Source organism: Paenibacillus motobuensis, from assembly GCF_039521865.1.
GTDB classification, from domain to species: domain Bacteria; phylum Bacillota; class Bacilli; order Paenibacillales; family Paenibacillaceae; genus Fontibacillus; species Fontibacillus motobuensis.
Genome location: NZ_BAAACX010000026.1, coordinates 1 through 56650, shown reverse-complemented (window position 1 = coordinate 56650; position 56650 = coordinate 1). Strand labels below are relative to the sequence as shown.

Sequence of the window (56650 nt, the reverse complement as noted above, 5' to 3'; positions counted from 1 at the left end):
CCGTGTTACTGAAGGAAGTCGGGAAGTGACCTTCAAAGGGGCGCAAGTCTGATGGCTTCGTCTTTCCGGATTGCCATATTTGCTTCAGGTCAGGGCAGCAACTTCCAAACGATGGTAGAGGCGACACGGAGCGGAAAGCTTGATGCCGAGATCATGTTGTTGGTCAGTGATAAGGCGAACGCACCGGTTGTCGAACGAGCCCATAAGGCTGGCATTGACAGCTATGTGTTTGATCCGAAGGCTTATGCGAAGCGCGAAGATTATGAACTGGAAATTGCCGCTGAATTGGAGCGGAGGCAGGTCGATTTGGTGGTTCTTGCCGGTTATATGCGGCTACTGACGCCGGTACTGGTTGATCGGTATACAGGAAGAATGATCAATATTCATCCATCGCTGTTGCCCGCTTTTCCGGGCAAGGATGCTATTGGACAAGCCTGGGATTATGGTGTCAAAACGACCGGAATTACCGTCCATCTTGTAGATGGAGGCATGGATACCGGTGCTGTTATCGCCCAGAAAGCGGTTGAGATCGGGAACGAGGATAGTCTGGAATCCTTGGAAGAGAAGATTCACGCGGCTGAAAAGGAGCTGTACCCGGAGGTCGTCTCGTGGTTCGCAAAAGGACTGATTCATGTCGAAGGCCGTAAGGTTTCGATTTTACAAAAATAATTTGTTGTCATGCAGAGGTCACAGATCCATTAGAGCAACAAGACATCAATGCAATTTCGATATTTCCCGAGAAATATCGTGTCTATATTCGCCATTAAAGAGGAGGAAGCAATTCGTGGGTATCAAAAGAGCGTTGGTAAGTGTGTCGGATAAGACAGGCATCGTAGATTTTTGCCGGGAGCTGTCTCAGCTCGGCGTAGAGATTATTTCGACAGGAGGAACGAAAAGTCTGTTGTCGAAGGAAGGGGTTCCTGTTATAGGCATTTCCGATGTCACAGGCTTCCCGGAAATTCTGGACGGGCGCGTTAAGACGCTGCATCCGACCGTTCACAGCGGCTTGCTGGCGATTCGGGACAGTGCAGAGCATCAGGCGCAAATGAAGGAGTTGGGACTTGACTATATCGATCTGGTTGTTGTAAATCTGTATCCGTTCCAGGAGACGATTGCCAAGCCTGGTGTTGCATATGAGGAAGCGATCGAGAATATCGACATCGGCGGTCCAACCATGCTGCGTTCTGCGGCCAAGAACCATGCCTTCGTCAGCGTTGTTGTTGATGCGAACGATTATAGCCAAGTGTTGGATGAGATTCGTGATAGTGGAGACACAACGCTTGAAACCCGTAAACAGCTCGCGGCAAAAGTATTCCGTCATACAGCAGCCTATGATGCTCTTATTTCCGACTATTTGTCCAACAAGCTAGGTGAACCGCTTCCGGAACGTCTTACCGTTACCTATGAGAAGATTCAGGACCTTCGTTATGGCGAAAATCCACATCAAAAAGCCGCTTTCTACCGTAAGCCGCTGGCTGCTGTCGATTCATTGACGAATGCGGAGCAACTGCATGGCAAGGAATTGTCCTATAACAATATCAATGATGCCAATGCTGCGCTGCAGATCGTAAAAGAATTCACGGAACCGGCTGTCGTAGCGGTGAAGCATATGAATCCTTGCGGCGTAGGGATCGGAGAGAGTGTTTACGAAGCTTACCGTAAGGCTTATGATGCCGACCCGGTTTCCATCTTCGGCGGTATTGTGGCCGCAAATCGCATTATCGATGAAGATACGGCTAATTTGCTCAAGGATATTTTCCTGGAGATCGTTCTTGCACCAGGGTTCACAGATGAGGCGCTGACCTTGCTGACGCAGAAGAAGAATATTCGCCTTCTGAAGATCAGCGGTCTGGAACTGGCAGCGGATCGCAAGAGCCAGTACGTGGTTACTTCCATCGACGGCGGCATGATCGTACAAGAGAGTGATATTCACTCCTTGACGGAGGCTGACTTGCAGGTTGTAACGGATCGTAAGCCGACTGAAGAAGAGTTGAAGCAATTGCTGTTCGGCTGGAAGGTTGTTAAGCATGTTAAATCTAATGCGATTGTTCTAGCGAAGGATGACATGACAGTTGGCGTTGGTGCTGGACAAATGAATCGTGTAGGTTCAGCCAGAATTGCGATCGAGCAAGCAGGTGAGAAAGCGAAGGGCAGCGTGCTTGCTTCTGATGCATTCTTCCCAATGGGAGACACCCTGGAGGAAGCGGCCAAGGCTGGCATTACGGCGGTTATTCAGCCAGGCGGCTCGATCCGTGATGAAGAGTCGATTAAGGTAGCCAATGAGTATGGAATCGCTATGGTATTTACCGGGGTGAGACATTTTAAACACTAAGAGGCCTGAAGACGGCAGACCGCTGCGGCGGCCTGTCGTTTTTGATAGCTGTACTCGATTGTTCTTGCTTAGATACCGATAAGCGTCGTTGTTCGGCAGATAGACGCGCAAAAACCTGCATTTTTGCAGGAATTACGCATTAGTCAACAAAATAAGCAGTGGTAGAGGAGGAATTCGAATGGATATTCTAGTGATCGGCGGCGGTGGTCGTGAGCATGCGATTTGCTGGGCGCTGGCTAAGAGCCCGAAGGCAGACCGGATCTATTGCGCTCCGGGGAACGCCGGGATCGAACAAATTGCTGAGCTTGTGTCGATTCAGGTAGGAGAGTTTGAGCGGCTGGTTGCTTTTGCTGAAGAGAAGAAGGTTGGTCTCGTCGTGGTCGGGCCCGATGACCCGTTGGCGGACGGGATTGTGGATGCCTTCGAAGCGAAGCATATCCCGGTATTTGGACCGCGCAAGAATGCGGCACATATCGAAGGCAGCAAGACCTTCATGAAGGATTTGCTCCATAAATATAACATCCCCACTGCAGCCTATGAGAAATTCGACAACTATGAAGCGGCCTCGAATTATTTGCATAGTCAGCCTGTGCCGATCGTCATCAAGGCCGATGGCCTGGCGGCGGGCAAAGGAGTAACCGTAGCCTTTACTCGCGAGGAAGCAGAGGATGCGCTACGGAGCATTATGATCGACAAGGTGTTCGGCGAATCGGGCAGCCAGGTCGTGATTGAAGAGTTCCTGTCTGGTCAGGAAATGTCGATCCTCTCTTTTGTCGACGGTGAAGTCGTGCGTCCTATGGCGGCGGCCCAGGATCATAAGCAGGTCTATGACAATGACAAAGGCCCCAATACCGGTGGGATGGGTACATATTCGCCACTGCCGCATATTGCAGACAGCATCATTAAAGAAGCGGTTGAGACGATTATTAAGCCTACCGCTAAAGCGATGGTAGCGGAAGGACGCCCGTTCCGTGGCGTGTTGTTCGCGGGTCTCATGATCACGCCGGATGGCAAACCGAAGACGATTGAATTCAACGCGCGGTTCGGTGATCCCGAGACCCAGGTCGTTCTACCTCGCTTAAAGAGCGATTTGTTGGAAATTTTCCTTGCTGCGGTGAATGGTACGCTGGATCAAGTGGAGATTGAATGGAGCGATGAGGCCGCAGTTTGTGTCGTGCTGGCTTCCGGCGGCTATCCTGCTTCCTATCCGAAGGGCCTGCCAATCCACGGTTTGCAGGATGCTGGGCAGGAGCAGTCTCTAGTGTTCCATGCCGGAACAGCGAAAAATGCCGAAGGAGAATGGGTCACGAATGGCGGACGCGTACTTGGAGTCGTTGGGCTTGGGAAAGATATTGCCGAAGCTCGCGATAAGGCTTATGCCGCTGCCAATCAGATTGCATTTGAAGGTAAGCATAACCGTAGTGATATTGCTATGAAGGCATTGCGATAAGAGATCTTGAAATAGCTAGTTAGGATCGTTGAGCAGAAGCCCGAAAGTCGAACACTTAAAGAACAGTGTCCTCTTTCGGGTTTTTGTATTGAAATTTTTAGTATGTCTGTTGGTATGTCATTTCATAGTTAATATAGCGTTCAGTATGATTCCTATCATATTCCTCGCCATGGGGGCATAATTACCAATTTGATATATAATACAAGTATCTACCGCTGCCTATGTTCAAGCATCCAGGGTACATCGGTGGAACACTATTATAATTCAGAAGGAATCATAGAGTGATGGAAAATAATCTGCTAGACCCTATTTCTATATTGCTGGTGGACGATGAGCAGGGGCTGTGCGAAATGCTGACCGCTGTGTTAAAGAAGGAGGGCTTCCGCCTCATTCGGAGTGCGGGAACCGGGAGCGAAGCACTGCAAATATTAGCAGAGACAGTTATAGATGTGATCGTGCTTGATGTGATGCTTCCGGATGAAGATGGCTTCGAAATATGCCGAAAAATGCGGAAAATAACCGAATCGCCAATTCTATTTTTGACTGCAAGAGACACCGATTTGGACAAGCTGATGGGCTTTGGGATCGGTGGGGACGATTATATCACCAAGCCTTTTAACCCTTTGGAAGTGGTAGCCCGTATCAAAGCTCGTCTGAAATATCAGCTGCGGCAGCAAGACAAGACGGTTGCACCCCGGTCAGCCACGCTGGATTACAGCTATTTCCGGGTCGATCCTGAAGCGGGAGAACTGATCGTAGACGGTAAGCTGGTGGACTGTCCGGCACGCGAGTGGGAGCTGCTAATATTCCTATGCCGCCATCCGAACCGGATTTTTAGTACACGGCACTTATATGAAGCGGTCTGGAATGAGCCGTATCTTGGAGATGAGAAGACCGTCGTCATCCATATCTCCCGGTTGCGCAAGAAGATTGAACCCGATCCGGGTCACCCTCGATTTCTTGTGAACGTTAGGGGGCTTGGCTACAAACTGCTTCCCCCAAGGAAGGGACGGGAATGAACCGATGCTAAAAATGGCGACTCGCTTTATCCGGTTGGTTCTCGTGTTGGTGGCGACCTCCTTTTTTTCTTTTATTCTATTTACATATGTGCTTTTCTATCTTCGGGAAGCGATTGAACCGCTGCAGTTCATATCCACCAGAACCTTACTACTCACATTAGGACTCATTCAAATCCTCTTATTCATCATTGCTTGCGGCTGGTGCGTTGGCAAACCGCTGATCTATTTAATCCGCTGGATCAACCGGTTATCCCATGGGAATTATCTTCAGCCCGAACACCATTATCGCACAACATCCAAAGATCCTTTACATGAAAGAAACTATCGTTATCCTTATGCCTTATTCAAGGAATTGTTCGAGGAAATGAGCCAGTTTTCAGAGCAGCTGCATAACAGCGAGGTGGAGCGGCTGAATCTCGAGGCCAAGAAGCAGGAGTGGATCTCGTCCATCAGCCATGACCTCAAAACACCGTTGTCTTATGTTGAAGGTTATGCTCACCTGCTTACGGCGGGGGAATATGATTGGACCGATGAAGAGAAGCTGAGCTTCAGCAGGCAGATTAGCGATAAGACTGGTGAAATGAAACAGCTGATTCAGGATTTGAACTCTACCAGTCGCTGGTCGGTAGAGAGGTTCCCTATGAATCGACAAAGAGAGGATATCGTGAATTTCTTGCGCGATGTGGTCATTGATATGGCCAACCACCCTTTAGCTGAGCATAGTCAATTTACATTTACGACTTCAGAAGGAGTGTACATGATGGATTTCGACAGTAAGCTGTTGGGAAGAGCGATTCAAAATTTGCTGCTGAACGCCATGATCCATAATCCTTCTGGAACTGAGATTGCCTGCGATTTGGGGATACAAGAGGATCAATGTCTCATCGTAATTGAAGATAACGGGGCAGGGATCAATGAGTCCGTGCTGAGGCAGGACAGGTATCAGTCTGGTAAAGGAATCGCGATTGCCAGAGCGTTTATCGAAGCGCATTCCGGGCGTATGAACATCATGAGGGCTGATGGCGGGGGTACTAGAATTGAGATCGTGTTGACGAATTAGCTAGGCATAGAATTAGGCTGCTGTTAATGTCTCGTTTACCTGTTATTTACTCTGCGTTGCTACGCTTAAGACGGTAGTAATAATGCAGGGAGGAATAAGAGGATGACAGATTATGCAATAGACACTGATCAGTTATCACGCAGGTTTGGACAGCGGGAGACCGTGAAGCGGATCAATCTGAAGGTTCCGAGGCGGGAGATATATGGCTTCCTGGGGCCGAACGGGGCCGGGAAGACGACTACGATCCGAATGCTGCTGGGCCTGATTCGGTCTTCATCGGGAGAAATCCGTATTTTGGGTAAAGACCTGAACAAGAACCGAATGAATATATTACGAGATGTGGGCTCGCTCGTAGAATCCCCGTCCTACTATGCCCATCTTTCAGGCTATAAAAATCTACAAATCGTGACGCTGATGCACAGGGTCCCAGAGTCCAGAATCAAAGAGGTGCTGCATTGGGTTAGGCTGGAGCAGGCAGCCCATCGTCCGGTAAAGAGCTACTCGCTGGGGATGCGACAGCGGCTGGGCATTGCGATGGCGTTGATTACGGAACCGAAGCTGCTGATTCTGGACGAGCCGACAAACGGACTTGACCCATCCGGCATTCAGGAGATTCGCGAGTTGATCACCCGGTTGCCCCGGGATTTTGACATGACGGTTTTGCTTTCTAGCCATCTTTTGAGTGAAATTGAGCAGGTGGCAACCTATGTCGGGATTATTAATCAGGGGGAATTGATCTTTCAAGGGCCACTAGAGGAGCTGACGAAGCGGAGCAAGCCTCATGTATGGATCGAGGTGGATCGGCCGATAGAGGCGGCTGCTGCCTTACGCGATATCGGTTGGGATGCAGAGCCTTCAATAACGACAAACCAGCTTAGAACCTCTATAACTGAGCGGCGGCAGTCGGCTGAGATGATTCGCTATCTGGTTGGACAGCAATATGATCTCTACCGGGTAACGGAGAAGACCAAGACGCTTGAAGAGATCTTCCTTGAACTGACAGGTCAGGAGAACAGCTTATGAGACTAGAGCTTATGCGTGCAGAGGGGTTGAAGCTGAAGCGGTTATGTCGCTGGATTCCTTTCATACAGGGGAGCATTCTTATTAGCATGACGGCGCTGGAATGGTATTTATATTTTCGCCAAGGACCCGGAGGGGTCTATGCGGGGTTTGCGGTCATGTATATGTTCATATCATTTGTTTTCTTGTTGGGGATTACGCTTCTGGCTAGCATTATAGCAGGGACAGAGCATGAGACCAGGGCTTGGAAACAACTGCTTGCGATGCCGGTACCCAAGGGATCAATTTACCTGACAAAATTGGCCTGGATCTTCATTTTACAGCTATGTACTGTGGTTATTACGGTTGTTGGTATGTCTCTCATCTGGATATTGTATACGAATGAACCGCTGCCGTGGCGAATCATGCTCCTCCAGCCACTGTTTGTCTGCCTGTCATCCCTGCCGATGATGGCGATCCAGCTGTGGTTCTCAACTATATTCTCCAATCAGGCGCTGCCGCTCGCTCTAGGAATCTTTGGATCGATCTCTAGTCTGTTTCTGGCCCGAAGCAGCTCTTCTCTCATTCATTTTCTTCCTTGGTCGTATCCGGCTCTATCCAGTCCGCTCGTCCCTGGTCATGCCCAGTGGCTCGGTATATCGCTCGGTGTGGGAATATTATTATCCACCATGGGGGCTTGGATATTTGCCAGACGAGAGTTTGAATAGGGGGAACCGATGATATGAAAATGCTATTACATGCTGAGGCCATGAAAACTCAATGGATCATTGTTATTCTGCTAGTTTTGCTTGATACGCTTATCAATGGAGCTATGGGTGTGGAGCAGATGGGAAGTCTACAGGAATTTTTCACGCCAAGCTGGACCACTCTTTATATTCATAGTGTCAATCTTCATTCTATGTTTTTCTATCCTCTTTATTGTGGAATTCTTGCTTCATTACTTTGCATGTACGAGCACCGGGACGGAGGGTGGAAGGTCGTGTTGGGTTTTCCCGGACCACGCCGCAGAATATTTTATGCCAAATATCTGATGTTGATAGGCAATCTGGCGTTGGTACAGCTTGTATTCTTGCTGGGTTATTTTGTTGCGGGAATGCTGGTTGAGGCTCCAGGAGGTGTTCCTTGGGGGGCCTTGGTGTATACGGGGCTTGGGGGCTGGATCGGCATTCTTCCGCTTGCTGCTCTGCAGTTGATCGTCTCCATAAAAGTACGCAATTTTGGGGCTTCTCTCGCTTTGTCTATAGGTTGTGTCGTCCCAAATATCGTGCTGACTGGGTTTCATTCCTCGATTGGAGCCTGGTTTCCTTTCACCATCCCTTATTACGTGATGATGCCGCAGGCGGCTATTTATGCGCCAAGAATTGAGCCATACAGCTTATGGGTGATTGTGCTATTTACGGGAGCGGCGTACCTGCTGGTCGGGCAGCGCTTTTTTGAAAAAAGAGACTGGTTGTAGCATGATAGAAATAAGTAATTAGTACTTATGGGAAGAGGAGGAGCAGATATGAAGAGATGGAAAGTGGGCATTCTGCTGTTTGACGATGTGGAAGTCCTGGACTTTGCTGGACCGTTTGAGGTGTTTGCTGTGACAACAGCAAAGCAAGATGATGGGGAGCTATACAGTCCTTTTGAAGTAACGACTATTTCAGAGGATGGTGAGATGATTACGGCTCGGAACGGTTTGCAAGTACAGCCGGATTACAACTTCGGATCAGCACCTGCCTATGATTTGTTGGTCATTCCAGGCGGCATGGGCACAAGAGGGCTAGTGCACAATAAAGTGGTTGTAGCTTGGATCGCCGAGCGGTTTGCAGAAGTGCAGTGGATGACCTCGGTTTGCACCGGCGCCTTCTTACTGGCGGAAGCGGGCTTGCTTAAAGGCAAGCGTGCTACAACGCACTGGGCAAGCATTCAGAGAATGCGCGATACTTATCCTGCGGTCATAGTAGAGGAAGATGTCAAGTTCGTCGATGAAGACCGGATTGTAACCTCGGCTGGAATATCAGCCGGAATTAACATGGCATTTCATATGGTTAATCGTCTGCTTGGTAAAGAGGTAGCGAAGGAAACGGCGCGGAGGATGGAGTACGATATTGATCTGGATGAAGAGAAGTGACTCGCTCCTGACAGGGATAATTCTTAAGCCTTTGACAAATGTTAAAGCAGAAAGTTCTACATTATTCCAACATTGTCGGGAGGCGACCTAACGGATGAGTAAAGAGAGGAAGGACATGCTTCCGGTATCGCGCGAACAGGTGGAGGTTGAGGGTGTCTATACAGATGAACTTGGCCGCGAGGAGTATCTGCATAAGGGGGAGCAATTCCCTGCCGATCTGGTCCATGGGACGGTAGAATGGAAGCTGACTGAACTGGCCCAGATCAAGCATGCTGAAGGACGGACAGACCCCGAGTCGGATACAGAGGAAGATTAGTCCATAGGTTGGAATAAGTCGAACGTCCCCGAATTCATTTTTCGGAAGGGCGTTCGATTTGTTTTCACTACGGATGGATGAATTCATCGCGGATGTTCCGTATAATGGATAACTGAGGAGAGGTATTAATCGGGAGGACAAGCGATGAGCGTTACAACAGGGATTCATCATATTACAGCTATTGTGGGGGATGTTCAAGAGAGCGTTGATTTCTACGCCGGTGTTCTAGGTCTAAGGCTCGTGAAGAAAACGGTTAATTATGAGGCCCCGGATCTATATCATCTATATTTTGGAAATGAGAATGGAGACCCTGGAACGATTATGTCTTTCTATCCGCTGGAGAGTGACCATCAGGGTATTCTTGGCGGTGGTCAGGTTGGCGTCATCGTGCTTGCGGTTCCACCGGGAAGCATGTTCTATTGGCGTCAGCGGTTGAAGGACTTTGGGATTACATATATGGATCTGGTTCGTTTTGACGAGGAATACGTTCGGTTCGCCGATCCGTCCGGCCTACTGATCGATCTGGTTGAGTGCCAGGAAGGGCCGTTCAGTCTTTGGCAATTTGGTGGCATCCCGGAAGGCTATGCAATTAAGGGGTTGGCGGGTGCTTTATTGTTCAGCTGCAACAGTGCGAAGACGGCGGAGGTCCTTCAGGAGGTTCTGGGCCTTGATTACATCGGCGAGGAGGAAGGACTGCTGCGTTTCAAGGCAGCGGATAGCCTTGGCAATGTGATCGATTTAAATTCGGAAAACTTACCAAGAGGTTGTAGCGGTGCTGGGACCGTTCACCATATGGCCTGGCGGACGAAGGACAAAGAAGAGCAGATGAAATACCATGAGTTGCTTGAAGTAAGCGGCATGGAACCGACGCCGGTCATCGATCGCCAATATTATAAGTCCTTATTCTTCCGCGAGCCAGGGGGGATTCTGTTCCAGGTAGCTACGGATGGGCCAGGATTTGATAATGACGAGGCTCCGGAATCCCTGGGTAATGAGCTAATGCTGCCGGATGTGTATGAGGATCAGCGCGAGAGGATAGCGAAGCGCCTGAAGCCGTTCCAGGTCAGAGCGGTAAAGCCGGCGGAGAAATAGTGCTTGATCGATAAGCCGTTCGGGTGTAACTTTATAAAAACAATAAAATCGATCGAAGTAAAGTGAGGAGAAGAGGATGAACCAAACGGAACGGCAACCAGTTGGGATGGAGGATATCGTACGCGCTCATCATGTGTTGAAAGAGGTTGTAAAACGTACACCGTTGCAATTAGATGCGGCGCTGTCTGCCAAATATGAGTGCAATGTCTACTTAAAACGTGAGGATTTACAGGTTGTCCGCTCCTTTAAAATCCGCGGGGCTTACAATATGATCCGTAGTCTGAGCCAGGAGGAGTTGGCTAAAGGGATCGTATGTGCCAGTGCAGGCAATCATGCGCAGGGAGTCGCCTTCTCATGCAATGCGCTGGGAATCCAGGGTAAAATATATATGCCAAGCACGACGCCGAATCAAAAAGTGAAGCAAGTGAAGCGCTTTGGCGGTTCTGCGGTAGAAATCGTACTGACTGGCGACACTTATGATGATGCATATGAAGAAGCGATGAAAGCGTGCCGGGAAGGCGGGATGACGTTCATTCATCCTTTTGATGACCCGAAGATTGTAGCCGGCAACGGAACGATCGGAATGGAAATTATGGAGGGCCTTGACGCGCCGGCAGATTATATCTTCGTCACGATTGGCGGCGGAGGGCTGGTCTCCGGGGTGGGTACGTATATCAAGACCGTCAGTCCAGTGACAAAGGTAATCGGTGTAGAACCAGCCGGGGCTGCATCGATGTCAGAGGCGCTGAAGCAGCAGCAGGTCGTAACTCTGGAGGCGATTGATAAGTTCGTCGACGGGGCCGCGGTGAAGAGGGTCGGGGATTTGAACTACGCCATTTGCGCGGAGCTTCTGGATGAAATTGTTAAAGTCCCTGAAGGTAAGGCTTGTACGACCATTCTTGAGCTATACAATGACAGTGCGATTGTGGTAGAGCCGGCCGGAGCATTGCCTGTATCGGCACTTGATATGTACCGGGACCAAATCCGCGGCAAGACGGTAGTCTGCATCATTAGTGGCGGCAATAACGACATCGACCGGATGCAGGAGATGAAGGAGCGTTCGCTCATTTATGAAGGCTTGAAGCATTACTTCCTGATCAATTTCCCACAACGCGCCGGAGCACTTCGTGAGTTCCTGGAGGATGTGCTTGGACCGAATGACGATATCGCCCGGTTTGAATATACGAAGAAGCATAACAAGGAGAATGGCCCGGCCTTGGTTGGAATTGAGCTAAGCGACCAGGCGGACTATGGGGCGTTGATCGACCGGATGAAGTCGAAGAATATTGCCTATACCGAGCTGAATCGCGACTTGAATTTGTTTAACCTGCTGATTTGAGCAGGATATGAGGAATCCCTCTGCTGATAAGAGTGGACGAATATATAGTAATATTACAGAAAATTGAACAGCGATGTATACTTGAGCAGTCTGTGGCATTTCATGCCTGGGGCTGCTCTTTTTCTATGTCCATACGAGTCTTAAGGGTAAATGGGTGCGGGAATTGGGTAGGGCTATTTTGTATTGGTTTCATTCACCAAATAATTAGCGGCTACCTTGTTCAGAAAATAAGCGTAGCCCAATTGCCATTGCTCAAGCATATTTTTATGAATCGTCAACGATGAAAAACTCGGTTTGATTTAGAAAATCTTGCGATGTGGATGGATGCCCCATTTTTTCTAAAATGGATAAATGCGCTTTTACACGTTCGAAGACTTCCGGATCATTAGCGGGAAACCTTCCCGTAAGAACTGGATCATATCTTCGTTAAATGACTGTGCTTCCATATAATCTATCCTCTTGGAGGAGAGTCAATCCGTTATTTTCAGCTTATTTTGCAAATTTCAAGAATGGGCTTTACAATACCTCATTACTAGTGTACTATTCAACTATGACACTAATACAAATAAGGAGTGGCCGTAATGAATAAAGCGGTAAACCAGGTTGGAACAGGGTCTGTGAACGGAGCAGGTCATGTTGTCCTTCAAGTGAATGGAGTGACCAAGCAGATTGGACATAAGAAAATAGTCGATCGGCTGTCATTTGATATACATCAGGGTGAGATCGTTGGATTGCTTGGACCGAATGGAGCGGGTAAGACGACCACGATCCGTATGATTGTCGGATTAATCGGTATGAGCGAAGGTGACGTGCTGATTAAGGGGGAGAGCGTGAAGCGACATTTCGTGAAGGCGATTTCCCATGTCGGTGGTATTATTGAGAACCCGGAATTCTATCCCTATATGACAGGATACGATAATCTGAAGCAATATCAGCGTATGGCCAAGGGCATTACGGAAGAAAGAATCACCGAAGTTGTAAGACTGGTCGGGCTTCAGGATGCAATGAGGAAGAGAGTGAAGGCCTATTCGCTTGGAATGCGTCAGCGTCTCGGCATAGCTCAGGCTCTTCTGCATAATCCATCTATTCTGATTCTGGATGAGCCGACGAACGGACTGGACCCAGCGGGAATCAGGGAAATGCGCGACTACCTCAAAAGAATTGCCCGAGAGGAAGGCATCGCCATACTCGTCTCCAGTCATCTGTTATCGGAGATGGAATTGATGTGCAGCCGGGTTGTCGTCATTCAGGAAGGCAAGCTGGTTACTGTTAGAACGCTGGGCGATTCGTCCGCTGTAAAGGAAGAGGAACAAATTCAAGTCATGCTGCGTGTCAATGATGCAGAGCAGGCGAAGTTAAGACTCGTACGCATGGAGGAACTACGTGTGGTCGGGATCGATCCGGATCGGAATCAAGTTACGATTGCTGTACACGACAGAGATATCCCGAATGTGATCGATGTCTTGCGGAATGAAGGGGTCGCACTGTATCGGATTGAGGAAATGAAGGAATCGCTGGAAGACGAGTTCTTGAAATGGACGGGAGGAAGTCAAAGTGCATAAATTGGTCTTTAATGAATGGTTGAAATTGTTCAAGAAAAGAAGTTTTTTCATTGCGTATTTGGTTATTGCAGTTTTTGTCATCGGCGCTGCCTACTTTATAGCCAAATTGTCGGGAGACGAAGTGTTCAATGCACGGGATTTCGTCTTTATGGCTATGTCGCCTAGTGGATTTGGCACCCTGCTCCTCTTCCTGGTCGTTGTGGGAACGGCGGGGGTTGTCTCCAAAGAGTATGGTCAGGGAACAATTAAGTTGTTACTGATCCGTGCCCAGAGCCGAGGCAAGATTTTACTCTCCAAATATATTAGCATCGTCTTGTATATCTTGTCGTTGATGCTCACGATGTTCGTTATCTCCTTCATCACGGGTACGATTGCCTTCGGGGCGGGGGCTCCGAGCGTAAGCTGGAATGATATCGCTCAGACGGCGCTCTACACCTTGGTCTACACCGTAATTTATGCAACAATTACGTTTATGTTAGGTGTACTCACCCGTTCTACTGGAATAACGGTCGGGCTCACCATGTTCTTGATGATGCTAGAGGGTCTGATTGTCGGCATTCTTGCGAAATATTCCTTTACGAAGTATTTGATCTTTGCGAATACCGATTTGTCCAAATATGTGGACGGCGGTTCACCGCTGCCGGGGATGACGATGAGTTTCTCCGTAATCGTTATTGCGGTATATATGGCATTGTTTCTTATGGTAAGTTTTGTTACCTTTAAAAAACGGGATGTTGCATAGGTCAAAGTGGCCTAGGAACATGACGGATGAAAGGAGCCAACGGATCGTGAGCATAGAATTTGATAACAATCTACCGATCTATTTGCAGATCATGAATTTTATCAAGAAAGAGATTGTCACTGGAAAGTTGAAGGCCGGGGATAAGATCCCATCGGTTCGTGAGCTTGCGGCCGAGCTGCAAATCAATCCGAATACGGTACAACGAACATTTCAGGAACTGGAGCGTGAGGAAGTCGTGGAGACAAGACGCGGGCTAGGAAGATATGTGACGAGTGAGGAAGCGAAGATTATGACGATCAAGAAGGAAATGGCCGGGGACCTGCTGGATAATTTCATTAACGGAATGCAGGAATTGGGCTTCTCCAATAAGGATATTGCAAGTATCGTTGCGGAAGCCGTTGAAATAAAGAGTGAATAGAGAGAGGAGAGAGGATATGGATAATCTGCTACAATTCCAGAGCGTATCTAAATCCTACGGATCGAGAAAAGCTTTGAACGATGTATCCTTCAGTATCGGTCCCGGTAAAATTATCGGCCTGCTCGGTACGAACGGAAGCGGTAAAAGCACATTGATGAAGATAACCGCTGGACTACTGCCGGTATACTCCGGAAGCGTAACGGTAGCTGACCAGCCGCTTGATCTGAATACGAAATCGATCGTCTCGTTCATGCCGGACCGTCCTTTGACGGAATCCTGGATGAAGGTCAGGGATGCGATTACGTTCTACAGTGATTTCTATACAGATTTCGATATGGCAAAAGCACTGCAAATGCTTGATTTCATGAATTTAAATCCAAAGGACCGCATCAGTTCTTTATCCAAAGGGATGAATGAACGACTGCAATTAACATTGGCCCTGTCCAGAAATGCCAAGCTTTATTTGCTGGATGAACCGATTGGCGGAGTGGACCCGGTAGCCAGAACGAAGATTCTTGATGCCATTGTGGAGTTCTATAGCGAAGACAGCAGCTTGATCATATCGACGCATCTGGTGAAGGATATTGAACGGATCTTTGACGAGGTGATCTTCATCAAGAATGGAGAGCTTGTGCTTCATGAGGAAGTGGAGGAGCTGCGACTCAAGCATGGCAAGAGCGTGGACGATATGTTCAAGGAGGTGTTTGCCGAATGATGAGACTGCTCAAGTACGATTGGAAGAAGAATTCAACGATGCTGCTAAGTACAGCTGTTATTTTGATCCTTGCCGAAGCAGGATTAACAACGTTTAGTTATACCCGGGGATGGGAAGAGGGAATCACCATTGGACTTAGCATTATGCTGTATGTCTTCGTTTCTATGCTGGCAATCATCATGACTTATAGAACCTTCTTTAGCAATGCCAAGTCATATAGCCGCAGACTGCTTCCTGTCCGTACGATATGGAGTGTTCTTTCCCCAATGGTTCTGGGATTGTTGGTACTGATTGGGCTAGGGATTCTCATATGTATCCATATTGGAATCTTTAGTCTGATCTATGGGGTTCCTGATCTTAAGGGAATTTCTACGGAAGTAACCCCCGAACTCTTGAAGATAACAGCGATATTTATATTCCAGGTGTTCTGGGCCTATCTCTTCTCCTATATGGCTATAGCTCTATCCATAGCGATCGCATTAATGTTCCAACGAGGTAGAGTATGGATCGGAATTCTGAGCTTCATTGTTATACAGAATGTAATCAGCTGGATTATGTCCGTGCTGTTCCAAGTGAACTTCGGAGGTATTCCATTCCTCAACGTCAATGTTCAATCTAATCTGATGGTGGGCGGAGAGGTGGTCTTTCCAAATGACATCATGCTCATAAATTGGGGAGAAACCTTGCTAGAAGCAGTCTTCATCGTCCTGATGCTGTATGGAACCGTCCTGCTGCTGAACCGCAGAGTAGAAGCTTAATCGCAGCAAGATATTGATAGCCTAGCAATACAATGAAATAATCCCTTTCAAGAAGTCTCAACTGAACCTATTGGCTCGTATAGAGGCTCCGTGAGAGGGATTTTTATTTTTCCTGAGAGGCAGTATACGCTCTCGACAGGCAAGCCAGCGTTTGTCGCGAATCTGATGCAGTGGAGCCTCGCCCGGAAGGCGTTGCCGATCCGATAATGTCTGATAGATTTGCGGTTCATAGAACCGAAGAGAGATTTGCCAAGAGGAGCGAACTATGTCAGTATAGTACGATAGTTGTTTATAGAGGTTGAGTTTTTTTGCTGGAGTTACATGGACAACTGACAATTATGAATGGAGGACATGAAGCTATGCCTTTCCCAAATTGCCCGAAATGTAATTCTGAGTACACGTATGAGGATAGAGACATGCTTGTCTGCCCCGAATGTAGCCACGAGTGGTCTGCTGAATCATCCAGTGTTGGGAATGAAGATGCGAGAGTCGTGACGGATGCCCACGGCAATGTTCTAAGCGATGGCGATTCTATTACTGTAATCAAGGATTTGAAAGTAAAAGGAAGCTCATCGGTCATCAAAATCGGTACAAAGGTGAAAAATATCCGTCTGATCGAGGGCGATCATGATATTGACTGTAAAATTGACGGCTTCGGCGCGATGAAATTGAAGTCGGAATTTGTTAAAAAGATCTAGTAAGAGCACGAAAAAATACAGTCCGCGTCTCCTAGGAGATCGGGCTGTATTTTTGTTTAGTAACGGTATATACTCATCCGGTTGCCATCGGGATCGACACGAAAGTCAGTAACTTTATTTGCTGCGTCGTGCGAAGATGAAGATTTGACCAAGCAGACCGATGATAAAGATGATCAAGCTCTGCCAAGGGGTAACAACGAAGGATGGCATAATCTGGTTGAGCAGCAGGCCTACAGCAACGACGGCCAGGGCGATAATAATATAAATGCCGAAGGCTCTCATATCGAAAAATTTACGCGGCTGCATCGGGTCTGAAGATGGTGCGGCTTTCTTGGCGCCATCGTCCTCTTGCCCTGGCCCGAGAAACCGGGTAATCGATTCGATAAATACGATGGCCAGTCCGGCGATTAACACCAGGATTCCGCTGTTTATGGTTGTATTGGCTAGTTCACCTCCGAACCATTTGCCGAAGAAGCCGGTAATCATAAAGATGAAGAATACCCAGGTAATCGTAACCCATGGGATCATAATGTAGTATTTAATCTTCTCTCTTAAAGTCCGAGGCCTGCGCATTTTGACATCGTCGATAAGTTGTGTGCAGTAAGCTGCAGCACTTGCTCCAAATAATTGGTCGGCGTTAACACCCTTACGCTCGTGCTTGCAGATCTTCTGCACCAGGTAGAGCAGCAGCTCTTCCTTCTTGACATCGCTGATCTCTTCCTCTTTACGAATATACTTGCTCATTTCCTGAAAATAAGCTGCATTCTTTTGATTCATTTGCTGGCTGAGTTGTTCAACTCTAGCAGCTCTCTCTTGAGTGTTCAATTAAGACCCTCCAACTATGCTGATATTGTTCAATAGTATACGGTACTCCTGGATCGAATCGCAAGGAAAGCGATGTAAATGTACAGGAGAAGCCCGATAAATCAGGTGAAAATATAAATCGTACAGAAACGAATCGAAAAAAAATGTACTAATTACTAATTTAAAGTATAAATTTATATTGAATAAATTAATGAGTAATATATAATGTACTCATTATTAAATATAAGTACAGTTGGAGGTTGGAGGACATGGACGCGATCTCGGTATCTGGTCTATCGAAGTACTATGGCAAGAAGATCGGTGTAGAAAATGTCGGCTTTACCGTGTCTAAGGGGGAGAAATTCGGGTTTATTGGTCCAAATGGCGCTGGTAAGTCTACGACGATTCGTATGTTGATGCAGCTTCTGCATCCGTCCGGTGGAGAGATCTCTCTCTTCGGCAAGCCACTTGGCAAGGAGAACCCGGACATACGCAGCAGAATTGGTTACCTGCCCTCCGAGGTCCAGTATGACAGTGATATGAGTGGCCATCAGGTGCTAAAATTTGCTGCCCGGGCTTACGGCATGAATCTGCAGGATACAATGGCGCTGAAGATGGCGGAACGACTGCAGCTCGATCTGAGCCGCAAGGTTCGCGATTACTCTCTTGGGAACCGCAAGAAGCTGGGGATTGTGCAATGTCTTCAACATCGGCCGGAGCTGGCCGTACTCGATGAGCCGACATCGGGTCTGGATCCACTCATTCAACATGAATTCTTCAACCTCTTGAGCGAATTGAATAAAGAAGGAATGACCGTATTCTTCTCTACGCATGTTCTGTCTGAGGTAGAGAGGTTCTGTGATCGGGTAGCTTTTATTCGGGAAGGTAAGCTGCTCAGAGTATCCCGGGTGGATGAGATTGCGGAGCGACTGCTGCGCAAGTTTACAGTAATATTGCGGGATCAGGGGAACCTCATTGACAAGCTGGCATTGAATCAATTGGATCCGAATGTCGAGTATCAGCACGGTGAGCATACCTTCCAGGTATCAGGCCCAATCGAGCCTGTACTAAGGATGTTGGCCGATGCCGGAGTGAATGATCTGCGTGTAGAGCGGCCATCTCTGGAAGAGATATTTATGAAGGATTATTCGGAGCATACGGAGGGAGAGCAATGAGAGGCATGATTGGAAATTTGGTCAGGAATGAATGGTGGGTAAATCGTCGCAATTTCGTGATCGCTCTTTTCATCATCGTCGGCTTTCAGGTGCTATTCACCGGTGTGTCGGATATTTATCTGCAGAATGATGATATCGTCAAATTGATGGAGACCATTCCTTCTGCCATGCTGGAAGCCTTCGGTATGCATCCGGAGCAGATGACCAGCTTTGAGGGCTGGATGAGCAGCGAGCCGCTTCTGTTCTACCAGATGCTGTTCGGCGGATTTGCCGCTGTATGGGGGAGTCAGACGATCGCACGTGAGCGGGGAAATAAGACACAGGATTTCTTGTTCACGCTACCCTATACACGTACGCAAATTTTTCTGTCCCGGGTGCTGGCGCATTTGGTGCAGATGTTCGTCGTATTTCTCATTGTTATGGGCTCCGTCTATTTATTTGGCTCTATATTTAGCACAGTCGGTAATCCAGAAGCAGTTCTTGTCATGATGCTGTCCGGCTTGCTAGTGGCGATGGCCTTTGCTGGAATTGGATATCTGTTCACAACGCTGGTCCGCACAGAGCGGGCGGCCATGTCGATCAGCATCGGTATCGTTATTGTATCCTTCCTGCTGAAGATGCTCTCTGGGCTAAGTGAATCCATCTCCTGGCTATCGAAATGGAGTTTATTTAATATTTTTGATAGCCTCAGAATGGCAACCGAATCGCACCTTTCCTGGATAGGGGTAGTTATCTGCTTATTGGTTTATTTTCTTGGAATTGCGATTGCTGCATTTTTGCTTCGTCGGCAGGATATTTAGTTTATAATATATAGAATGTGAGAATGTGATATTGAACAAAGGAGGCGTACTGTCCGTGACTAACGGAAAAAAAGAGCAAATCATACGGACGGCGCGCAGGCTGTTTTATGAGCAGGGGATTGTAAGCACGAGTATGGATCAAATTGCCGAGGCTGTACCTGTTTCAAAAATGACCATTTACAAATATTTTGGCAGCAAGGATGGCTTGATCGAGCAGGTAGTTATGGCGATCAATGAGGAGACGCATGCGGATTTTGCGCAAATGATGGAGCAATCCAATGATGCGATTGAACTCATGCACTATCTGCTTCGTTATCAGAAAATGAATGACTATTCTGCCGAATTTATCAATGATCTGGTCAATGTATATCCGGAATATACACAGCAAATGATTGAATATAATGAGCAGAAGAACATGCCGCTATTCGAGGAGATGGTGTTCCGTGGCCAGCAGAACGGGCAAATTCGTAAGGATATCTCACCGCACTTGCTGGTGCTGTACCTGTCTTCCATGAAGGAATTCATGGCGAAGCCCGGTCGTCTGGAGCCATTTACGAATATGAACGTACTGGCAGATCAATTCATATCGCTGCTGATTCATGGCATTTCTAATACGCCGTTTACGACAGAACCTCCAAAAGAAATAGGATGAACTTTTTTAAAATTTGAGTTGAATTATGTTGTAGAGAGCACCGCTTTGAAGCGGTGCCTTTTTGTATTTTTCGTGAACATCGCATAAAAAAGCATACATCAAGACGAAACTACATCATCACGGAAATTTGTTAAACAGGAGGAAAGTATCCATGGAGAACGAAGCGGAATTAACACGCCGTTACTTGCTCAACAGTCATTCACGGGGCAGTCTGGAGGAAGTCGTAAGCGAGGATGAGCAATTGGAGCTGGCGGATGGCCGGGAACAGGCGATCCAGATCTCCGAGGATATCCCTCCAACACTGTTTGAAGAAGAACAATCAGGAAAAGAGAAGATCGCATATTATCTCAGACAATACTATAGCTGATAATTGACACCCTGTTATTCGCGATGATAATATAAAACCAATAATTCATATTAAAATTATCGGAATAATATTTATCGCAGTAACGGGGAGGAATAGAAATGGAACGGCAAATCATCATACAGCATGGAACTGAGGAAATTGCGGCGAGTGTTCACTACCCGGTCTTGGTTAAAGCAGAAGGGCGATGCAAGAACCGTATGCCTTTGGTTATTATTTGCCATGGCTTCGTAGGCAGCCGGATTGGCGTTGACCGTTTGTTCGTAAAGACGGCACGGGAGCTGGGGCAGGCAGGATCTATGGTCGTCCGCTTCGATTATATCGGCTGTGGGGAGAGCAGTGGGGATTATGGCCGCGAGAGTGTAGATTCCATGATCGCACAGACGAGAGACGTGCTTGATTATTCGCTGGGACTTGGCGACATTGATCCGGAACGGGTGACGTTGATTGGCCATAGTCTGGGCGGGATGATTGCTTTGCTGACAGCTGCCCGTGATCGGCGCGTCAAAAATCTGGTGATGTGGTCAGCCGTAGGCTATCCATTCAATGATATCGTCAAGATTACGAGCCGCAAGCTGTATGATGAAGCGATAACGAGAGGCAAGGTCGATTATTTGGGCTATGGTCTCACACCGCAGTTCTTTGAATCGCTCGCCGCCTATCAGCCGTTCCAAGAGGCGAAGAAATTCACTGGCGATGTACTCGTCATTCACGGTACCTCTGATGATGCGATTCCCGTCGATTATGCCTTTTTGTACCAAAAGGTGTTCTGGATGCGGTCTGAAGGGCGCTGCGATAAGGAGATTATTTTCCAGGCGGATCATACGTATTCGAGTGGTGGGCATCAGCAGCAGCTGATCCATAAGACAAGAGATTGGCTCGGCGGGCTTGAGAACGCTCATCGCGAGTGGCAAGACTGGATGATCTAATTTCCTGATTTACTTCGTGATCAAAGGTGTTAGTGGGAACTAGTAAATACCGACATATAGGGATACAATGAAGATGTAACCATTCTGGTGCCCTGGAGGTATGTATGATGACTCAGCCTGCAATGTTTCTCGCGCACGGGTCCCCTACACTCGCGATTGAAGACAACAACTATACCCGATTTCTGAAGCAATTGATACAGCAATTGCCGCGTAGACCCAGGGCTGTCGTTGTGTTCTCAGCCCATTACGATTCACCTGTTCAGGCTGTAAGCAATGATGATGTTCATGAGACGATGCATGATTTCTATGGATTCCCGGAGGAAATGTACGGCATACATTACCCAGCTCCCGGAGACAGGGAACTCAGTAAGCAGATCGGAGACCTGTTCGCCGACAATAATCTCCCGTATGAGATGTCCTCGGGAAGAGGGTTGGACCATGGAGTCTGGGTGCTCCTTCGTATGTTGTTCCCTAAGGCAGATGTGCCTGTAGTGGAGCTGTCGGTGGATTCCAGACGTTCTCCTGCAGAGCAATATGCAATTGGCAAAATGTTGACCCGACTACGTCAGGAGAATGTGCTTGTCATTGGCAGCGGCGGTCTAGTGCATAATTTACGGCTGCTGGAATCCGGAGCGTCCTCGCCCGCTGATTGGGCGGTAGAATTTGATAAATGGATTGGCGAGCAGCTGCAGGACTGGAATCTGCGGATGTTGTTTGATTATGAGCGGCGGGCTCCGCATGTGCGGAAGGCGGTTCCTGCCTACGCAAATGAGCATTTCGCCCCCTTGTTGTATGCGATGGGAGCTGCGGATGATGAGCGTAGAGCGGTGAAGCTGTTCCAGGATTACCAATATGGCAGTATAAGTCTGAACTGCTGGGTATTCGGTGGAATGGTATCGAAATGATCGGATGATACGCTATTGAGTTAATATTTAAAATATTTATGCGAGTAAAATCGCCACAAAGACTGTCGAATGATCCAAGGATCTATCCGACAGTCTTTTTTTGTCTTTTCTAGGCGAGTCGGTTCAACGTATAATAGAGGGAACTAGAGCTAATAGAAGAAAATAATGGAGGAATTATGAAATCTTATCTATCCAGAGTTAGTCTATCCCTGCTGTTAGCGGCATGCTTGCTGCTTGTTCCCGCATGTGGGAAGGGGAGCAACCATGCATTGCATGAAATGGATCAGCCAATTCCAAACGAAGATGTTCAGGAACCCCCGGTGGAGGAACTGGAACAACAAGCGCTATACAAGTCTCCCTTTACGGGAATGCCGCTTGATGAGCCAACTACGCAGAGACCGCTCGCTATCATGGTGAACAATGCTCCCCAAGCAAGACCTCAGTCCGGACTAGGAGGAGCGGATATCGTGTATGAGGTTCTAGCGGAGGGAGGAGTTACCCGGCTGGTCGCAATATATCAAAGCGGCGGTGATGTGGCTAAGATCGGCCCGATCCGCAGCATACGTCCTTATTTGATTGAGCTCGGCGAGAGCTATCATGGCATAACGGTTCATGCCGGTGCCAGTAATGATGCCTTTGCTATTTTGCAACGTCAGCATAAGGATGATTTGGACGAGATTACAAATGCCGGCCCTTATTTCTGGCGGGATAAGTCGCGGAAAGCACCACATAATTTATATTCCAATTTAGAGAAGCTACTCGAAGGCGCTGAGAAACGGAAATACTCGATCCAAGATAGTGAGATTCCAACCTACACTTTCCGCGATTCAAATGATCCGGGAGAAGGCGATCCAGCAACATCCGTAGAGATTAAGTTCCAGCTTGAAAAATATAGGGTATCTTACGTGTATGATGCGGAGAGCAAGTTGTACAAACGTTATATTAACGGTGAGCCGCATAAGGATCTGGAAACTGGGGAACAGCTGACCTGCTCGAATGTGGTCATTCTTGGTACAGACCATAAGGTACTTGATGATATCGGGCGTCTCAGCATTAATCTGGAGATGGGCGGGGAGGCGATCCTGCTTCAGAATGGCAAAGCCATTCGTGGCACCTGGATTCGTAAGGCGGATGACGTGATCCGGATCATTAAGGACAATGTCGAGGTTCCATTTTACCCAGGTAAAACATACTTCAATATCGTCCCTAATAAACCCGATTTTGAGAGCCATCTTAAGCTTGAATAGTTGCTGGTCATAACAGGGCTTTCTTGGATCAATATGGATGTTGCTTTGGATGAATATGGAGCTATAAGGATAGAGTTGGGAACACTGGGGCAAAAATAAGATATATAGATGAAATGTTTTCGACAAAATGATCTATACTATCCCAAGTTATGATAATATATTGTGGGTTAGTAATAGGAGTGTAAGGGCATAAACAAACGTAAAAGAGAAGAGAGGATTCCAAATGCGAGTTAAGAAGAAGGATATCTTTTTCCAGACCCTGGAGAACATGGCGGATACGATTGTACAATCGGCCGATTACTTCGCCCAGCAGGTTTCGGAATTTAAAGACGTAGACCAATTCGCGAAAAAAATGAAAGAGCTTGAATCGCAGTGTGACAACTACACACATACGATTATCGTTGAACTCAACAAGACGTTTATCACTCCGATCGAACGAGACGACATCATGGGTCTGACGACAACGCTGGATGATGTAATGGATGGACTGGAAGCAACAACGTCCCGTTTCTTTATGTATCATTTGCACGAGCCGGACGAGCATATCACGAAGTTTGCCGAGATTCTGCGAAATTCTGCCTATGAAATTCAGAAGGCGATTCACTTGCTGTCACAGAAGAAACTACTAGCGATCCGTGAATATACGATTCGTCTGAATGACTTGGAGAACCAGGGCGATGAGCTGCTCCGTATTTGCATTAATGAATTGTTTGCAAAGGTAACGGACCCGATCACTCTGATCAAGAAGAAGGAAATTTACGAGCGTCTCGAGACCACGACAGATGCGTGCGAGCATGTTGCTAATATGCTTGAATCCATAATTATGCGCAATTCATAAGATTAAGCTACTTATTTGAAATACGGGAGGTTGGAATTGCGCGGATCCTGTAAAGAAAAAATTCTATCTGTGCAATAATAAAAAACCATGGATACGAGTCTAATAATTATTTTCGTTGTTATCATACTGGCGTTAGGCTTCGATTTTATTAACGGCTTCCATGATACAGCCAATGCGATTGCAACTTCGGTCTCTACCCGGGCCTTGAAGCCGCGGACGGCGATTATGATGGCTGCCGGAATGAACTTCCTCGGAGCCTTGTTATTTACTGGCGTTGCGAAGACGATCGGGGGGAGTGTAGCGGACCCTTCCACACTAGATAATGGTCTGGAGGTATTAATTGCTACTCTACTTGCGGCTATTATCTGGAACCTACTTACATGGTGGTTCGGCATACCGTCTTCATCCTCGCATGCCCTTATCGGTGCATTGGCTGGTGCAGTATATGTCGGAGCAGGACCGGATAAGTTGAACTGGAGCGGTTTTATCAAAATCGTTGAGGCATTGATTATTTCTCCGCTACTTGCTTTCGGGATCGGCTTTATTGTGATGAAGATTCTGAAATGGATCTTTGCCAAACGAAGCCCGCATACGGTCAACAAAGGGTTCCGTTCCATGCAGGTGATCACAGCAGCGATTCAGAGCTTCTCTCACGGTACGAACGATGCCCAGAAAGCGATGGGAATCATTACTTTCGCGTTGGTGACGGCCAATTTCCAGGATCATATGGAAGTGCCGCTGTGGGTTAAGCTTGCTGCTGCAACGGCAATGGCTCTCGGTACATCTCTTGGGGGCTGGAAGATTATTAAGACGATGGGTACGAAAATATTCAAAATCGAGCCGATTAATGGTTTTGCAGCGGATATCTCGGCAGCTTCGGTTATTTTCGGGGCGACCCTGATTCATTTGCCAGTCAGTACTACGCATGCTATTACGTCATCCATTCTTGGCGTTGGCGCAGCGAAACGGTTCTCTGCGGTTAGCTGGGGGCTAGCCGGTAGGATTGTTATCGCTTGGGTGATTACGATTCCAATCGTAGCTGTACTTGCAGGTTTGATTTATGTTGTATTGTTCTAGAAGATAAAGCGAATAACAATGACGCCAATCTGCTGCAGGATTGGCTTTCTTTGTATTCTAGTGCATGGTGCGGGAGGTTATGGACTATGATCCGTGTGATGGGGATTACGCATGATCATCAGGTAAGAACGGATATTGCGTTGGAAGACATTCATAATAGACACCTTTTTTTGTGGAGCTGGGTTGATTTCAGCGAACCAACAGATGAGGAAGCAGAACTCCTGGGTTCCTTCTTCCAATTCCACCCACTAGCCATTGAGGATTGTATGCTACATGTCATGCAGCGTCCTAAAATTGACTTCTACGAGGATCATGATTTTCTTGTTCTGCATGCGTTGGATCCGGACACGCTGGAGCTGATTGAGGTGAATCTGTTCATTGGCGAGAACTATTTGGTATCCTTTCATTACCGAGAGCTTCAAGAGATTGATATGGCCTGGGAGAGCATTCAGAAGCGGGCACTGAACCGAAAAATGTGGGAGCGTGGCCCTTTTACCGCTGCTTATCTGGTCATTGACAATCTGGTTGATCAATATTTCCCCTGCGTCTATGCGGTGGAAGACGAACTGAACGAGCTTGAGAAGCTGGGCAGTCGAGAGTCGATCGAGCAACTGATGAATCAGGTATTCGATCTACGAAGCCGGCTACTCAAGCTGCGCCGGACGATCGTGCCGATGCGCGATCTAATGTATCATATCCTTAATTCGAAGCATATTCAGTCGCAGAAGGAGGCAGGAGCGTACTTCTCGGATATCTATGATCATCTGCTGAAGCTGTCAGAAATGGTCGAATCCAATCGTGAGATGACGGCGGATCTCCGCGACTCCTATCTCTCACTGAACTCTAACCGGATGAATGGCATTATGAAGACCCTGACCGTGATCACCAGTGTATTTATGCCGCTGACGCTGATCGCCGGCATTTATGGCATGAACTTCGCGAACATGCCTGAGCTGCACTGGCGTTATTGCTATTTTGGCGTACTCGGCCTGATGGGTGTGCTCAGCATTTGGATGATATTCAGCTTCATGCGGCGAGGCTGGTTCAAATGATAGAGGAAGTTTGAACATCATTTATAGCCTCAACTCAAAGGCGGTCATTTCCCAATTTCGACGGGAAGTGACCGTTTTTTTTGTTCCGCTGGACGGGCATTCGATTATTTTTCGCCGGATTAGATAGATGTCCACTATTCAAAAGCTCTTCTGGCATACGATGACATCATATACAACTGCATCATTAAGGAGGAGGACCACTTGAAGATTCGTAAGGCGATCATACCGGCAGCAGGTTACGGAACGCGGCTTCTTCCAGCAACCAAAGCAATGCCCAAGGAAATGCTTCCGATTATTGATAAACCAACGATTCAATTTATTATCGAGGAAGCGGCGGCGTCCGGAATCGAGGAGATTCTGGTTGTCACCGGCAAAGGAAAGAAGGTCATTGAGGACCATTTTGATTCTGCACATGAGCTCGAATACTTCCTGGAACAGAAGGGGAAGTTCGAAGAACTTCGCAAAGTGAGAGAGTTTACTGGTCTGGCAGACATTCATTATATCCGCCAATCCGAGCGTAAAGGGCTGGGCCACGCGATTCATGTGGGCAGAAAGTTTATTGGTGGAGAGCCTTTTGCTGTACTGCTTGGAGATACCTTCTTCGAATCAGAGCCTCCGGCACTGGGGCAGTTGATCGAAGGCTACGACAGGTTCCAGACTTCCATTCTAGGGGTTCAGACGGTACCCGAAGATAAAGTATCCAAATATGGAATTGTTGATGCCAAGCCATTGATTGATGCCTTCGCTTATGTCAATCAATTAGTCGAAAAGCCCCAGGTTGGTGCGGCTCCTTCGCGTCTGGCTATGGTAGGGCGTTATATTCTTACATCATCCATTTTTGACATTCTGGAGAATCAGCCACCTGGCGTAGGAGGTGAGATTCAGCTTACCGACGCGTTGAACAGGCTCCTGACCAGGGAGGCCGTCTATACTTGCGAAATCAACGGACGCTGGCATGATGTTGGAGACCCGCTTGGCTATCTTAAGGCCATCCTCGCTATTACAGGGCATCGTGGAAATCTGAAGAATGATCTGCAAGAAGAGGTAAACAGGCTGTTACAAGTTGATAAAGATATCCCTAGTTCCGAACAATAGCTATCTAGGCTTGATCAGTAGGAACGCAGGTTCCAAAAGGCCGTGAGAATAACATGTGCGGCAATCGTGAGCTGCGTTATTTTCTAAAAACAGGGAGAGGTGTTAATCGTAAATGGTTGAATTGGCTTTAGCATTTACAGATAAGGATGGAAGTTATGCTGAACATGCCGCTGTCGTTCTTACATCGGTCTTCCACAATACAGGTTCACATATTAACGTTCATATCCTTCATGACGAGTCGTTGGCCGAAGAGAACAGGCTAAGAATTAAACAACTGGTTACACATTATAATCATACTGTCAATTTCTACTCAGTAGTCTTGCCTAGTGACTTAGCCGAAGTTGTTGAGGGGACTCAATCGGTTAATACATGGACCCAGGGAAGCATGTACCGTCTGCTTCTGCCTTCTCTGCTTGATGTCAGCAAAGTTATTTATCTGGACTGCGATGTGCTAGTAAATCTGGATATTCAAGAATTGTGGAATATCCATTTGAATGGTTACTATCTGGCCGCGGCCCGAGATCTAGGCGCCGCAGCACTTACTGATATTTTCTTACCCTTAGGGTTAAATCCGGATACTTACTTTAATTCGGGTGTTATCATATTTGATCTGGACAATATTCGCCAAAACTCAGAGTGGTATGTGAAGATGCTGGATTTCCTCCGGCAATATCCCAGCACGACCCTACCGGATCAGGATGTCCTTAATCACATTTATGGTCACAACTATTTACAGCTTGGTGGGGAGTTTAACACCTTTAGTGTCACTAGTCCTGATCTAGACTTCCATCACAAAATTGTGCACTTTGCTGGCGAGACGAAGTGGTGGGATCCAGCGTCTCCAGGCTTCGCCCTGTATCAGGAGTATCTTAATCTGACACCGTGGAGATTGCCTGAGTCTCACTTTGCGGGGGCGCTTAATCCAATAGAGCCTGAGCATGGGACAGAGGTGGTCATGCCACACTTGGAACATGGAGAGTTGGCGAGCCCAGAGGAGTCTGTGCAACTGTCGCCCGTGGAACATGCTGGAAACCGGCATGGAGTGCCTCCTGCGCACAAGATGCATCCACCCCGGCATCGTCACTCTATGAAAAGGTTGCGAATGAATCGACTGAAGAGACAATGGGGATTGAAAAAGTTCGGGAGATTGACGAAACTGAAGTTATTGAAGAGATCTGTAAGACGGGCTGGACTCGCCCGGAAGCTCAAACCTTTACGATCAGATTCTTTACGTCGTATGCATCGGGCAACGTCGGTGCAGCGAAGATATCGATTGAAGCCTGAAAGAGAAGTATGGAGTTTCTCTCCTGCTAAAGCTGCGCTTCCGAGAAGGAGGCCTCGCGTCGTAGTACATCAGCGAAGAAGGGTTACCCGAACCACTTGGAGGACGGTACACTCCCGGACCAAGAACAGGTAGAAGACTGGAGCAAGGATCTCAGATTCCGTGAAGAATCGGACTGGGGTCCTTGTCATATATTACGAGTGGGAAAAGAAAAATAGCTGCCGAGACTTCTCGACAGCTCTGCAGCCATGAATTTAATGATGTGCGGGATATTGAACTTAACGGCGGCGTTTAGCTGGTGCTTTGCCGCTGCGTGTACGGGAGGAGGAGCGCTTACTGCCTTTCCTTCCGCCCTTCCTTCCGCTTCCTTTGCGGCGCGGTTTGTATTCGTCCAGATTGTCGTCGCTATTGCCGCCCTTAAGACCCTTGGCTCCTGGAAGCAGACTGGTGAACATCTTGGCCATCGGCGCGAACTGCTGAACAGTTTGCATAATTTTTTGTACCTTGCCCATTGTGGCGACGATTCCGTCGATTCCACCCATGCGGTCGATCATGCCTTTCAGATCGCCCAGATTCGGGATGGAGAATCCGCCTCCAGCCTTGGCTGCCGTATTTGTAGCAGCGGGTAGTGGATCGGCCGGCTGTGAATAAGGAACAAGCGCGGAAGCCTCGATGATCTCGGAAGGATCGGAATCGAACGGCTTAATCCCTGGATAATTGTGCGAGTAGGGATACGAAGGGGGCGTCGCACTTCGCCGTGGAGGAGTGTAATGCGGCATCATATCACTTTCCTTTACAAGTATTGTGTCAGGAGGTGGGTAGCGGGCACTTGCCGCTTCTCCCATTCCTGGTTATGCATATAAACCGTTAGTGTGACTAAGATAGTTCTTTAGTAAATAGGCGTTTGCAATAATACAATATATGTATCTACCCAGATTTTCGTCTGGACGAATGTCCCGGTTTTGTGGGCATTTGCGGAAAATGGGCGTTCTTTCTGTGATGCGTGAAATCGTTAATGCTTGAAAAAGATGACCTTACTCGGGTACAATGGTGGTGTGGTACAGTAACGGTAGGGGATGATGATTCAGTGCAACTTAAGAAGTTGAATGATAAGACAATCGATCAATTGTTTGAAGCGATACTTTCTTTGAAGAATGTTGAGGAATGCTACGTCTTCTTTGATGATCTTTGTACAGTTAACGAAATACAATCGCTCTCTCAGCGTCTGGAGGTAGCGAGAATGCTTGGCAAGGGTTCTACATATAATCAGATCGAAGCTGAGACTGGAGCTAGTACGGCAACGATTTCACGTGTTAAGCGCTGTCTTAATTATGGTAATGACGGGTATAAAATGGCGCTTGAACGCATCAGCCTGTAATTGTGAAGACAGGGCCAAGGGCATCACAGGATTGGAAAGTCGGTCAGGGGGCATGTGACATGAAGAGTTCTCCGGGGAAGCCTGGGATACTTGTTATTAGTCATGGGTCCCCTGATTCGGATTGGGTAGCCTTTGTCGACGAAGCGGTTGCAGGTGTAGCGGTTGAACTACAGGCAAGTATCCCAATCGTATCCTCCTTCCTGGAGATTGTGGAAGGACGGCTGATCCAAGACGGAATCGATCAGTTGGAAGCCTGGGGAGTGACAGATATTATCGTCATTCCGTTATTTGTCTCGTCGGGCAGTACTCATATCGATGAGATTTCATATGCACTTGGCATGAAGAGCACGCCGGAGAAGGAAACGGATCTAGAGCCATTTTCTTTGTCCGCTCGCGTGTTTTTTGGCGATCCAATCGACGACGATCCGATCGTGGCCGAGATCGTCTGGGATAAGGTGAAGGAGCTATCGACCAGGCCGGAGCGGGAGATGCTGCTTCTCGTTGGTCATGGCAGCCGGCATGAGGGCTTCCGGCAACGTTGGGAGCGGGGGATCGCAGGACTATCCGCACGTGTTGGTCGTCTCGGCGGCTTGGCTCATGCCGATTATGCGCTTCTAAGTCCGGATAGCTTGCGCAGTAAAGTAAGCTATTGGCAGGAGGAGCGGGGCTATGAGGTGATCGTTGCTCCGCTCTTTTTAAGTAAGGGCTACTTCACCAGTACAGTGATTCCATCTCGTCTAGAGGGACTATCTTATCGCTACCTAGGGGAGGCTTTATTGCCGAATTCCAGGTTGTCCCGCTGGATATATCTTCAGATATTGAATATAATGGGATCATTGAAATTATGATAAACAGGTGGCGTTCAAGTAATGAAAAAAGCTAGGCTTATCTATAATCCTACTTCCGGAAGGGAAGAAATGCGGAGATTGCTCCCGTCTATTCTGGATCGGTTGGACCAGGCCGGTATAGAGACGTCTTGTCATGCGACGACTGGAGATGGCGATGCTACGCGTGAGGCCGCTGAATCCGTGCAGCGTGGCTATGACATTCTAATTGCTGCTGGCGGCGATGGGACGCTGAACGAGGTCGTGAACGGGATGGCAGGGTATGATGATTTGCCGCCATTAGGTATTTTTCCGCTTGGAACGACCAATGACTTCGCGCGGGCCATGAAGATTCCGAAGCGCTGGGAAGATTTCTGTGATCTGGTCATTGAGAATAAGATGAGACCGATTGATATCGGCAAGGTGAACGGACGACATTTCATAAATATCGCAGGTGGCGGCTCGCTGACGGAATTAACCTATGAGGTTCCAAGCCGTCTGAAGACGATGATCGGTCAATTGGCTTATTACATGAAGGGGATCGAGAAGATGATCAACCTCTCGCCAACGGAGCTGGTCATCCGTGCCGAAGGAATTGGCGAGGTAGAGGGCGAGTTCATGATGTTCCTCATCGCGAACAGCAACTCGGTTGGAGGCTTCGAACGGCTGGCGCCGGACGCCAGAATCGATGACGGCTTGCTTGACGTCATTGCCGTGAAGAAATGTAATCTGGCGGAGTTCATCCGCTTGGTCACCATGGCACTGCGCGGCGATCATTTCAATGATCCGCGGATTATGTATTTCAAGACCGAACGGATGGAAGTCACCTCCCCAGGGCATGTCCTGCTCAACCTGGATGGTGAGCTCGGCGGCGAGCTCCCAGGCGTTTTCGAGATTTTACCGCGGCATTTGCATATTTTTGCGCATGAGTAGAAGGAGATTTAAGTGTGGTTGGTTCTCGGATCTGACCGTTAGCTATCCATTTGAATCTCTAACGAAACTATAGATCGTTATTTACGCAAAAACAGCGGCAAATTAAATCTAACGAAACTACAGATCGTTATTTGGTAAAAATACGGGCTTTAAGCACCTAATTTGCTTCAATAACGATATCCAGTTTCGTTAGAATTTGCGAAGGCCCCTCTTGGCCCAAATAGCGATACCTAGTTTCGTTAGAAACTGGAATCAGGTGTCCCCTGCCTTTTCGGCGGGGGTTTTGCGTGAAATAAGAAAATGTACGGTTGTACATGAAATAGACTTAAGTGGAAAGAAGTGAAGCGGTAGCCATGAGGAAACAGCGGGATCGGGCAAGAGGTATGAAGGCAGCAGATGCAGGTAATAAGGAAGCAATAGCCGGATTGCCAGTTGCCAAGAACGACGAGGTAATTATCGACATCATCGGGATGAACCATGACGGCGAAGGTGTAGGCCGTGCTGAAGGCTACACCTTGTTCGTTGCAGGGGCTCTTCCGGGTGAACAAGCGCGGGTCAAGGTACTGAAGACGAAGAAGCAGTACGGTTATGCCAAGCTGCTTGAGCTTCTTCAGACCAGTCCGCAACGTGTAGCAGCGCCTTGCCCGATCTATCATCAATGCGGCGGCTGCCAGCTTCAACATTTGAGCTATTCCGGCCAATTGGAGTGGAAACGCCAGCATGTTGTGGACGCGTTGGAGCGGATTGGGAAGATGACGGTGGCGAAGGACGATGACAGCTATGGAGAGTCGGATGAGAAGAAGGATAGCTGTAGCTCTAGACTGGCAGACCTGGCGGAGCAAATCGATTCCGCTCCTATTAGAGTACTGCCGACTCTTGGTATGTCCGAACCGTGGCGCTATCGCAACAAAGCTCAAGTACCTGTTGGGGTGACGGATGGGGCGTTGGTCGGAGGGTTCTACGCTCGTGGCAGTCACCGTATCATCGACATGGAGACCTGTCTCATTCAGCATGAGAACAATGACGATGTAGTCGCTAAGGTGAAGGAGATCGCCCGTCGTCTTGGCATCTCGGCTTACGATGAGGAATCCGGACAAGGTTTGCTTCGTCATGTCGTCGTGAAGGTGGGCTTCCGTACCGAGGAAATGATGCTAGTCCTCGTGACGAATGGAGACAAGATACCACATGTTAATGAGTGGATCGAAGCGATACGCAATGAAATTCCAGCGGTCGTAAGCATCTGCCAGAACGTGAATATGAGACAGACGAACGTCATTTTTGGTGATGTAACCCGCGTTCTGTGGGGCCGTGAGACAATCTATGATTACATTGGAGATGTGAAGTTTGCGATTTCGGCGCGTTCTTTTTATCAGGTGAATCCAGTGCAGACCGAGGTATTGTACGGGAAAACCGTGAAATACGCAGGGCTCACTGGTAAGGAGACGGTGATCGACGCATATTGCGGAATCGGTACCATTTCCTTGTTCCTGGCTCAGCATGCCGCTAAAGTGTATGGGGTCGAAATTGTACCAGAAGCGATTGAGGATGCTCGTCGCAACGCTGAGCTAAACGGCATGAACAACGTAACCTTTGAGGTTGGCGCCTCCGAGGATGTCATCCCGGCCTGGAAGGAGCAAGGCATCGAAGCCGACGTAATTGTCGTCGATCCGCCTCGCAAAGGCTGCGACCCTCGCCTGCTAGAGACGATTCTGGAGATGAAACCGGAACGGGTAGTGTATGTAAGCTGTAATCCTTCAACATTGGCACGAGATTTGCGGGTGCTGGAGGACGGCGGCTATCGCACCGTTGAGGTGCAGCCGGTGGATATGTTCCCGCATACGGTGCATGTGGAGTGTGTGGTATCAACATATCGAATTGACAAATAAAGGGTCGCCTAAACCGATTGTTAAAGTAAAAGAACGATTGATTAATGCAAAAATTAACCCCACCTATCTGTTTTTTGAGACAGGCGGGGTTAATTTTGATTTAGCTCTACTATGAGAATAACGAACTTGTAGACGTTTCAAAGTTAATCCACCAAGCAAAGCATATGTGTAGTTCTCTGATTACTTCCACACCACACTTTGCTATGCTCTGTTATAGGGTTAGAGCTATTATCGTACATAAAGAGGCGGAGGTGCGCGATTTGAAAGTCGTATGGATCGAGGATGAGCGGCAGCTGCTACAGGAATGGACACAATATTTGAAGAAGGAATCGATTGAGGTTTTTGGAGCGGAGACCGTAGCCGAGGCCAAAGCGCTGGTCGAAGAGAAGAAGCCTGATATGCTGCTTGTGGACTGGGTGCTTCCCGGCGGGGAAAGCGGACTTGAGCTGTGCAAATGGAATGAGCGGCATTGGGGGCTGCCTTTTATTATGGTCACGGCCAAAGGAGACGAACTGGACAAGGTGCTTGCCCTCGAGCTAGGTGCCGATGATTATTTGACGAAGCCCTTTGGACTTCGCGAGCTTAGCGCACGTATCAAAGCCGTTCTGCGCCGTACTGGCAAAGGCAAGACGCAAGATAAGGAAAAGCAGGACGAGCAGATCGTTCAGCGAGGGCAGTTAAGGCTCGACTTCGTGCGGTTTACAGCGCAATTGGAGCAGACAAAGCTGGAATTGACGCGGACCGAATTTCTGCTGCTGTGGAGGCTGGCTTCTAATCCGGGAAGGGTGTTTACCCGCACTCATCTGATGGATGAGGCGCTTGGCGATGTGTTTATCGGCTACGAGCGGACGCTGGACTCGCATATCCGCAATTTACGACGCAAGCTGGAGGAAGGCGGGGCGCAATGCGAGTTTATTCAGACAGTATACGGCGTCGGGTACCGATTTGCCGAACAGGCGGCTGAAGGCTAACGGCCCTTCAATGACAAACGAAAGGGGGCGGGTGGTGTGCAGGCTTTCACCCTGCGGCTTCATTTGGCGCTTGCACTTATAAGTATTGCAGCAGCTTGTGTGCTTGGAGGCTTGGTCCTGCGGATGCAGGAGCGAGCCGAGCAGGTAGAACTGCAAAGCGTAGAACTACTGTGGAACAGCTACGCAAAAACGGTTTACGAACAGGCCGGAAGCTGGGAGCCTATGAACAGAAGGCTGTTGACGGGGGCTTTTGGAGCCAAGGCGGATCGCCTGAGCTGGGAATCTGCGGCGGAACAGTCCGCTTCTTCGAGACTGCAGCCTGAAGCAGGGCAGGAGAGCCGGCAGGCCAAGACGGGCCGCAGCATCCCGGTGCTGTCCGGCGGTCAGCTTGTAGGCTATACGCAGGCCACAGCCGAACAGGATTGGAAAGCGCGCCGTGCGATCGTGTCAGGTGCAGCTTTATTCGGAATGCTGCTGTATGGGACTGCCTTCCTGTACAGCAGGCGTATGCTGAAGCAGAATCATCGGGACATGTACGGGTTTGCCGCAGAAGTGTGCAAACGGATGCAGCCTGACGCTGAAGGCCTTGCTCCTCTGTGGCGACAAGCTAAAGCGGCGGACGCCGCGGCTGCCGTGCAGGAGGCGCTTGCCGCTGCCGATCGGCTGCATGCGACGATTAGCCGTCTGGAGACGGTGAGGCGCTCTATGGTCGCTGATATTGCGCATGAGCTGCGTACCCCCATTGCGATTATGCGTACGCAGCTTGATCACGCTTTGCAGGGCGAGCCAAGCTTGCCCATCGAGAAAATTGTAGGTCTTCATGACGAGACGCTGCGGCTCTCCAAGCTGGTACATGATCTGCAGGATTTATCGCTCGCGGAGTCAGGAAACCTGCCTTTGCACAAGGCGTGGTTTGCTTATTCGACGCTTATCGAGGAGGTACTCGAGTTTTTGTCTGTCGAGGGCGAGGAGCAGGCTATTGCCGTAAGCTTCAGCAAAGCGCGAGAGGTACAAGAGGTGTGCATTTTTGCGGATAAGGAGCGAGTCAGAAGCATACTGCTCAATTTGCTGGGCAACGCTTTCCGCCATGCACGCAGCCGAGTACGCGTGGAACTCTCCCTAATGGACAGTGAGACTGCGATTACGGTCAATGACGACGGGTGGGGGATCGAGCAGGAGGAGCTGCCTTATGTGTTCGACCGCTTTTACCGCGGCCGTAAAGGGATGAATCTACAGGCAAGGGGGACAGGACTGGGACTTGGACTGGCTATTGTCAGAGAATACGCACAGGTGCACGGAGGCTCAGTATGCGTAAGCAGCACATTCGGGATAGGCACGACTTTCACCTTATGCTTACCCGTGATGTACGAATCGTAAATTCTGCACAAGTTCTGCACATTCGCTTCATTGTGTATGCACATCCTTTTGATACTGTAGAGACATTCCAGAGAAACAGAGGTACTGTAAACGATGTTTATACGAGTGTCGGGGTTAAGTAAAACGTTCGGCAAAGGGGAGGCTGCGGCTCACGCGCTCCGTGAAGTGAACCTGGAAATCGGCAAGGGCGAGCTCGTATCGGTCACAGGTCCTTCAGGCTGCGGCAAAACGACGCTGCTGCATATTATGGCCGGCATCGAATCGATCGATACCGGGGAGGTTTGGATTGGCGATATGCCCTTGCATGAAGCCAAAGAGAAGCAAATTTCCCAATTTCGGCTTGAGCATATGGGCTTTATTTTTCAATCCTATCACTTGATTCCGGTGCTGAATGCCTGGGAGAATGCGGCAATGCCGCTCCTAGCCAGAGGCGTAAGTGCGAGAGAAGCGAAGCGGCGGGCGATTGAAGCGCTGAAGGAGGTTGGCCTGAAGGATAAGCTTGGAACGTATCCTTCCCAGTTATCGGGTGGACAAAATCAACGTGTGGCGATAGCCAGGGCCATTGCCGGCAAGCCTGAGTTGATCTGGGCGGACGAGCCGACGGGTGCGCTGGATTCCGAGACAGCTAAGCAAATTGTCGGTTTGCTGGAAATGCTGAATCGCCATCACGGAACGACGATCGTCATGGTAACTCATGATCAAGGCGTCGCAGAACGCGCGGAACGCATCATTCACTTGCAAAACGGCCGGGTCGTGCATGATGGAGGGCGGGCTGTATGATTTTTTCCCGTTTAGTATGGAAAATGGCCGCAAGCCATCTAACCCGGCATTGGCGGCAAACGCTGCTTACCCTTGTGGCCGGGGTAATCGGGGCTCTGCTTATTACCGTCAGTGTCGTCAACTACGAGTCGGTGAAGCGAAGCGGGCAAGATTGGCTGGAGCAAAGACTGGGCGCGATAAGCTGGAAAGTAACGCCGGACCAGCAGCCGGCCTTTAACCCTGATCAGCTGAAGGTGATGGATCAGTATACGGAACAGTTCAACCATGATTATCGTTTTCTTCCTTATGTGACCACAGAGGTATCTGTGGTGCGCAGTCAAGATCAGCAGCGGGAAGCGTCAGCGCTCTCGCAGGTGCTGCTTATGGGCTTTTCCATGCAAGCCGCGGCCAAGCTGGAAGGGGATGCTTCGGTGCAGTGGCCTGCGGAGCTGGCCGATAATGAAGTCATTGTGAACAGCGGACTGGCCGGGCAGCTGAAGCTGATGGAAGGCGATGTTGTCGAGGTGACATCAAGCCGGGGGAGCCGGAAGCTGCAGGTTCGCATGATCGTTGAGGAACGGGGGCTCGCCGGTTATCGGGAATCGGGTACCCAGACAGCAACCATCTTTGGTGCGGAGTCTGTCGTGCGTGAGCTAGCGGGACTGGAGTCTGACGGTCATTATCCGGCAGTGCTGATCGCGAGCATTGATCCGCAAACAAGCCCGCAGGCGATGCTGATGATACCCGAGCTGAGCTGGCAGCCGCAATATCTGAAGGTGGAGGCGCAGCAAAAAATAGGGAAAATGAATTTCACCTATTTAATTGGCCTGATCAGTCTGGCGGCGATTGTGACCAGCTTATTGTTTATGAGACAAGTGCTGCTGATGATTGCGGATTCCCGGACAGAAATATACGGTACTTTACGGGCAATCGGGCTTTCCCGCAGGCATATTTTCTCCATGTTTCTGGTGGAAGCTTCGCTGCTCTCCCTATTGAGCGCCTTGGCGGGAGTTCTGCTTGGTGCCGCGGCATCCTATGGTCTGATTCATTGGCTGTATGGCAGTTTTGCAGAAGTGCTCCAAAGGCTGACGAGCGACCATATCCCGGTCAGGCCGCATTTTACGGTGGATACAGCTGTTTGGCTGCTGGCGCTTATATGGCTTGTGCTGCTTCTCACAGCTGCCGCAGCTGCCCGAAAAGCGAGCAACCTGCAAATTGTCGCGGCCCTTCGCGGAGACTCCAGCGTAAAGTCAGATGCGACCTTTGGACGGAAGCTGCTGGTCACTGGGCTTGTGTTGTTTGGATTGCTAGTGATGGGCAAGCATGTGCGCGACGTATTTATAACAACGCCTGATCCGGACAACTCCGGCATTTTGCTGACGGCAGTTGCCTGGCTTGGTGCTTGCTTCACGCTGTTGTTCCTGCTGATCTGCTTTTTGCATGTCCTGGAGAAGCCGCTGCATCGTTTGTTGCGCTTGCTGGGAGTACCCAAGCTGTCGCTGCTGCTTGCAGTTAAGTATCCGCGGAGGCAACTGGGCCGGACCTATACAACCGGGCTGCTGTTTGCCCTTGTCATGCTGACGATTACTTTTACGACAAGTCTCAATCAACTGCTGGACGAGATGCGGGATGTGGAACGAAATGAGCAGACGATTATCGGCTTTGGCGGCTACGCGACCTACCAGACAGACGAAGAGAGGCGCAGCATTGAACAGGCAGCGGTGCTTATTCAAGAACATCTTGAGGATCAGGTCGTGATCGAACCCTTTATGATTCAATCTCGCGAAAGCAATCTTGCTCAAGCTATTGTGCCTGTGACGAAGCCGATTCTTCAATCAGGGATCGAGCTGCTTGGCAGGGATTCAGAGTTCAGCTCGGATCAAGCAGCATGGGAGCGGGTGGCCAATGATCAGCAGTATATTATTTTGCCGCACTTTTACATGGGGCGAAATATAGAGGGGCAGGCAGAAGGGTTGAAGGCAGGCGATACGATTACACTGCATGTACTTGAGAGCGGCTTGATAGAGGAAGGGAAGCAGCGGCAGGTCATGCTGGAAAAAGCGTTTGTGATCGCTGGCTTTACTCCGGATCAGGCCAAAAATACGCTTATTGATTTATATGGGGCAACCTATGTACACCCGGAAATCGCGCAGGAGCTCAAGGCATATGGCTTTAAATGGCCTAACCAAAGCAATAAAGGCATCGTATTATTCAGATTTGATTACAAAAATATAAAGCTTTCGCAGCAGTTGGAAGAGCAATTTCTGCTCCATCAAGTGCATACCTTTAAGGTTCCTTATTTGAGCAATAGCGCAGAGCAACTTATGTACCGTCAGATGGGCAACGGTTTTATCGGATTTACGATTTTGTCGGCTTTTATCGGCCTGCTGGGTCTTGCGGTCATACAGTTCAGAGCAATCAGGGAACGAAGCAAGGAAGTGGCGATGATGCGCTGTATTGGCGTTAGCGACCGTATCATTTATTATATGTTTTTGACTGAGGGTGTCATGATTAGTGCTGTTGGTTTAGCTGCTGGCTGGCTGATTGGTTCGACAGGGGCGCATTTGATTAAGCGATTGTTTCAGGTAAGCCGGGAGTCCTTTCAGGAAAGTTTGACATCGGGATATCCATTCGCCTTCCTTTCTGTCGTTTTCGCCGCTTTACTATTGGCTGCTATCGGGCTGAATACAGCTCCGGCGCGAGCTGCACTGGCATTTAAGGCTGCGGATGCACTCCGAAAGGAAGCCCATTAAGGGTCCTTCCTGGATGCTGTGAAATAGGCAGCGAATTTAGGTGGCGATGCCGATACGATAGCGGCCATTGCAGGCGGTTTAGCAGGGGGGCATGAAGGATATGCAACAATTCCGGAGAGTCATTCCGATGTGATATTGGTCAAGGATCAGCTGAGTGGCTTGGCACAGCGCGTCTATAAGCTTAGAACGAGCCTGCTGACAACCTAATTAAACCAGCCGCCTAATCTGACAGCAGCTGGTTCCAGTTGTAATGTTGACTCTGCGTACTTTACACATGTGGAGTCGGTTGCATCCTTGATTTATAAGGGTTTAGAGTAAATATAAAGAAGTGTTGGGTACGAAATGGGGACGCGAACTTATCCACGTCCCCATTGTAATTGTATTCTATAATTTGTACTCCTATGCGGACCCGCATGTACGATTGTGTGGGAAGACGGGGGTGTACCGCCCCCTCTTATTCGACTAAATGCTGACTTTTTTTTGTTGACATCTCTTGCAAACAGTCAGTTTAGTACCGTTTTCCGTAAGAAGCGTGTAAAGTAATTTGATTCGTGTAGCCTTACAAACAGGGCATGTTCCTCTACTTCTTGAAGGTAATTTCCATAGCGCTTTTCCTCTATAATTTTTTGACATATAATTAATCTCCTTCTATATATTTATCTGTGCTTTTAAGTTTATGTGGTTCATTTTTACAATAGACTTACTACTTCACCAAAAAGTACTGCTAGCCAAAACTACTAAACAAGATTGTCGAAGTTATTTGATATTCTAAGTGCGAAATGTATGACAAGCCAAATCACATATGTAAAGCGCCGATACAGGCGTTTTTTTTGGGCCCATTTTTATTGAGTATCTCTGATGATAGGAGGAATATTCATGGCATTTGACGGTTTACTAATGGCATCAACTTGCCAAAGAATTCTTCCTGGATTTTCCAAAGTGATGGTTTTATTAACTAGAATTTTATAAGGCGAGTAGCAGTTGACCAGATATATACGCAAAAAGCCGGGCCTCGAAGTGAAGTGAGGTAATCGGCTTTTTACATGATAAGGGGCTTTTTAAATGCGAGATGTGCTTACCTTTTCCTTCATCTGCGCATTCAACAAGAACGATGCTAGAATGGCAATCAATACCCCGATCGCGCCAACCCATGTGATTGGCGATAAGGAGAATTGACCGATAACGATTCCGCCAATTCCGGCACCTGCTGCCATTGACAATTGCATCGTGGACTGATTGAGACTTAGCATGACGCCTGAATAGTTGGGCTCGATTCGTACCAAATTGTACTGCTGTGTTGGTCCGGAAGACCAGGCGGCGAACGACCAAAGCATGAGAATGGCTACAATCGGCAGCCATGAACTTGTGAACATGACGGTAACCGTGAGTAAAATCAAGGCGGCAATATGCAGCATCATCCCCCCGGCCAAAGTAGGGGCAACCCCCCATCTATCCGTACTGTAACCGCCAAATTTGGAACCAATCAAGCTGGCAATGCCAAACGCCAGTAAGACGCCGCTCAGCACATTTTCATGTAAACCCGCAACTGTAAGAAGGTAGGGTGAAATATAAGTATAAGCGACCGAGTATCCGCCTAGCCAAAAGAATGTAATCGACAGTCCAAGAAATGTTCGGCGATTCTTGAGAAACCTCAATTGTTGGGATAGCGGTACGGGAGCATCGCCCTTCACACGCGGAAGGGTGAAATAAAGCACGATCATCGCCAGCACCCCCGCTAAGGCAAGGAGACCAAATACCGATCTCCATCCGTATTCTGCCGCCGCCATGCGTCCAAGCGGTACCCCAATAATCAATGACGCTGTAAAGCCCATGACAACATTGGCAATCGAACTGGCCTGCCTTCCTTCAGGTGCGATTTTGGCGGCGATATCCAGTGATGTCACGACAACGGTTCCCGCTCCTAAAGCCATCAAGGCTCGTGCGGCAACAAAAAGTCCGTAACCCGGGAGCACGAACGCCAGTACATTGGCGATTACGAAAATTCCCATTGCGGCAACAAGTAACTTTTGCCGTTCGATCTTCGCCGTTAAAGCCATGGTCACTGGAGTGCAGATAGCATAAATGAGAGAAAAAATAGTCACTAATTGACCGGCCGAAGTAATCGAAATATCCAGAGAGACAGAAATTTTGTCCAAAATTCCCGAAATGACATATTCGGATGTTCCAACCAAAAAACTGACGAGTGCTAATAAGTAAACTTTCCACGTGCTTGTCATCAATTTGCTCCTCTTCTTCAAGTTCATGTTATAAAGCTCTAATAATTTTAACCCATTCACATAATGACATATTTGCATTTATCGATTCGTTATAGAAAAAATAAAAACCGAACTTCATGTAGCATTCAGTTCTGATATTTGGAACCTTGCCGTCTGCGCCCGAAATGGGTGGGAGAATAATTCTACGGGCTGAACTTCTTTGGGCGAGAGGCGCCACCTGTATGGCACGATAGGATTGAAGCGGGGTGGCGGCGAGGACCAATTCGCCGAACTCTGCGGCTTTGACGGCGTTACCGACGTCACAACCAAGCTCCGCGCAGATCAGGATGCTCATTGGCCCTCTCGAAATTGCTCATCATAGCCTTGATGACCGGTCATTGCCGCCAGCCATCCTACGATGGCTATTACTATTATTCGATCTCCCGCTTGAGCAAAGCTATCGCTTCACGAATTTTTTCCTCATCCCTTTTGTAATAGGTGTACTTGCCGATGCGTTCGGTCTTAAGTAGCCCCGTTCGATGAAGAATCATCAAGTACTGGGATGCAGTTGACTGTGTCATGTTCAATCTCTCGGTCACCTGGCAGACACATACCCCGATTTTTCTCATATCAATCCCTTCATGGGGCGTAAAATGATTCTCAGGTTCCTTCAACCATTGTAGAATTTGCAGACGAGACTCATTGGACAACGCTTTAAAAACTTCAAGTGCTTCCATACGCATAATTATATCGAAAATCGTCGATGCGTCAAGTTTGCGAGGAAATTAGGGATATAGCTCGCAGCCCAGGTGATGAATCGGAAGAAAACTTCCCCGAGCCTGTTGGGGGATATTGCTCGTTTTTTGTCGCTCGATTGAGTAGGAATTCATTTAATATTGTAGAATGTATAATAAAGCTGATAATACTGACCAGACATTTCATTTTATTGGTGGTGATCATATGGAATTTTATTTTAAAACAATCGGAACAAAAGTACATCTTTATCGTGAAGCCGGCCTCTTCGATGATGATTTAGGCGAACTAAAAGAAACGTTTACTAGAAAGTTAAAAACCAATAAAATTTTTGGAGAGAATTTTGAACTTGAAGATATCTCTGGAGTATTTTCAAAAGGCCAGCGATATTCAATTAAGAGCACAAAGGGCTTAAGTGGTGTTTTAGAGAAAAAAAAGTTTAGCAACCGATATATTTTAAAAGAGACTTAAATTATTTCTCAATTTATAGCAATCCGTTACTATCTATCCAGACAGTCAAAGGACGAGTAGTATTTTGCTGACGCAAATTCTCCACTCATAAGCCTTGATTGGCTGGATTTTTGCTGTATCGTGCCGAAAACAGGAGATAACAGCGCGTCGCCAATCTTCTATTTGGCTTTAGCGATGATGTCCTTGATTACGATCGGGTTCTGTCTGCTTAGTAGTAAGAAGAAACGCATTTAATAACCGGAAGGGCGGTAAGAAAATGAGTAATATTAAAAAAAATCTTATCGCCTTTTCCTTTCTTCATGAGCCGGCCATGCTTCCCGAATTTCAAGAGCTTTACCAAAGAAACCCGGACATTGTCGGCTGGCTGAAGGTTGATGGCACCCGAATTGATTACCCGATTATGCAGAATCCACAGGATGCCGAATACTATCTCAATCATGGTTTCGATAAAGAGGAGAACAAAAACGGCCTCCCCTTTTTGGACGTGCACAGTCGGATAAGCGATTCAGACATTTTGCTGATTCATGACATCACATGAAAAGCGGCGCGATGTTTACGGATTTGATGAGGTACAAGAAGGAAAGCTTTTATAGGGAGCATGCTACGTTCCAGTTCAGTACGCTTTATGAAAAGGAAGAGTATGAGATTGTTTCTGTCATCCTCTCAGAGGTTTACCGCAAATCGGACGATGTTTTTAAATACTACTAGATTGAGAAAGTTGGTACATCCGCTGAGTTTGACTCGTATATTCAGAACATCAAAAAGCTCTCTCTTTATGACACGGGCGTGACGGCCCAGTTTGGCGACAAGCTTGTTGTACTGTCTACGTGTAAATACTCGACCGAAAACGGTCGGTTAGCGGTGGTCGCTCGAAAGCGTGAATGACGAGGCTAAAACACAGGAAACAAGCTGCTTCATATCACGTCTTCCCTTGGAGGACGTGATTTTTTTAAAGATTACTAATGATGAGGGTAAATTAATGATGAATAGATCTGATGGGAATGTTTATAAATTGGATGAAGATGCACTATGGGTTCCGAAGTATAATTAGGATATACCGAAAGATAACTAGAAAAAGATCTATGTGGATTCGGAACAAAGGAGGTAGTGCTATGGAAAAAAATCTGTTAGAACAGTTAACCCTTTGGCATGACAATGATGAATTTGAAAAAATAGTAGGCAAAATCGCAGAAATTCCCGAACAGGAAAGAGATTACGATGTAGTCAGCCATTTGGCGAGAGCGTTAAACAATCTGGACCGTTACGATGAAGCATTGCAGCAGCTTTGGACAATCAAAAAGGAAGGGGAGCATGACCCTCTTTGGCATTTTCGTGTTGGTTATGCCTACTACTACCTATCGCAATATGAGCATGCAGTAAACGCATTCGAAATGGCGAATAAACTGGATCCCGAGGATGAAGATGCTGTGATGCTTTTAAAATGGAGCCGCCACGAGATTGGCATAACAAGCCCTCAAGAGAAGTCGATGACAGTACAGCCAAACGCAATTGCTTCGGTGAAGAATGATACTCCGGCGAATGAGCTCATAAGTTTTAAAGAAAGAATCAAACCGTTTCAGTTCATAGAGCATGATAGCGGTAATGTGTCCATGATTTTGAATGTTGGTGTTTATAAAGATGAGGTTTTTCAGACAAGGGCTGACGAGGGATTTGAAGGCAATGGTTACGATTGGGGATCTTTGGCGGTGGTCTTTCTTGAGGAAAAAATGCCTCAACTAGAAGATAGCGTACATTTTGACCCGGAAGCCGATATGTTCTGCGCTTATTCAGATAGTAGAGAGGCTTTACAAAAATTTGCAATAGGATTTAAAGATGCTTGCGAGGATGACGCCGTAATCAGGGATTTATTCTCCCGCGCTGAATTGGATTGATTCAAGGGCAAAATGTATAGGCCAAATTGACGATGATTGGTGGTGTTTGCTATTTATAAAATTAGCAGGCAAAAGACTGTAGAGGGTACTCGAATTCCAGGCATTATCTGTACTGATCCTGAAGAAAAATATAAGTAACAAATCGAGAGAAAACGAAAATCGGACTGTAAGCTTGAGCCGTTAGATGGCAAGGGCAATATTTTAGAAATTTTGTTATTTTAAATCAAACCAGCCTGGACTATAGGTGCCATTGTCATAAAACTGCCGCGAAATACTGGTAGTCAGGCTTTGAGAATATAGGAGGATACATGTCCTGGAGCAAATTAAAGCAACAACTGGAGAGCTTTCTCTCTCCTGCGTTAAATGGAAGGGTCGAATACCGGGCAACCAGTTATCGTTATCTACCTGATAAATCCGGAATTTGTTATCTTGCTGTAGATAAAAAGAACGTACTTAATATGAGTGATACAACTGGTTCAATCCGATGGTATCAGACGGAGCAGGAAATTAAGAATGATCCGGATATCCAAATTCCTATCACCCATGATGAAATTGAAGCGATCAGAAAGGATACCAAGGGGACCGTTCCCGAGGATCGTCTTAAAGTCATTGCAAGAAGCAGAAAAGTTTCAGAACTTGCAAAAGAGCTTATGTCAGCACAGGCCGCATTAAGTAAATCCAATTTTGTCTTAGTAGCTACTACGTTTTTATCGATTTCTATAGATGAAAGCTTGGAGAGTAATGATATCTTATTAAATATTTTAGCTTTAGTGGATAGACGAGTTGGCAAAAAGCGAATTTTAAACATGGCTGAGAAGATGAAGTTAAAGCATCCCATTGTGCAGTATTTTTATGAACTACGACGCAACTCGTTATGAAAATGAAATCGCATTGACGGGTCATATCGTTTTAGGAGTGCTTTCACTGCTACGGTTAACATATACTGCCGTTTGATTTATGTTGCTTAAACATGCTATAAGTGAAGAAAAAGCAAGAGCATGAGCAGGTTGTAATTACCATTTCGGGATAAAGATTTTTCCTATATTTATAGAGGGGTATTGGATATGAAAGACAATTTTTGGCGCGATTTGCCACGACCTTTTTTTGTACTGGCGCCCATGGAAGATGTGACCGATGTTGTGTTTCGCCATGTCGTAAGTGAAGCAGCCAGACCGGATGTGTTTTTTACGGAGTTTGCAAATACAGAGAGCTATTGTCACCCGGATGGGAATCACAGTGTTCGCGGACGTTTGGCTTTTACAGAGGATGAACAGCCGATTGTAGCCCATATCTGGGGAGATAAGCCGGAATACTTTCGTCAAATGAGTATCGGCATGGCGAAAGAAGGGTTTAAAGGCATCGATATTAATATGGGTTGTCCTGTAGCGAATGTAGCAGAGAATGGGAAGGGAAGCGGCCTGATCTGCCGTCCCGACATTGCAGCGGAACTTATCCAGGCCGCCAAAGCCGGGGGACTGCCCGTCAGTGTAAAAACAAGGCTCGGTTTTAGTAGCGTAGACGAATGGCGCGACTGGTTAACCCATATTTTGAAACAAGACATTGTGAATCTGTCCATTCATCTGCGGACAAGGGAGGAAATGAGCAAAGTAGACGCTCACTGGGAACTGATTCCGGAGATTAAGAAACTTCGTGATGAGGTAGCACCTGATACACTTCTAACCATTAACGGGGATATTCCTGACCGTCAGACCGGCCTCCAGCTCGCTGAACAATACGGTGTAGATGGCATTATGATTGGGCGTGGTATTTTTCAAAATCCATTTGCTTTTGAGAAGGAGCCGAAGAAACATAGCAGTGAGGAATTGCTTGATCTGCTGCGGCTGCATCTGGATCTACATGATCAATATTCAGCACAGGAGCCACGTTCATTCAGCCCTCTTGCCCGCTTCTTCAAAATATATGTCCGTGGATTCCGAGGGGCAAGTGAATTAAGAAATAGCTTAATGAACGCAAAGTCAACAAGTGAAGTACGTGCGCTGCTCGATGAATTTGTGGTGGAGGAAACAGGATAGGCACCACTGTACCGCAGCAGGCCAGGTATCTCGGCCGGAATGCCGAGGCTAGCCACGATTATGAGATATTGGATTTGCACGGGATTGGTTTTGATCCTGTTTTAAAAGGAGCCGATGAACCCGATTGGTCAGTCGCGGAACAGTCCTTTTCTACTGAAGTAGAAATGGAATAAGGCGGATGAAGGAGCATGACGCTCTGGCATTTATTTTCCCCGTTTGGTGGTGGAATCTGCCGGCTGTCCTGAAGGGATATATCGACCGTGTATGGAAGAATGGGTTTGCGTACGGTTCGAACCACCTTCATCATCAGCATGTTCTGTGGATTGGTCTGGCTGGGGTTTCGAAAGAACAGATGAGAAAGCGCAACTATGACGAAATGATTACACATCTGCTGAATGTGGGAATTGCAGATTATTGCGGTATTTCCAGTTCCAAGGTTGAATTCTTAATATAAGACCCTGGATTAGCAGTTCCTTCTATATTATGTAGAAGGGACTGCTTTTTTTGTTGATCGAGCGGGTTCAAATGGAGAAGTTTGTGACGGACATTGACGACAGAACAGGAGTCATGTTAAAAGCCCTTCTAGCGAAGGGGTTTTATATCGTTTATACTGGTAGAGCCAATTTACTTTCTAGGAGTTGTCTGACGAACTATGAATAAGAAAGAAGTCGCACATATACGCAAGCAATTTAAGATGGATAACGATTTGATGAATATTGAAGATATTCTCAACGTGTATATTATGAAGGAAACCAATGAAATCTATCACTGGGAGCGGCTGCCGTTTGGCCTGTTGGACAAAGAGAAGCAGGAGCTGTATATGGGCAATTTCAAAAAACTGCTGACCGGTGAATTGGATCATAAGCTGTTCGAATTGAAGTTTCAGGAAGCAGCGGAGGAACCGGCGCAGGTACTGCTTCACCAAGCTCTCGTGTCGGGTGATCCGGAAGAATGGCAGGACTTGATGCTGATGCTTGTGGAGAGAATGATGACGGATGCCAAATATGAGCGGGATATGGTGATCACGTTCGTTCGGGGACAGTATTATTTGCCGACCAAGGCGAGAAACGATGAAGCGGAAGAGAGCGAGAAGAACGAGGTGTTCGCCCATCCGTTCATTTTATGCAGTGTGAATTCTACGGAGAAACAACGGAAGACTCTCTTGTTCGATTATGTGGAGAGAGAGTTCAAGTACAATGTCATTGTAGATCCGATTATCAAGTTAAGTACGCCGGAGCAAGGATTCCTGTACCCTAGCGTGACGGACAATTATTCCGACGTGAATCGTATTTTGTATTGTACGGGAAAATCGAATTTTCCAGATCCTCATTTTGTCGAACAGGTCTTGAACGGAGAAAGATCCGTGACGGCACTGGAAGAGCGAGCGATCTTCGAAGATATCGTCAAGGAAGTGACCGGCGAGCAGCTCGATTCAGCCACCATTGCACAGGTGTACGAGGAAATCAACCGGGTGATCGAAATTAACGAGGAGACGAAGGAGGAAGAACCTCCGAAGCTGGATTATAAAGATCTGGAGCGCGTACTGAACGCAAGCGGCGTAGAGGACGTGACGACCGAGAAGGTGGAGCGGGCATTCGAAACCATCGTGGACAACAAGAACTATGAAATGAAAGCAACCAGCGTCATGCCGAAGTTTACTTCCAAATCCATTAAGATCGAAACAAAGGTAGCTACGATTTCGGTTAGCCCGCAGGATTTAAGGTATTTAAAACAGGTGAATTTCCAAGGTAAACGCTGCATCATGATTGAAGTCGACGAAGATGTCGCGATTGAAGGCTTTACGCTTAGTACAGAAACGCTATTATAGACTCTTTATCTAAAAATAGTTATAGTTATTGACTAAATATAGAAAACGGAGAGGGGTGTAACATGACCAAACATCGGATTTATACAACGAGTGTCGCAAGTGTCTATCCTCATTATGTTACGAAGGCGGAGAGAAAAGGACGTACGAAAACAGAAGTCGATGAAATCATCCGTTGGTTGACAGGGTATAGCCAGGAAGAGCTGGAAGCGCAACTGGGAAAAAAGACAGACTTTGAGACTTTCTTTGCGGAAGCTCCCCAACTGAATCCTTCAAGGGATTTGATCAAAGGGGTGGTCTGCGGTGTCCGAGTGGAAGACATCGAAGAACCAACGATGCAGGAAATTCGTTATTTAGATAAATTGATCGATGAGTTAGCAAAGGGGAAGGCAATGGAGAAGATTTTGCGGAAATAGTCATAACAAATAGAACCATTGGGTTTGAAGGGCTTATAGTGTGAAAGGACGTAGGAGGCTACGTCCTTTTTCTATGCAATAAAGTAATTTACTCATGGGGTTATTTATCTGCAAAATACTCGACAAGAAAGCGTTGGAATTCGCACGCAGCTTCAGAGCGATATCGTACTTCATTCCAAGATACGGAAAAGGCGCGTTTGTTATCTGTACCTTCGATCGTTAGCAAGGTATATTGCGGTAATTGATCCCCTTTACATCCCGGGACGAATGCAACCCCAAGACCTGCCTGTACAAGGCTCCCCAAAGCAGTGGGCTCCTCTACTTCACAGACAATAGTTCGCCTAATTCCCGCTTTGCGACTTATCTCGTCATTGACTTGGCGAAACGGGTGTCCAGACTTGTAATCGATGAATGAGTCATCTGCCACTTGGTCCAATGTAATGCTGCTTTGATGTTCTAACCTGTGGCCGTGTGGCACAGCAAGGTAGACTTCTGCCAGCAGAACGGGCAATTCACGAATGCCCGGCTTATGAATAGACATCGGTCCAAACCCGAGATCTACGTTCCCCCGCTCCAAAAGCACCCCAATTTGATTCGTCTCGGCAGGCGCAATCTGATTGATGCGGAAGCTGACATCCGGGAACCGCTCGCGAAACGCCGCTATCGCAGGTGAGAGGCGATTTAATGCATTCGTAGCGATACTGACGATTCCTCGTTCTAACCCTGCCATATCCATAACTTCTTTCTGCCCTTCTTCCAATAAGGATAAAGAAGCTTCGACTTTGGCAAGAAAGGCTTTGCCGAAAGCGTTAAGGCGAATTTGCCGATTCGCACGGTCAAATAGCGAGACACCAAGATCCTCCTCCAGTCTGGATATCGTCTTGCTGAGAGCAGGCTGCGCAATATGAAGTTGTTCAGCCGCCTTAGTCATATGCTCCAATCTGGCAACTGTGCGGAAATATTGCAGTTGTAACAGTTCCAATCTTATCGCTCCATTTCCATATACTATAGGTTATGAATACATAAAGAAATATATATTATTATTTATCTATATTTGATTGTAAAATAATCCCTATCCAAAGGAAAGGGTGATTTCTCATGAAGACCGACAAGTTAATATATATCCTTGCATTTACTATGATTTTATCTTCTATGAGTGCGACCATGTTCAATATCGTACTGCCGAAGATGAGCGAAGAGTTCCATCTTACCTACTCGCAAGTAGGCTGGGTGTCTGCCAGCTATTTACTTATCTATGCAATTGGTTCTGCGGTGTACGGCAAATTAGCGGATCTGTTTAACTTAAAAAGCTTGATTACTTTCGGGCTACTCTTCTTCAGTTTCGGTTCTCTGATCGGATTAGCTTCTCAAACCTATTGGATGGTACTTTTGGGCAGAATCTTGCAAGCAAGCGGTGCAGCAGTCATCCCCGCGACAGCGATGATCGTACCGACACGATATTTCCCAACCGAAAGACGAGGATGGGCGCTCGGCATTACGGCAAGCGGGTTGGCCATCGGTAATGCAATCGGTCCAGTCGTGTCCGCAATGCTTGTCAGCTTCGCTCATTGGCGGTGGTTGTTCTGCCTACCGATGCTTCTCGTCTTTACGTTGCCTGTATACCGTAAATATCTCGTTGCTGAGCAGAGTAATGGTGGAAAGCTGGATTGGATCGGCGGCGGACTGCTGGCTGGTACAGTGGCAAGTTTACTACTGTCCATTACGTTTACGGATTGGCTGCCAGCCTTAGTAGGTGCGATAGCCTTCCTCTTGTTCTTCATCCGTATCCGCCGAGCGGAAGTGCCCTTTGTGAATCCAAACTTGTTCCGTAACAAAAGTTATTCACTAGGTTTAACTATCGCAGTACTGGTCATGGCTGTTGGATATTCACTGCCCTTCCTCACTCCTCAGCTCTTGGCAAATGTGCATAAGCTCTCAGCGGGGTTGATCGGCTTTGCAATGGTGCCTGGAGCAGCGGTCTCGGCATTCTTGGGACGTAAAGCTGGAAAATTAGCGGATATTAAAGGCAATATGGTTTTGTTCACGATTGCCAGCGCATTGCTTGTTATTTGTTTTTCTTTGATGTCTCTTTTTGCGGGTGTCTCTCCTATGATCGTCGCTGTCTTCCTTATCTTTGGCAATGTTGGACAAATGTTCATTCAGATTGCTCTATCCAATACGATATCCAGAACGCTGCCGAAGGAACAGACCGGAATCGGTATGGGGCTACTATCCATGTTGAATTTCTTATCCGGGGCAGTGGCTACAAGCGTTTACAGCAAAATCGTCGATCAAGGCGTTACGTTTCGCTTAAATCCATTCAATGCGCTCCCAGATTCTTATGTATACAGCAATATTTACTTCGTGTTAATGTTAACCGTTCTGGGAGTATGGATCATGTATCGTACACAATTCGGAAGCAAGAAGCAATTAAGAGGAGAAAGAAAACACGCCTGATGGCGTGTTTTTTGATTTTAATGATTTCCAAATGACGGAGATAAGTGATTCATAACTCCAGATCAAGTATCTAGTTGCCGCCTAACTTATCCATCGAAGCAGGAATGCCTTCCGTCGTAACATAGCTGTCCTTCAATACGTAGAGAAGCGGCTTTTCGGCTTGATTCGTGGCATCGTAAGCCGAGACGAAGGCATATTGGCTATTTTGCAAGTCAACATCCAGCTCTGTTACCCGGTCTGCCTCGAGACTGATTTCCTGCGTCAATTGTTGCTTATCGCCGTTCAATACCCTGAGCTTCATTGACGAAGGAGAATACAGAACCAGATGCAAGGTTTTGTACTTTTTGCCGAAGTCCATTTTCAAGTAAGGTGATCCCTCGTACCAACCCAACCCTACGTTTTCCGCTGTAAAAGCGTAGGCTCCGTCATACTGATGATTTCCGAATACAAGTTGCTTTTTGTTGATCACATCGTAAAATTTCTCGCTCCAATAATCCACTTTCACGTCTTTGGAATACAACGTAAGATTGCTGCTCTCACGAATTCCGATGGTTTGCGTAGAGCCATCCCATGTAATCGGAACGTCCAAGGCATTGGCTATGACTCGAAGAGGCAAATATGTCGTTCCGTTATACGTGATCGGAAGCACTTCCTTGCCATGGTCGTCAAGTGGATGCGAAGTCTTGCCGTCCAGACGGAAGTTAATCCCTGCGTTGAGGAACGCCTTGATCTCGGTAAGATTGCTAGCGGCAAAAGCTCCGGTCGAAAGAGAGAATATGGCGGTGATGATGAGCAACAGAATAACGTATTTCTTTTTCATCTATAATCTTCCTCCAGTCATATAATCGATTCAATTAGCAAGAGCATACCAAGATAAACGCTTCAAAAGCGTTTCAAAAACAGGTAACAGATAAGGAAACACTTTTGAAGCGCTCGCTACTTTAGAATTGTTTAGAAGGACGTTTGTGATAGGACAGGATGGCATCATCAACCCGGAGTTTTCCCCGACAAGTAAACTGGCCCCGTGAGCAATTTCCACCCGCACAGAAGCCGCGTCAGCCATCGTCCGCCTGCTGAAGGTCCGAGAATAGTGCAGATGAAAGGGGGTTCCCTATGTTTGATAAGAAATCGCGTTTTTCTGTTTTATTTGTTGCCTTATTACTGGCTTGTTTCAATCTGCTTCAATCCGCTAAGGCGCTTGATCTTCAGTTAAATCCGGATTTAAGGATTGAAGTGAAACCGAACATTATCACAAATTTATATATGCCAAGTTCAAATGGCGTAGAGAGATGGACGTTCGAGACAGGAGGAGGGATCAATTCGTCCTCGCCTGCAGTCGCTGCAGATGGCACCGTATATGTTGGATCTACAGATAGCCGGCCAGTGGATCTAACGCTCGGCACGGTTAACGAAGAAGCTTCGCATTCCTTTCTTCGAATGCGAAGCTCTCTATTTTACGAGCTTACTGAGGGAACGTCAGAATCAATACGAGAGCGCTATGAATGCCGCAGAAGAAGCATTGAAGCTTGCTATTCAACTTAAGCGGCGGGATTTGCAGGTTAAGCTGCATGTACAGTTGTTGCAACTAAAGTCTTGCTTGGGACAGATCAGTACTGGCGATGCAGTGGACGAACTACAACATATGTCGGAACAATACGCGGGTGAGCAGGACCAGGCAATCATTCATTTCGCGATGTGGCTACTGAAGCCCGACTCGCCCGAACTTCGGACTGCAGCCCTCACCTTAAACGAGGCGCTGTACCGGAAGTCAGGCAAACAGGAATATTTCGGGCGATTGCGCAAATTTGGCGCCTTCGATCAGACTATTGCAGCTCGCCCGTTACCGAAGCTGGCGGCCGAGGCCATACAGCAGAAGCGAATTCACCCGAATCTACTGGGGGGAATCGATCGTTTTTTATTGCAGGATTGATTCAGACTTCATTATCACTATAGTTAGAAGTGGTTTGAAGATCATGATTAATTTCATGATTTTTTGTTTTATTTCAAATATGTAATGATAGTGTAAGTTATATAGATCGTAAAATTTTACATGGAAAATTATAATCAATATCGAACGTACAGGGAGGAAAGAAGAAAAGGAGATAAATATATATGCGAAAAATGAAGCTTAACGGATTCCAAATTAAATTACTCATGGCGTGTTTAATGGTTTTGGACCATATCGCTTATTTTATTCCTGAAAATTGGGTAGTTATTTTTCATGTTATCACTAGAGTGGTCGGAGTATGGTTTGCATATGGCGCTGTCGAAGGATTTATGTATACAAGCAATTTGAAAAAATACACTATGAGGTTATTTTCATGGGCAGCTTTTATGTTTGCAGGTAACAGTCTACTGAATTTATTATTTAAAGATCATGGTATTACCGTTCACAACAATATATTTTTAACTCTAGCAATCGGTGTATTAATGCTAGCCGCAATAACCAAAATCAAGAATAGAATATTGGGTTTTATATGCTCCGCTGTTTTAATAGTGATTGGAATTTTAATAGCTGAAGGCGGTATGGTAATTCTACCGTTTATGCTCATCACATATTTCACCTATGGTAAAAATAAATACAGAAATATCGGGTATCTATGTCTTTCGCTTGTTTTGTTCTTGATGACATTTGTAAATTACGGAGATCTATTAACAACAATAACAATGCTAGGAATTAACTCGGACTTTATGTTTATTTTCGTTATCCCGTTTTTGTATATGTATAATGGCGAGAGAGGAAGCAATTCTAAATTTGCAAAATACTTCTTCTATATTTTCTATCCAGCTCATTTATGGATAATCACAACAATAGCGTACATCGTTTCTAAATAACTTGAGTTGCAGGAGCGGAAGGATTACATCCTTTCGCTTTCTAATATTTTGACATCTTGCTGTCTTATTCCGTATCCCTATTTACTGTAAAAGGCCTGTGATATATTAAGTTTGAAAATTGATCACAGAGGAGAAGTGGATCGGTTATGCATACGGTAATTAACCCTAAAATTCTTTACTTTGGCACTTCTGTTGTGCTGATAAGTACGATTAACGAAGATGGTACGGCCAACTTGGCTCCGATGTCCTCTGCCTGGTGGCTTAATCAGTCGTGTATGCTAGGTTTAAGTAGCAAGGCACAGACAGTTCAGAATTTGATCCGTGAAGGAGAATGTGTACTTAATCTTCCGTCCATTGACTTGATCCCTGCAATTGATCGGTTGACCCTCTTAACGGGGCGAAATCCAGTGCCAGAATCTAAAGCAATGAGAGGATATAAGTATGAAGCCGATAAATTCGGTATCGCTGGGTTAACCCAACTTCCATCACATCTAGTTCAAGCACCGCGCGTAAAAGAATGCCCCGTTCATTTGGAAGCTAAGTTCGTGAAGCTCCATCCTTTTGAAGAGCCGAGTTCTCTTGTCGCTATTGAAGTACGCATCGAAAAAGTTCACATAGAAGATTATCTTCTTATGGATACAAACTCAAACTATATCGATCCGTCGAAATGGAATCCGATGATCATGAATTTCTGCGAATATTTTGGACTGAGTGAGCAATTGTCTGCATCAAGATTAGCGCCGGTATTCGGACCAGGTTCTGTATAATAGAGTTGTAATTGCTTTTGGCGTTATAGAAAACTAAGGATCAACGAAGGAGGTAATAGAATGAAAATAAGCTCGCAAGTATATGTCAGGGGAAGTATCGAAGCAGTTGATATGTATTGCACAGCATTTGGGTTAGCAAAAACTTTAGAAATAAAGGATGAAACACAGAATGCCTATGCGCATTGCGAATTAACTTTAAATAGTGAACTGTTCTTGGCTGTAAGTGAAGCACCCCAGAGTTGCGATGTTAGTAAAAAAACCTCTTGGCAAACTATGGCCTTCAATGTATACGATATGGGTACCGAGGAAGCTGTCCGCAAAGCTTATGATGTACTGAGTCATGGGGGTACAGTTATTGATCCTCTTGGCCCGTGTGATTGGAATCCGTACTGTTCTAATCTGATCGATAAATTTGGTGTGTTCTGGTGGATAGCGATTTAATTTATAGAGAGCAGGTAATTATGATCATGAGACAGGATTTTTCAAATGTTACAGACGAACAGCTTGCTCAGTTGTTTCCCATTTTGCTTGAACAACATAATCCAGAATGGAAAGAGTATTTCCTCAAAGAAAAAGATTATTTGGAGTCCATCTTTGGGGATGTAATAGTTAGAATCAGTCACGTTGGAAGTTCCGCAGTTGACGGACTTATTGCGAAACCTACTGTTGATATTCTAATAGAAGTGAAAGAAGATACCGATATCCTAAGCATAACCGAAACGATGTTAGATGCAGGTTATGTCGTCAATACGCCCGAGAGTGACATTATAATGTATCTAAAGGGGTATACTCCCAAGGGGTTTCGGGGGCAGGCTGTTCATATTCATGTTCGTTACCGTGGAGATTGGGGCGAACTGTATTTTCGAGATTATTTGAATACTCACACTGAAGTAGCGGCAGAATATGTTGAACTCAAACTTATTCTAAAGGATCAGTATCAGCACGACAGAGACGGATACACGCAGGCAAAAGGAGAGTTTGTTAAGAAATATACGGACCTAGCAAGAAAGGAGTATGGTGGAAGGTATCAGCCTTAAAAACTGGAATGGCCAGGCAAGATCTTTAAAGTTTATAAGGAAGAATGAGCAACGGGTAAATCAATTGGAATATTTTATATGTTGTAATGAGTCAGTAAGCGTGGTACATTATAACTCCGGTCGTTAATTGAAGCATTGTTGGACAGCTTCTGAAAAAGAAATTAAAAATAATGCTTGCATTAATGACTTGGATGTGATATATTATAAGAG

61 protein-coding genes and 3 pseudogenes (1 of these 64 cut by a window edge) are annotated in these 56650 nt (G+C 47.1%); 56 read left to right on the top strand and 8 right to left on the bottom strand.

Features of this window, described 5'->3' with window-relative positions; translation table 11 throughout:
- The 19 genes from purM to ABD014_RS22695 form a co-directional block, all read left to right on the top strand.
- Nucleotides 1-52: the final stretch of a phosphoribosylformylglycinamidine cyclo-ligase gene (gene purM / locus ABD014_RS22785; RefSeq protein ID WP_343865194.1), read on the top strand. Its footprint begins 992 nt before the window's first position; the window shows 52 of its 1044 coding nt (coding positions 993-1044); the start codon falls outside the window, past its left edge; it ends in the stop codon at nt 50-52.
- The gene (purN, locus tag ABD014_RS22780) at nt 52-669 is read left to right on the top strand and encodes a phosphoribosylglycinamide formyltransferase (protein ID WP_343865192.1); all 618 of its coding nucleotides are present in this window, start codon (nt 52-54) and stop codon (nt 667-669) included. Before purM ends, purN begins: the two co-directional genes overlap by 1 nt.
- Before the next feature lie 115 nt (nt 670-784).
- Nucleotides 785-2332 carry a bifunctional phosphoribosylaminoimidazolecarboxamide formyltransferase/IMP cyclohydrolase gene (gene purH, locus ABD014_RS22775; protein ID WP_343865190.1) on the top strand — a complete coding sequence of 516 codons (1548 nt, stop codon included), beginning with the start codon at nt 785-787 and terminating at the stop codon, nt 2330-2332.
- 178 nt (nt 2333-2510) lie between these two features.
- A complete protein-coding gene (gene purD, locus ABD014_RS22770; RefSeq protein WP_343865188.1) occupies nt 2511-3782 on the top strand; it encodes a phosphoribosylamine--glycine ligase in 1272 nt (423 codons plus the stop codon).
- A gap of 284 nt (nt 3783-4066) precedes the next feature.
- Entirely contained in the window at nt 4067-4801 is a 735-nt protein-coding gene (locus ABD014_RS22765) for a response regulator transcription factor (protein WP_343865327.1), read from the top strand.
- A 4-nt stretch (nt 4802-4805) separates the two neighbouring features.
- Nucleotides 4806-5861 (top strand): sensor histidine kinase, encoded by a 1056-nt coding sequence (locus tag ABD014_RS22760; protein ID WP_343865186.1) that lies wholly within the window; start codon nt 4806-4808, stop codon nt 5859-5861.
- Nucleotides 5862-5963: 102 nt separating this feature from the next.
- A complete protein-coding gene (locus ABD014_RS22755; protein ID WP_343865184.1) occupies nt 5964-6884 on the top strand; it encodes an ABC transporter ATP-binding protein in 921 nt (306 codons plus the stop codon).
- Nucleotides 6881-7588 (top strand): ABC transporter permease, encoded by a 708-nt coding sequence (locus ABD014_RS22750; protein WP_343865182.1) that lies wholly within the window; start codon nt 6881-6883, stop codon nt 7586-7588. The genes ABD014_RS22755 and ABD014_RS22750 overlap by 4 nt, the downstream gene beginning before the upstream one ends.
- 14 nt (nt 7589-7602) lie before the next feature.
- On the top strand, nt 7603-8337 hold the full coding sequence (locus ABD014_RS22745; RefSeq protein WP_343865180.1) for an ABC transporter permease: 735 nt from the start codon (nt 7603-7605) through the stop codon (nt 8335-8337).
- Between the two features lie 48 nt (nt 8338-8385).
- Nucleotides 8386-8997, top strand: a complete 612-nt coding sequence (locus ABD014_RS22740; protein ID WP_343865178.1) for a DJ-1/PfpI family protein — start codon at nt 8386-8388, stop codon at nt 8995-8997.
- Nucleotides 8998-9091: 94 nt separating this feature from the next.
- Nucleotides 9092-9313 (top strand): hypothetical protein, encoded by a 222-nt coding sequence (locus ABD014_RS22735; protein ID WP_343865176.1) that lies wholly within the window; start codon nt 9092-9094, stop codon nt 9311-9313.
- A 144-nt stretch (nt 9314-9457) separates the two neighbouring features.
- Nucleotides 9458-10405, top strand: a complete 948-nt coding sequence (locus tag ABD014_RS22730) for a VOC family protein (protein WP_343865174.1) — start codon at nt 9458-9460, stop codon at nt 10403-10405.
- Between the two features lie 76 nt (nt 10406-10481).
- The gene (ilvA, locus tag ABD014_RS22725; RefSeq protein ID WP_343865172.1) at nt 10482-11744 is read left to right on the top strand and encodes a threonine ammonia-lyase IlvA; all 1263 of its coding nucleotides are present in this window, start codon (nt 10482-10484) and stop codon (nt 11742-11744) included.
- Between the two features lie 581 nt (nt 11745-12325).
- Nucleotides 12326-13306 (top strand): ABC transporter ATP-binding protein, encoded by a 981-nt coding sequence (locus ABD014_RS22720; protein ID WP_343865170.1) that lies wholly within the window; start codon nt 12326-12328, stop codon nt 13304-13306.
- Nucleotides 13299-14048: an ABC transporter permease gene (locus ABD014_RS22715; protein ID WP_343865168.1), complete on the top strand. Its 750-nt coding sequence runs from the start codon at nt 13299-13301 to the stop codon at nt 14046-14048. Before ABD014_RS22720 ends, ABD014_RS22715 begins: the two co-directional genes overlap by 8 nt.
- A gap of 46 nt (nt 14049-14094) precedes the next feature.
- Nucleotides 14095-14466: a GntR family transcriptional regulator gene (locus tag ABD014_RS22710; RefSeq protein WP_343865166.1), complete on the top strand. Its 372-nt coding sequence runs from the start codon at nt 14095-14097 to the stop codon at nt 14464-14466.
- Between the two features lie 16 nt (nt 14467-14482).
- Nucleotides 14483-15181 (top strand): ABC transporter ATP-binding protein, encoded by a 699-nt coding sequence (locus ABD014_RS22705; RefSeq protein ID WP_343865164.1) that lies wholly within the window; start codon nt 14483-14485, stop codon nt 15179-15181.
- Nucleotides 15178-15939, top strand: coding sequence for a hypothetical protein (locus ABD014_RS22700; RefSeq protein ID WP_343865162.1), 762 nt, complete (start codon nt 15178-15180; stop codon nt 15937-15939). Before ABD014_RS22705 ends, ABD014_RS22700 begins: the two co-directional genes overlap by 4 nt.
- Before the next feature lie 359 nt (nt 15940-16298).
- Nucleotides 16299-16637, top strand: coding sequence for a zinc ribbon domain-containing protein YjdM (locus ABD014_RS22695; RefSeq protein ID WP_343865160.1), 339 nt, complete (start codon nt 16299-16301; stop codon nt 16635-16637).
- A 114-nt stretch (nt 16638-16751) separates the two neighbouring features.
- On the opposite strand, the gene ABD014_RS22690 is transcribed toward ABD014_RS22695, so the two are convergent.
- Nucleotides 16752-17462, bottom strand: a complete 711-nt coding sequence (locus ABD014_RS22690) for a DUF1129 family protein (RefSeq protein WP_343865158.1) — start codon at nt 17460-17462, stop codon at nt 16752-16754.
- 248 nt (nt 17463-17710) lie between these two features.
- Here ABD014_RS22690 and ABD014_RS22685 point away from each other — a divergent pair, with 248 nt between their 5' ends.
- From ABD014_RS22685 to ABD014_RS22630, 12 genes are all read left to right on the top strand, one after another.
- A complete protein-coding gene (locus ABD014_RS22685; protein WP_343865156.1) occupies nt 17711-18616 on the top strand; it encodes an ABC transporter ATP-binding protein in 906 nt (301 codons plus the stop codon).
- Nucleotides 18613-19416: an ABC transporter permease subunit gene (locus tag ABD014_RS22680; protein WP_343865154.1), complete on the top strand. Its 804-nt coding sequence runs from the start codon at nt 18613-18615 to the stop codon at nt 19414-19416. Before ABD014_RS22685 ends, ABD014_RS22680 begins: the two co-directional genes overlap by 4 nt.
- Nucleotides 19417-19471: 55 nt before the next feature.
- Nucleotides 19472-20068, top strand: a complete 597-nt coding sequence (locus tag ABD014_RS22675; RefSeq protein ID WP_343865152.1) for a TetR/AcrR family transcriptional regulator — start codon at nt 19472-19474, stop codon at nt 20066-20068.
- A 151-nt stretch (nt 20069-20219) separates the two neighbouring features.
- Nucleotides 20220-20435, top strand: a complete 216-nt coding sequence (locus ABD014_RS22670; protein ID WP_343865150.1) for a hypothetical protein — start codon at nt 20220-20222, stop codon at nt 20433-20435.
- 98 nt (nt 20436-20533) lie between these two features.
- A complete protein-coding gene (locus tag ABD014_RS22665; protein ID WP_343865148.1) occupies nt 20534-21361 on the top strand; it encodes an alpha/beta hydrolase family protein in 828 nt (275 codons plus the stop codon).
- 107 nt (nt 21362-21468) lie between these two features.
- Nucleotides 21469-22266 carry a dioxygenase family protein gene (locus ABD014_RS22660; protein WP_343865325.1) on the top strand — a complete coding sequence of 266 codons (798 nt, stop codon included), beginning with the start codon at nt 21469-21471 and terminating at the stop codon, nt 22264-22266.
- A 176-nt stretch (nt 22267-22442) separates the two neighbouring features.
- A complete protein-coding gene (locus ABD014_RS22655) occupies nt 22443-23513 on the top strand; it encodes a DUF3048 domain-containing protein (RefSeq protein ID WP_343865146.1) in 1071 nt (356 codons plus the stop codon).
- Nucleotides 23514-23736: 223 nt separating this feature from the next.
- The gene (locus ABD014_RS22650; protein ID WP_343865144.1) at nt 23737-24351 is read left to right on the top strand and encodes a DUF47 domain-containing protein; all 615 of its coding nucleotides are present in this window, start codon (nt 23737-23739) and stop codon (nt 24349-24351) included.
- Nucleotides 24352-24438: 87 nt separating this feature from the next.
- The gene (locus ABD014_RS22645) at nt 24439-25428 is read left to right on the top strand and encodes an inorganic phosphate transporter (RefSeq protein ID WP_343865142.1); all 990 of its coding nucleotides are present in this window, start codon (nt 24439-24441) and stop codon (nt 25426-25428) included.
- A gap of 86 nt (nt 25429-25514) precedes the next feature.
- Complete coding sequence (gene corA / locus ABD014_RS22640) at nt 25515-26480, top strand: magnesium/cobalt transporter CorA (RefSeq protein ID WP_343865140.1); 966 nt, start codon at nt 25515-25517, stop codon at nt 26478-26480.
- A 201-nt stretch (nt 26481-26681) separates the two neighbouring features.
- Nucleotides 26682-27575, top strand: a complete 894-nt coding sequence (gene galU / locus ABD014_RS22635; protein ID WP_343865138.1) for a UTP--glucose-1-phosphate uridylyltransferase GalU — start codon at nt 26682-26684, stop codon at nt 27573-27575.
- 112 nt (nt 27576-27687) lie between these two features.
- Nucleotides 27688-28992 carry a glycosyltransferase family 8 protein gene (locus ABD014_RS22630; protein WP_343865136.1) on the top strand — a complete coding sequence of 435 codons (1305 nt, stop codon included), beginning with the start codon at nt 27688-27690 and terminating at the stop codon, nt 28990-28992.
- A 143-nt stretch (nt 28993-29135) separates the two neighbouring features.
- Here ABD014_RS22630 and ABD014_RS22625 read toward each other — a convergent pair whose 3' ends face one another.
- Nucleotides 29136-29639, bottom strand: coding sequence for a hypothetical protein (locus tag ABD014_RS22625; RefSeq protein ID WP_343865134.1), 504 nt, complete (start codon nt 29637-29639; stop codon nt 29136-29138).
- A gap of 305 nt (nt 29640-29944) precedes the next feature.
- Here ABD014_RS22625 and ABD014_RS22620 point away from each other — a divergent pair, with 305 nt between their 5' ends.
- The 9 genes and pseudogenes from ABD014_RS22620 to ABD014_RS22580 form a co-directional block, all read left to right on the top strand.
- On the top strand, nt 29945-30235 hold the full coding sequence (locus tag ABD014_RS22620) for a YerC/YecD family TrpR-related protein (RefSeq protein ID WP_343865132.1): 291 nt from the start codon (nt 29945-29947) through the stop codon (nt 30233-30235).
- A 59-nt stretch (nt 30236-30294) separates the two neighbouring features.
- Nucleotides 30295-31083 carry a sirohydrochlorin chelatase gene (locus ABD014_RS22615; protein WP_343865130.1) on the top strand — a complete coding sequence of 263 codons (789 nt, stop codon included), beginning with the start codon at nt 30295-30297 and terminating at the stop codon, nt 31081-31083.
- 21 nt (nt 31084-31104) lie between these two features.
- Nucleotides 31105-31992: a diacylglycerol kinase gene (locus ABD014_RS22610; RefSeq protein WP_343865128.1), complete on the top strand. Its 888-nt coding sequence runs from the start codon at nt 31105-31107 to the stop codon at nt 31990-31992.
- Nucleotides 31993-32375: 383 nt separating this feature from the next.
- A complete protein-coding gene (gene rlmD, locus ABD014_RS22605) occupies nt 32376-33878 on the top strand; it encodes a 23S rRNA (uracil(1939)-C(5))-methyltransferase RlmD (RefSeq protein WP_343865323.1) in 1503 nt (500 codons plus the stop codon).
- 260 nt (nt 33879-34138) lie between these two features.
- Nucleotides 34139-34849 (top strand): response regulator transcription factor, encoded by a 711-nt coding sequence (locus ABD014_RS22600; RefSeq protein WP_343865126.1) that lies wholly within the window; start codon nt 34139-34141, stop codon nt 34847-34849.
- A 36-nt stretch (nt 34850-34885) separates the two neighbouring features.
- Entirely contained in the window at nt 34886-36226 is a 1341-nt protein-coding gene (locus ABD014_RS22595) for a sensor histidine kinase (protein ID WP_343865124.1), read from the top strand.
- Nucleotides 36227-36319: 93 nt separating this feature from the next.
- Entirely contained in the window at nt 36320-37006 is a 687-nt protein-coding gene (locus ABD014_RS22590; RefSeq protein ID WP_343865122.1) for an ABC transporter ATP-binding protein, read from the top strand.
- A complete protein-coding gene (locus ABD014_RS22585) occupies nt 37003-39738 on the top strand; it encodes an ABC transporter permease (protein ID WP_343865120.1) in 2736 nt (911 codons plus the stop codon). Before ABD014_RS22590 ends, ABD014_RS22585 begins: the two co-directional genes overlap by 4 nt.
- Before the next feature lie 39 nt (nt 39739-39777).
- Nucleotides 39778-39945 (top strand): annotated as a pseudogene (locus ABD014_RS22580) (ADP-ribosylglycohydrolase family protein); the annotation flags it as partial.
- Between the two features lie 851 nt (nt 39946-40796).
- On the opposite strand, the gene ABD014_RS22575 reads toward ABD014_RS22580, so the two are convergent.
- The 3 genes from ABD014_RS22575 to ABD014_RS22565 all read right to left on the bottom strand — a co-directional run bounded on the left by ABD014_RS22575 (nt 40797) and on the right by ABD014_RS22565 (nt 42691).
- Nucleotides 40797-41975 carry an MFS transporter gene (locus ABD014_RS22575; RefSeq protein WP_343865118.1) on the bottom strand — a complete coding sequence of 393 codons (1179 nt, stop codon included), beginning with the start codon at nt 41973-41975 and terminating at the stop codon, nt 40797-40799.
- A gap of 28 nt (nt 41976-42003) precedes the next feature.
- Nucleotides 42004-42309 carry a hypothetical protein gene (locus ABD014_RS22570; RefSeq protein WP_343865116.1) on the bottom strand — a complete coding sequence of 102 codons (306 nt, stop codon included), beginning with the start codon at nt 42307-42309 and terminating at the stop codon, nt 42004-42006.
- A gap of 76 nt (nt 42310-42385) precedes the next feature.
- On the bottom strand, nt 42386-42691 hold the full coding sequence (locus ABD014_RS22565) for an ArsR/SmtB family transcription factor (protein ID WP_343865321.1): 306 nt from the start codon (nt 42689-42691) through the stop codon (nt 42386-42388).
- Between the two features lie 223 nt (nt 42692-42914).
- On the opposite strand from ABD014_RS22565, the gene ABD014_RS22560 reads away from it, so the two are divergent.
- The 9 genes and pseudogenes from ABD014_RS22560 to ABD014_RS22525 all read left to right on the top strand — a co-directional run bounded on the left by ABD014_RS22560 (nt 42915) and on the right by ABD014_RS22525 (nt 49344).
- Complete coding sequence (locus ABD014_RS22560; protein ID WP_343865115.1) at nt 42915-43178, top strand: hypothetical protein; 264 nt, start codon at nt 42915-42917, stop codon at nt 43176-43178.
- Between the two features lie 120 nt (nt 43179-43298).
- Nucleotides 43299-43412 carry an LPXTG cell wall anchor domain-containing protein gene (locus ABD014_RS24905; RefSeq protein ID WP_379340769.1) on the top strand — a complete coding sequence of 38 codons (114 nt, stop codon included), beginning with the start codon at nt 43299-43301 and terminating at the stop codon, nt 43410-43412.
- A gap of 67 nt (nt 43413-43479) precedes the next feature.
- Nucleotides 43480-44063: pseudogene (locus ABD014_RS22555) on the top strand (sortase domain-containing protein); the annotation flags it as partial.
- 227 nt (nt 44064-44290) lie between these two features.
- Nucleotides 44291-45070, top strand: coding sequence for an Imm51 family immunity protein (locus ABD014_RS22550; RefSeq protein WP_343865113.1), 780 nt, complete (start codon nt 44291-44293; stop codon nt 45068-45070).
- A gap of 308 nt (nt 45071-45378) precedes the next feature.
- Nucleotides 45379-45948 carry an SF0329 family protein gene (locus ABD014_RS22545; protein WP_343865112.1) on the top strand — a complete coding sequence of 190 codons (570 nt, stop codon included), beginning with the start codon at nt 45379-45381 and terminating at the stop codon, nt 45946-45948.
- 186 nt (nt 45949-46134) lie between these two features.
- Nucleotides 46135-47103, top strand: a complete 969-nt coding sequence (locus tag ABD014_RS22540) for a tRNA dihydrouridine synthase (RefSeq protein WP_343865110.1) — start codon at nt 46135-46137, stop codon at nt 47101-47103.
- A 41-nt stretch (nt 47104-47144) separates the two neighbouring features.
- Nucleotides 47145-47551: pseudogene (locus ABD014_RS22535) on the top strand (NAD(P)H oxidoreductase); the annotation flags it as partial.
- Nucleotides 47552-47755: 204 nt separating this feature from the next.
- Nucleotides 47756-48931 (top strand): DUF4317 domain-containing protein, encoded by a 1176-nt coding sequence (locus ABD014_RS22530; RefSeq protein WP_343865108.1) that lies wholly within the window; start codon nt 47756-47758, stop codon nt 48929-48931.
- Nucleotides 48932-48993: 62 nt separating this feature from the next.
- Nucleotides 48994-49344, top strand: a complete 351-nt coding sequence (locus ABD014_RS22525) for a DUF2200 domain-containing protein (protein WP_343865106.1) — start codon at nt 48994-48996, stop codon at nt 49342-49344.
- Nucleotides 49345-49444: 100 nt separating this feature from the next.
- Here ABD014_RS22525 and ABD014_RS22520 read toward each other — a convergent pair whose 3' ends face one another.
- Nucleotides 49445-50326, bottom strand: coding sequence for a LysR family transcriptional regulator (locus ABD014_RS22520; protein WP_343865104.1), 882 nt, complete (start codon nt 50324-50326; stop codon nt 49445-49447).
- 116 nt (nt 50327-50442) lie between these two features.
- Between ABD014_RS22520 and ABD014_RS22515 the strand changes: the two genes are divergently transcribed.
- Nucleotides 50443-51801, top strand: coding sequence for an MFS transporter (locus ABD014_RS22515; RefSeq protein ID WP_343865102.1), 1359 nt, complete (start codon nt 50443-50445; stop codon nt 51799-51801).
- A 70-nt stretch (nt 51802-51871) separates the two neighbouring features.
- Here the strand turns inward: ABD014_RS22515 and ABD014_RS22510 are convergent, their stop codons facing one another.
- Together ABD014_RS22510 and ABD014_RS22505 are read right to left on the bottom strand one after the other, a co-directional pair.
- Nucleotides 51872-52621: a stalk domain-containing protein gene (locus ABD014_RS22510; protein ID WP_343865100.1), complete on the bottom strand. Its 750-nt coding sequence runs from the start codon at nt 52619-52621 to the stop codon at nt 51872-51874.
- A 30-nt stretch (nt 52622-52651) separates the two neighbouring features.
- Nucleotides 52652-52864, bottom strand: coding sequence for a hypothetical protein (locus ABD014_RS22505; protein ID WP_343865098.1), 213 nt, complete (start codon nt 52862-52864; stop codon nt 52652-52654).
- 50 nt (nt 52865-52914) lie between these two features.
- On the opposite strand from ABD014_RS22505, the gene ABD014_RS22500 reads away from it, so the two are divergent.
- From ABD014_RS22500 to ABD014_RS22475, 6 genes are all read left to right on the top strand, one after another.
- A complete protein-coding gene (locus ABD014_RS22500; protein WP_343865096.1) occupies nt 52915-53343 on the top strand; it encodes a PQQ-binding-like beta-propeller repeat protein in 429 nt (142 codons plus the stop codon).
- Nucleotides 53300-53731 carry a hypothetical protein gene (locus ABD014_RS22495; RefSeq protein ID WP_343865094.1) on the top strand — a complete coding sequence of 144 codons (432 nt, stop codon included), beginning with the start codon at nt 53300-53302 and terminating at the stop codon, nt 53729-53731. The genes ABD014_RS22500 and ABD014_RS22495 overlap by 44 nt, the downstream gene beginning before the upstream one ends.
- Nucleotides 53732-53913: 182 nt before the next feature.
- Nucleotides 53914-54636, top strand: a complete 723-nt coding sequence (locus tag ABD014_RS22490; protein WP_343865092.1) for a TraX family protein — start codon at nt 53914-53916, stop codon at nt 54634-54636.
- A 146-nt stretch (nt 54637-54782) separates the two neighbouring features.
- Entirely contained in the window at nt 54783-55403 is a 621-nt protein-coding gene (locus ABD014_RS22485) for a flavin reductase family protein (RefSeq protein WP_343865090.1), read from the top strand.
- 60 nt (nt 55404-55463) lie between these two features.
- Nucleotides 55464-55844 (top strand): VOC family protein, encoded by a 381-nt coding sequence (locus tag ABD014_RS22480; RefSeq protein ID WP_343865087.1) that lies wholly within the window; start codon nt 55464-55466, stop codon nt 55842-55844.
- A 26-nt stretch (nt 55845-55870) separates the two neighbouring features.
- On the top strand, nt 55871-56440 hold the full coding sequence (locus tag ABD014_RS22475) for a GrpB family protein (RefSeq protein ID WP_343865083.1): 570 nt from the start codon (nt 55871-55873) through the stop codon (nt 56438-56440).
- The last annotated feature ends 210 nt before the right edge of the window (nt 56441-56650 follow it).

What these genes read in the sequence shown, in the direction of transcription:
- ABD014_RS22495 (WP_343865094.1), top strand. Translation starts at nt 53,300, where the DNA reads ATGAATGCCGCAGAAGAAGCATTGAAGCTTGCTATTCAACTTAAGCGG.
- ABD014_RS22625 (WP_343865134.1), bottom strand. Translation starts at nt 29,639, where the DNA reads ATGATGCCGCATTACACTCCTCCACGGCGAAGTGCGACGCCCCCTTCG.
- ABD014_RS22655 (WP_343865146.1), top strand. Translation starts at nt 22,443, where the DNA reads ATGAAATCTTATCTATCCAGAGTTAGTCTATCCCTGCTGTTAGCGGCA.
- ABD014_RS22480 (WP_343865087.1), top strand. Translation starts at nt 55,464, where the DNA reads ATGAAAATAAGCTCGCAAGTATATGTCAGGGGAAGTATCGAAGCAGTT.
- ABD014_RS22565 (WP_343865321.1), bottom strand. Translation starts at nt 42,691, where the DNA reads ATGGAAGCACTTGAAGTTTTTAAAGCGTTGTCCAATGAGTCTCGTCTG.
- ABD014_RS22695 (WP_343865160.1), top strand. Translation starts at nt 16,299, where the DNA reads ATGCCTTTCCCAAATTGCCCGAAATGTAATTCTGAGTACACGTATGAG.
- ABD014_RS22760 (WP_343865186.1), top strand. Translation starts at nt 4,806, where the DNA reads ATGCTAAAAATGGCGACTCGCTTTATCCGGTTGGTTCTCGTGTTGGTG.
- ilvA (WP_343865172.1), top strand. Translation starts at nt 10,482, where the DNA reads ATGAACCAAACGGAACGGCAACCAGTTGGGATGGAGGATATCGTACGC.
- ABD014_RS22490 (WP_343865092.1), top strand. Translation starts at nt 53,914, where the DNA reads ATGCGAAAAATGAAGCTTAACGGATTCCAAATTAAATTACTCATGGCG.
- ABD014_RS22615 (WP_343865130.1), top strand. Translation starts at nt 30,295, where the DNA reads ATGAAGAGTTCTCCGGGGAAGCCTGGGATACTTGTTATTAGTCATGGG.
- ABD014_RS22485 (WP_343865090.1), top strand. Translation starts at nt 54,783, where the DNA reads ATGCATACGGTAATTAACCCTAAAATTCTTTACTTTGGCACTTCTGTT.
- ABD014_RS22750 (WP_343865182.1), top strand. Translation starts at nt 6,881, where the DNA reads ATGAGACTAGAGCTTATGCGTGCAGAGGGGTTGAAGCTGAAGCGGTTA.
- purD (WP_343865188.1), top strand. Translation starts at nt 2,511, where the DNA reads ATGGATATTCTAGTGATCGGCGGCGGTGGTCGTGAGCATGCGATTTGC.
- ABD014_RS22610 (WP_343865128.1), top strand. Translation starts at nt 31,105, where the DNA reads ATGAAAAAAGCTAGGCTTATCTATAATCCTACTTCCGGAAGGGAAGAA.
- corA (WP_343865140.1), top strand. Translation starts at nt 25,515, where the DNA reads ATGATCCGTGTGATGGGGATTACGCATGATCATCAGGTAAGAACGGAT.
- ABD014_RS22585 (WP_343865120.1), top strand. Translation starts at nt 37,003, where the DNA reads ATGATTTTTTCCCGTTTAGTATGGAAAATGGCCGCAAGCCATCTAACC.
- ABD014_RS22590 (WP_343865122.1), top strand. Translation starts at nt 36,320, where the DNA reads ATGTTTATACGAGTGTCGGGGTTAAGTAAAACGTTCGGCAAAGGGGAG.
- ABD014_RS22525 (WP_343865106.1), top strand. Translation starts at nt 48,994, where the DNA reads ATGACCAAACATCGGATTTATACAACGAGTGTCGCAAGTGTCTATCCT.
- ABD014_RS22630 (WP_343865136.1), top strand. Translation starts at nt 27,688, where the DNA reads ATGGTTGAATTGGCTTTAGCATTTACAGATAAGGATGGAAGTTATGCT.
- ABD014_RS22720 (WP_343865170.1), top strand. Translation starts at nt 12,326, where the DNA reads ATGAATAAAGCGGTAAACCAGGTTGGAACAGGGTCTGTGAACGGAGCA.
- ABD014_RS22650 (WP_343865144.1), top strand. Translation starts at nt 23,737, where the DNA reads ATGCGAGTTAAGAAGAAGGATATCTTTTTCCAGACCCTGGAGAACATG.
- ABD014_RS22530 (WP_343865108.1), top strand. Translation starts at nt 47,756, where the DNA reads ATGAATAAGAAAGAAGTCGCACATATACGCAAGCAATTTAAGATGGAT.
- ABD014_RS22545 (WP_343865112.1), top strand. Translation starts at nt 45,379, where the DNA reads ATGTCCTGGAGCAAATTAAAGCAACAACTGGAGAGCTTTCTCTCTCCT.
- ABD014_RS22700 (WP_343865162.1), top strand. Translation starts at nt 15,178, where the DNA reads ATGATGAGACTGCTCAAGTACGATTGGAAGAAGAATTCAACGATGCTG.
- ABD014_RS22645 (WP_343865142.1), top strand. Translation starts at nt 24,439, where the DNA reads ATGGATACGAGTCTAATAATTATTTTCGTTGTTATCATACTGGCGTTA.
- ABD014_RS22665 (WP_343865148.1), top strand. Translation starts at nt 20,534, where the DNA reads ATGGAACGGCAAATCATCATACAGCATGGAACTGAGGAAATTGCGGCG.
- ABD014_RS22550 (WP_343865113.1), top strand. Translation starts at nt 44,291, where the DNA reads ATGGAAAAAAATCTGTTAGAACAGTTAACCCTTTGGCATGACAATGAT.
- ABD014_RS22680 (WP_343865154.1), top strand. Translation starts at nt 18,613, where the DNA reads ATGAGAGGCATGATTGGAAATTTGGTCAGGAATGAATGGTGGGTAAAT.
- ABD014_RS22560 (WP_343865115.1), top strand. Translation starts at nt 42,915, where the DNA reads ATGGAATTTTATTTTAAAACAATCGGAACAAAAGTACATCTTTATCGT.
- ABD014_RS22685 (WP_343865156.1), top strand. Translation starts at nt 17,711, where the DNA reads ATGGACGCGATCTCGGTATCTGGTCTATCGAAGTACTATGGCAAGAAG.
- ABD014_RS22705 (WP_343865164.1), top strand. Translation starts at nt 14,483, where the DNA reads ATGGATAATCTGCTACAATTCCAGAGCGTATCTAAATCCTACGGATCG.
- ABD014_RS22500 (WP_343865096.1), top strand. Translation starts at nt 52,915, where the DNA reads ATGTTTGATAAGAAATCGCGTTTTTCTGTTTTATTTGTTGCCTTATTA.
- rlmD (WP_343865323.1), top strand. Translation starts at nt 32,376, where the DNA reads ATGAAGGCAGCAGATGCAGGTAATAAGGAAGCAATAGCCGGATTGCCA.
- ABD014_RS22660 (WP_343865325.1), top strand. Translation starts at nt 21,469, where the DNA reads ATGACTCAGCCTGCAATGTTTCTCGCGCACGGGTCCCCTACACTCGCG.
- ABD014_RS22475 (WP_343865083.1), top strand. Translation starts at nt 55,871, where the DNA reads ATGAGACAGGATTTTTCAAATGTTACAGACGAACAGCTTGCTCAGTTG.
- ABD014_RS22765 (WP_343865327.1), top strand. Translation starts at nt 4,067, where the DNA reads ATGGAAAATAATCTGCTAGACCCTATTTCTATATTGCTGGTGGACGAT.
- ABD014_RS22735 (WP_343865176.1), top strand. Translation starts at nt 9,092, where the DNA reads ATGAGTAAAGAGAGGAAGGACATGCTTCCGGTATCGCGCGAACAGGTG.
- ABD014_RS22740 (WP_343865178.1), top strand. Translation starts at nt 8,386, where the DNA reads ATGAAGAGATGGAAAGTGGGCATTCTGCTGTTTGACGATGTGGAAGTC.
- ABD014_RS22540 (WP_343865110.1), top strand. Translation starts at nt 46,135, where the DNA reads ATGAAAGACAATTTTTGGCGCGATTTGCCACGACCTTTTTTTGTACTG.
- ABD014_RS22575 (WP_343865118.1), bottom strand. Translation starts at nt 41,975, where the DNA reads ATGACAAGCACGTGGAAAGTTTACTTATTAGCACTCGTCAGTTTTTTG.
- ABD014_RS22745 (WP_343865180.1), top strand. Translation starts at nt 7,603, where the DNA reads ATGAAAATGCTATTACATGCTGAGGCCATGAAAACTCAATGGATCATT.
- ABD014_RS22570 (WP_343865116.1), bottom strand. Translation starts at nt 42,309, where the DNA reads ATGAGCATCCTGATCTGCGCGGAGCTTGGTTGTGACGTCGGTAACGCC.
- ABD014_RS22670 (WP_343865150.1), top strand. Translation starts at nt 20,220, where the DNA reads ATGGAGAACGAAGCGGAATTAACACGCCGTTACTTGCTCAACAGTCAT.
- ABD014_RS22510 (WP_343865100.1), bottom strand. Translation starts at nt 52,621, where the DNA reads ATGAAAAAGAAATACGTTATTCTGTTGCTCATCATCACCGCCATATTC.
- ABD014_RS22515 (WP_343865102.1), top strand. Translation starts at nt 50,443, where the DNA reads ATGAAGACCGACAAGTTAATATATATCCTTGCATTTACTATGATTTTA.
- ABD014_RS22755 (WP_343865184.1), top strand. Translation starts at nt 5,964, where the DNA reads ATGACAGATTATGCAATAGACACTGATCAGTTATCACGCAGGTTTGGA.
- ABD014_RS22730 (WP_343865174.1), top strand. Translation starts at nt 9,458, where the DNA reads ATGAGCGTTACAACAGGGATTCATCATATTACAGCTATTGTGGGGGAT.
- purN (WP_343865192.1), top strand. Translation starts at nt 52, where the DNA reads ATGGCTTCGTCTTTCCGGATTGCCATATTTGCTTCAGGTCAGGGCAGC.
- ABD014_RS22505 (WP_343865098.1), bottom strand. Translation starts at nt 52,864, where the DNA reads ATGGCTGACGCGGCTTCTGTGCGGGTGGAAATTGCTCACGGGGCCAGT.